Raw genomic sequence first — 49,890 nt, forward strand, 5'->3', positions numbered from 1 at the left:
CGCAGGGGAAGGCCGTGCGGGCCCTCCCGCTCGACGACCGCAGAGCGGCCGAGCGATACCTGGGCCAGCTCGGTGGCCATGGGGTGACCGGTGCGGTAGACCCATGAGGCCTGCTCGTCGGTCCACGCACTGGCGACACGACGCCCGTTGGCCACCACCGTGATGTCCCGCGGCGCGGTGACCCGGAACGTGAAGTACGCCTTGTCGGAGGGGTGGTCGTTGGAGGGGAAGACCCTGTGCGCGGCGTCCGCCTGGTTGGCCATCACCAGACCGTCGCCCGTACGCACCCAGCCGCCGGCGTTCTTGGAGCCCCGCGGGTCGCTCGTGTGGGTCACCGTGATCTGCATCCGCGATCCCTCGGGGATGGTCGCGGGCGGATCGATGACGAGGTCCTCGCCGGCCCCGGCGAAGTCGGCCGGGGTGTCGTTCACCATGACCGAGCGGACCTCGCCGTGGGTGAAGTCGAGATTGACGCGGTCGAGCCTCCGGGTCGACCAGGCGTCGATCTTCGTGACGGCGTCGAGGGGCTTGTCGTTACGGCCCTCGTAGGTGAGGGAGATGTCGTACTCGAGAACGTCGTAGCCGGGATTGCCCAGCGCGGGGAAGAGCCGGTCACCGATGCCGAGCGGTTCCGGCGACGGCAGGGTGGCGGCGACAAGGGTGGCCGAGGCAGCGGCCAGCAGGGCGGCACGCAGACGGCGCCGGGGGGTGTGCAGCATGCCCTACCGCTACCAGCGCTCTTCGCACGGACCGTGGCGGCACGCGACACACAGTCACCCACCCACCCGAACGGGGTCAGGCGGTGGCCGCCGGATGCTGGGTGCGGCTGACGTCGTACACCCCCGGCACGTCCCGCATCGCCCGCATGAGAGCCGGAAGTCCGGCCGCGTCGGGCAGTTGGAGTGTGTACGTGTGCCGTACCCGCTGCTCCGTCGGCGGCTCCACCGTGGCCGAGACGATCGCGGCCCCTTCCCCCGCGATGACTTCCGTGAGGTCCGCGAGGAGGCGGGGCCGGCCGAAGGACTCGGCGACCAGGGTGACCCGGCACTCCGCCACGTCACCCCAGCGCACCGGTACCGGCTCACGCCCCCCGTCGGTCATACGGGCCACGGCGGGGCACTCCTGCCGGTGGACGGTGACGGCTCCGCCGCGCACGGGGAAGCCGGTGACCGCGTCCGGCGGCACGGGTGTACAACAGCCGGCGAGCCGGACGGTTGCCTCCGGGAGGTCCACGACGGCGTTCGCGGAGGCCGGCCGGCCGGCGGGGAGCGGGGCGGGGCGGCGGGGAGCGGTGGAGGGCGCCGCGGCCCGCTGCGGATGCGCGTCGAGCCAGCTGGTGATGGCGATGCGGGCGGCAGGGGTGCGGGCGTGGTCGAGCCACTGCGGCGACGGGCCGGAGGCGCTGTCCTGCGCCAGCAGGACATGCACGGTGTCGCCGTCGCCGAGGACCGTACTGAGCGTTGCCAGCCGGCCGTTGACCCGCGCCCCGATGCAGGTGTGCGCCTTCTCGCCGTACTGGGCGTAGGCGGCGTCCACGCAGCTCGCGCCGGCCGGCAGTCCGAGGGCCCGGCCGTCGGCACCGAAGACGGTGATCTCCCTGTCCTGCGCCAGGTCCGCACGCAGCGAGGTCCAGAAGGTGTCCGGGTCCGGCGTGGACTCCTGCCACTCCAGCAGCCGGGAGAGCCAGCCGGGTCTGGTCGGGTCGGCCCGCTCACCCTCCGCAGGCTCGGCACCCTCCACCGGTACGTACGGGTTGCCCAGTGCGACCACACCCGCCTCTGCGACCTTGTGCATCTGGTGCGTGCGGATGAGGACTTCGGCGACCGCCCCGTCGGGACCCGCGACGGCGGTGTGCAGGGACTGGTACAGGTTGAACTTGGGAGCCGCGATGAAGTCCTTGAACTCCGAGATCACCGGCGTGAAGCAGGTGTGCAGTTCGCCGAGGACGGCATAGCAGTCGGCGTCCTCCCCGACGAGGATCAGCAGCCGGCCGAAGTCCGTGCTGCGCAGCTGCGACCGCTTCAGGCAGACCCGGTGGACGGACACGAAGTGCCGCGGTCTGATGAGCACTTCGGCGCTGATGCCGGCTTCACGCAGCGCGGCACGGAAGTCGTCCGCGATGGCGGCGAGCGCGGTGCACGCGGTGGAGTTCTCGGCGATCAGCGCCCGGGTCCGCTCGTACTCCTCGGGGTGCAGGATCGCGAAGACCAGGTCTTCCAGTTCCGTCTTGAGGGCCTGCACACCGAGCCGTTCGGCGAGCGGGATCAGCACGTCGCGGGTGACCTTGGCGATGCGCGCCTGTTTCTCCGGCCGCATCACCCCGAGGGTGCGCATGTTGTGCAGCCGGTCGGCGAGTTTGATCGACATCACCCGGACGTCGTTGCCCGTCGCGACGAGCATCTTGCGGAAGGTCTCCGGCTCGGCCGCGGCGCCGTAGTCGACCTTCTCCAGTTTGGTGACGCCGTCGACGAGGTAACCGACCTCGGCCCCGAACTCCGATCTCACCTGATCGAGTGTCACATCCGTGTCCTCGACCGTGTCGTGGAGCAGAGAAGCGGTCAGCGTCGTTGTCTCCGCGCCCAGTTCGGCCAGGATCAGGGTCACCGCGAGCGGGTGGGTGATGTAGGGATCGCCGCTCTTGCGGAACTGCCCGCGGTGGGAGGACTCCGCCAGTACGTACGCCTTGTGCAGTGTGGCGAGGTCGGCGTCGGGGTAGTGGGCCCGGTGGGCGTCCACGACATGGCCGATCGCGTCGGGGAGCCGGTCGCGGCCCGTGGGGCCCAGCAGAGCGGCGCGGCCCAGCCTGCGCAGGTCGATCCTGGGACGGCCGCGCCTGCGGCTGTGGGCACCTGGGTTGGTGGCCTCTGCGCTCATGGGCACCTCCGGCAGCTTCGACCGGCGGTACGGAGAGCTGGCGTGCCTCCGGGCCGGTGCTTGATGCTACCGAGCCCACCACGTGGCGCAGTCCAGCTCTCGCCCAGCGTGAAACGGATCACCCATTCGAGCGAAGCCCTAGGAGGTCACGGTTTCGAGGAGAACGGGGTCGATCACGCCCTCGGCGACGATGACAGCGGCGCCGGTCATCTCGATCTCCCCGTCGGGCCGCTCGGTGATACGGAGCCGGCCACCGGGCAGATCGACCGTGTAGGTGACGGGAGCGCCGGTGGCGGCCGGATCCAGACCGTCGCGGCGCGCGGCGGCCACGGCGACGGCGCAGGCGCCGGTGCCGCACGAGCGGGTCTCGCCGGAGCCGCGCTCGTGGACCCGCATCGCCACATGACGCTCACCGCGGTCGACGACGAACTCCACATTGACGCCGTCGGGGTAGACCGACGCGGGGGTGAACGGAGGCACTGTCAGCAGGTCGCCCGCATGGTCCAGCTCCTCGACGAAGGCGACCGCGTGCGGGTTGCCCATGTTCACGTTCCTCGCCGGCCAGCTGCGGCCGCCGACGGACACGGTGACGCCGTCCTCGGGCAGCACGGCCCGGCCCATGGAGACCGTGATGTCGCCGGCGCCGCCGCTCCCGGGCACCGCCTTGGCGAGGTGGACCTTCTTGATCCCGCCACGGGTCGCCACGGACACGTCGCCGGCGTCGACGTGGCCCGCGTGCTGGAGATACCGGGCGAAGACCCGGACGCCGTTGCCGCACATCTCCGCGATCGAGCCGTCCGCGTTGCGATAGTCCATGAACCACTCGGCCTCGCCGGCCATGTCCCGCGCCTCCGGGTGGGCGGCCGAGCGCACCACGCGCAGCAGCCCGTCACCGCCGATACCGGCCCGGCGGTCGCACAGCCGGGCGACGGCGGCCGGGGGCAGGTCCACGGCGTTGTCGGGGTCGGGGACGATCACGAAGTCGTTCTCGGTCCCGTGACCCTTGAGGAAAGGGAGGGGTGACGTCTGCGAGGTGCTCACATGCTCCATCGTACGAGGACGGTCCGACAGCGGTCGGCGCCGGTCACCTCAGCCGTGCCACACGCCACACGGCGAGTGCGACGAGCACCGCGGCGACGCCCACGTACAGGGCGATCACACGCCAGTCGGGGCGCTCGCCCGAACCGCGCGACGGCAGGCCCGGCCAGGTGTGGCCGACACGGCGCGCCGCCATCACGCCCCAGCCGGCGGCGCAGCAGCTGAGCAGCAACCCGAGCATGGCCACGACCGCTCCCCCGTCGCCCGTACCGAAGGCGAGCGGGAAGGCGAACATCAGCGAGCCGACGGCGGCGAGAACGACGATGGGGGCGAGCTGCCAGATCCTGAGCCGCCGCTGCGGACGCAGCTCGACCTCGACCTCGTCGGCGAGCACATCCTGCTCGTCGGGCCCGTCCGGGCTGAGACCGGACGCGCCGTCCGCCGCATCCCGTCGTTGCTGTTCCGTGTCGCGAGGGCCGGCCTCCATCGCCACGCGCCCTCCCAACTCGGACTCAACTGTCGATCGATGCTCGATGATGGCACGCTCCCAGGGGCCGGAATGACGGCCGGAGCGTCCCGATGCCATCACGTGATCAGGCTGTGACCGCTCGTTCGATCAACGCCAGCGCGCGGTGCGGAAGTTCCGTCCTGTCGGCGGCGGCACCGCTCAGCCAGTGCACCCTCGGGTCGCGCCGGAACCACGAGTCCTGGCGGCGCGCGAAGCGCTTCGTGGCGCGCACGGTCTCGTCGCGTGCCTCCTGTTCGCTGCATTCTCCGGCGAGAGCCGTCAGCACCTGCTGGTAGCCGAGCGCCCGCGAGGCCGTGCGTCCCTCCCTGAGCCCCTGCGCCTCGAGTGCGCGCACCTCGTCGACGAGGCCGGCCTCCCACATCCGGTCCACACGTACGGCGATGCGCTCGTCGAGCTCGGGCCGTGCGACGTCGACGCCGATCTGCACGGTGTCGTAGACGGCGTCGTGGCCGGGCAGGTTGGCCGTGAAGGGCTTGCCGGTGATCTCGATGACCTCGAGGGCCCTGACGATCCGGCGGCCGTTGCTCGGGAGGATCGCCCGGCCCGCCTCCGGGTCGGCGGCGGCCAGCCTGGCGTGCAGGGCGCCGGGTCCGCGCACCGTCAGCTCCTCCTCCAGACGCGCCCGCACCTTCGGGTCGGTGCCCGGGAACTCGAGGGCGTCGATCGCGCCGCGCACATAGAGCCCGGAGCCTCCGACGAGTACCGGGGTGCGCCCCTCGGCGAGCAGCCGGTCGATCTCCGCCCTCGCCAACCTCTGGTACTCGGCGACGCTCGCGGCCTGGGTGACGTCCCAGATGTCGAGGAGCCGATGCGGCACCCCGCCGCGCTCTTCGGTCGTCAGCTTGGCGGTGCCGATGTCCATCCCCCGGTAGAGCTGCATGGAGTCCGCGTTGACGACCTCGCCGTTCAGTTGCCGGGCGAGAAACACCCCCAGATCGGACTTTCCGGCTGCGGTGGGACCGACGACGGCGATGACCCGCGGGGCGGGAGCTGCACTTCTCACCGCCCCAGTCTCGCAAACCCTGGCGCGTGTCCCCGAACGAGCGAGGTGACGGCGGCGACTCGGGGTCGTTGCCTGTTGCGAGGTTCCGAACGCCGGTTTCCGGACCGGCGTCCGCGCGTGACGCAAGACGGCGCTCCGGGCGGCGCGGAACTTCGCCCGCACGAGTAGGGTATGGAGTAGATATGGGTGTTTTCTCATGGTTTCGCGGTAAGCCCACAGCAGCCGAGGAGGCGTCGGCACCGGAGGCAGCTGCCGGAACTCCCGCCGAGGAGTCCGAGGAGTCAGGGCGGTCCGAGGTGAGCGACTGCACGGCCGAGGCCCCGGCTGCGGCGGAGCAGGCGGAAGAGGCGGCGCCTGCCGCCGGAGCCGTCGAGGCCACCGGATCAACCGATGCCGCCGCCGAACCCGCGGTACCTCCCCTCGACGGAGACACCGCGGCCGAGGCAGTGGAGATCCCGAGGCAGCAATCGGCCGGGGAGGCGGCGGACAGCGAGGCCGGCGAAGGCGCCCGCAAGTAGCAGCCGCGACGAGGGAAGGTGCCCCATGGGCTTCCTGGACAACCTGAAGACCAAGCTCGGCCCCGCGAAGGACAAGGTGTCCGGCCTTGCCCAGCAGCACGAGGGCAGGATCGGGCAGACGCTGGAGAAAGCTGCCAAGAAGGTCGACGACAAGACCAAGGGCAAGTACAGCAACAAGATCGAGACGGGTACCGGGAAGGCGAAGCAGGCCCTCGGCCGCATCGCGCACAAGGACGACGGCGGGACGCCACCGCCGGCGGCCTGAGGGTCACCGGAGCGGTTCGGCGGAGGGCGGCGGTGGAGCAAGGCTCCACCGCCGCCCTCCCGCGTCCGGAGATCTTTTCCCGCTGAGCCCCAGGCTCAGGCCTGTGACCAGGCCGCTACGAAGTACCCGACACCGTACGGATCACTCTCATGGAGCAGCCGGCCCGTGAGCCCGGCGCCCTGTGCGGCTCCGGCGAGGACCTGCCACGGGGCGCGGCCCGACACCCTGAGCTCGCGGGCCAGCGACTCGTCGAGCGCTCTGAGCCCTTCGATGTCGGCCGCGCCGAGCGCGTCGGCGGCCCGCCGGTCGAAGTCCGCGGCCCGCTCGTCGAGGTAGCCGGGCGCTTTGAGCGTGCGGCAGGCACTGCCGTCGCCCATCACCAGAAGCGCGACCCGTCCGGCGCGGGCGGCGAGTTCTTTCCCGGCCGTCATGCACCGGTGCCCGTCGAGGGGTTCGCCGACCCCGAGGCCTTCGACCGGAGCGGCCGCCCAGTCGCCGCGGGCGAGAAGCCAGGCGCCGACAGCCAGTGAAGGCGGCAGCGTCCGTTCCTGCCGGGGGCCGTCGCCGAGCCGGACGTCCAGTTCCACGCCGAACTCCCGGAAGGAGCCGGTGGTGCCCGCGGCGTGCGGTCCGCGCCGATCGTGCTCCGCGGGTCCGACCGCGATCAGCAGGTCCGGTTCCGCCGCGGCGAGAACGGCCACGGCGTCGGCACACGCGGCGCGAGTCGCGTCCAGTTCGGACGCGGCCCCGGAGGCGACCTCGGGCACGAGGAGCGGCGGGCACGGACACACGGCGGCGGCTACGAGCATGATCCGCAGCCTAGTCGGCGGGCTGCGTGAGTCGGGCACCTGCCGGGCCCAGGCGGCCGGACCGTCCCAGGCCGTCGCCCGGCGGGGCCGACCCCCTGCGGCGTTCGTCAGCCTGCCGCGCAACCGCCCGTCACCGGCGGCAGCGGCGCCGGGACGCCCAGCGAGGGCAGGCCCAGCATCACACCGGCCGGCTTCGCGGCCTCGGCACCGTTGCGCTTCTCCCACGCGTCTCCCGCGCGGGTGCGGCGCACGGATGTCACCGCGCCCTCCGCCAGGAGGTGGTGCGGGGCGGCGTAGGTGATCTCGACGGTGACCACGTCGCCGGGGCGCACCTCGGCGTCCGGCTTCGTGAAGTGGACGAGGCGGTTGTCGGGGGCCCGGCCGGAGAGCCGGTGGGTGGCCCCGTCCTTGCGGCCCTCGCCTTCGGCGACCATCACCTCGAGCATGCGGCCGACCTGCTTCTTGTTCTCCTCCCAGGAGATCTCCTCCTGGAGGGCGACCAGACGCATGTACCGCTCCTGGACGACCTCCTTGGGGATCTGCCCGTCCATGGTCGCGGCCGGGGTCCCGGGGCGCTTGGAGTACTGGAACGTGAAGGCGTTGGCGAAGCGGGCCTCGCGCACGGTGTGCATGGTCTGCTCGAAGTCCTCCTCGGTCTCGCCGGGGAAGCCCACGATGATGTCGGTGGAGATGGCGGCGTGCGGAATGGCCGCGCGCACCTTCTCGATGATCCCGAGGAAGCGCTCCTGCCGGTACGAGCGGCGCATCGCCTTGAGGATCGTGTCCGATCCCGACTGCAGCGGCATGTGCAACTGCGGCATCACGTTCGGCGTCTCGGCCATGGCGGCGATCACGTCGTCCGTGAAGTCGCGCGGGTGGGGCGAGGTGAACCGGACCCGCTCGAGTCCTTCGATGTTCCCGCAGGCGCGCAGCAGCTTGCTGAAGGCCTCACGGTCGCCGATGTCGGACCCGTACGCGTTGACGTTCTGGCCGAGCAGGGTGATCTCGCTGACGCCCTCCGCGACGAGTGCCTCGATCTCGGCGAGGATGTCGCCGGGCCGGCGGTCCTTCTCCTTGCCGCGCAGCGCGGGCACGATGCAGAAGGTGCAGGTGTTGTTGCAGCCGACGGAGATCGAGACCCACGCCGCGTACGCCGACTCACGGCGCGTCGGCAGGGTGGAGGGGAACGCCTCGAGCGATTCCGCGATCTCGACCTGTGCCTCTTCCTGGACACGGGCGCGCTCGAGGAGCACCGGAAGCTTTCCGATGTTGTGCGTACCGAAGACGACGTCGACCCACGGCGCCTTGGTGACGATGGTGTCGCGGTCCTTCTGCGCCAGGCAGCCGCCCACGGCGATCTGCATCCCGGGGCGCCGCGACTTCATCGGGGCGAGCCGGCCGAGATTGCCGTAGAGCTTGTTGTCCGCGTTCTCCCGCACCGCGCAGGTGTTGAAGACGACGACATCGGCGTCACCGTCGGCGCCTTCGGGCGCGCGTACGTATCCCGCGTCCTCCAGCAGGCCTGACAGCCGCTCGGAGTCGTGGACGTTCATCTGGCACCCGTAGGTGCGCACCTCGTAAGTTTTCGCACTCATCGCGCCCACCAGGGTACGGGGTCGCACCGACAGTGCGACCCCTCCTCCGGCAAGGCCGGGCCTGGCCATCACAAGGAGTGAGCTGGCAGGATCGCGCCATGCTCCCGGCTCTTCCCGTCCTCTCCCGCCTCGGCCGCCGCCGCGCTCTTCAGGGCGCCGCCGCTGCCCTGGTGGTCCTCGGGCTGCTGCTGTGGTGGCTGCTGCCGTTCGGCCAGTCGTCGCCGAGCGGGAAGCTGACGCTGAGCACCGGGTCGCACAGCGGTGTCTACCAGCGCTACGGCGTGCTGCTGAAGGACGCGCTGGCCCGCGACATGCCCCACGTCGCGATAGACCTGCGCACCAGCGAGGGGTCTCAGCAGAACCTCGAGCGGGTGGCGTCCGGGGAGGCCGACTTCACCATCGCCACCGCCGACGCCGTCGCGAAGTACAAGCGGGAAGGGCTGGCGGGCGCCGCCCGGCTGCGGGGCTGCGCCCGGCTGTACGACGACTACGTCCAGCTCGTGGTGCCCCGGGACTCGCCGGTCAGGTCGGTGGCCGACCTGCGCGGCAAAGTGGTCGGCGTCGGGCAGGACGGCTCGGGCATCCGGCTGGTCGCCGACCGGCTGATGAAGGCCGCCGGGATCGATCCCGCGCAGGACATCACCGCACTCCCGTCGGGCATCAACGTGGCTCCGGGCCAGTTGGAGAAGGGCCGCATCGACGCGTTCTTCTGGTCCGGCGGGCTGCCCACCAACACGGTGCAGAAGCTGTCGGAGCGCTTCCCGGTCCGGCTGGTCGCGCTGGAGCCGGAACTGGTCTCGAAGCTCCACGCGTCGGGCGATACGACCAGCTACTACCGCTCCGCCGTGATGCCTGCCGACGCCTACCCGCAGGCCCAGGGCGGACTGCCCGTCGAGACCGTCGCGGTGGCCAACCTGCTGGTCACCACGGACCGGATGAGCGCGGCGCAGACGGAGGGCTTCACCCGCACGGTGATCAGGAGCCGGGACCGCATCGGCAACACCGTGCACCCCGCCCAGCTGGTCGACCTGCGGACGGCCGTCTACACGGACCCGCTGCCCCTGCACGAAGGCGCGCGGCGCTACTACCGCTCGGTCAAGCCGTAGCAGCGACGCCGGGACCCGCCCGCTTCCAGCGGTCCCCACCCGGTGGTCTCAGGCGTCCTTCGCGTGGGTCCGCGGCAGCGTGAGCGTCACCTCCAGGCCGTGGGGTTCGTGGTGCGCGTACGCGATGGACCCGCCGCCGGCCGTCAGCAGCGCCCTCGAGATGGACAGGCCGAGGCCGGAGCCTTTCACGTTCTGGTGACGGCCGCTGCGCCAGAAGCGGTCACCGATCCGGGAGAGCTCCTCGTCGGTCAGGCCCGGGCCGCGGTCGGTGATCACGATGGTCGACGTGTTGCCCTGCGCCGCGACCTCGACGGTGACCTGCTCGCCCTGCGGGGTGAACTTCAGGGCGTTGTCGATCACCGCATCCAGTGCGCTGGAGAGCGCCACCGGGTCCGCCCAGGCGGTGACCGCGGCCGGCTCGTAGGACAGCGCCACTCGCTTCTCGTCGGCGAGCGGCCGCCAGGCGGCGACCCGCTCGGTGGTCAGCTCGCCGATGTCGGTGAGCTGGAGCTCCGCGGAGGCGTGCTCGGCGAGCGCCAGGTCCAGCAGGTCGTCGAGGACCTGGGCGAGGCGTTTGCCCTCGGTGCGGACGGAGGCGATCTCGGCGTTCCCCTCGGGGAGTTCGAGGGCGAGCAGTTCGATGCGCAGCAGAAGGGCGGCGAGCGGGTTGCGCAGCTGGTGGGACGCGTCCGCGACGAAGGCCCGCTGCTGTTCGAGGACTTCCTCGACGTTGTCGGCCATCTCGTTGAACGAGCGCGCCAGCCGTCTGAGTTCCGGCGGCCCCCCGGCGGCAGCGACCCGCGAGTTCATCCGGCCGGTCGCGATGTCGTGGGTGGCGGCGTCCAGGATCCGTACGGGCCGCAGCACCCACCCGGTCAGCCGGAAGGCCGCGCCGACGGCGACGAGCATCGCGGCGGACTCGCCGGCGGCGATCAGCAGCCAGCCGCGCAGGACCCGCGAGCGCAGCTGGTCGGTGGGCGAGTCGGTGAACACGACGGCGACGACGTCCCCGTCCCGTACGACGGGCGAGGCGACGACGAGCCGTTCGCCGCGCTGCCAGGGCCACACCTGCGGCGGGTCGTCGCTGCGCCGGCCGGTGAGCGCCTCCTGGAACGCCTCGCGGCCCTCGCCCTCGCCCGGCACGTACCAGTCGTGGGGTGCGCGGGCCATGGAGTCACCACTGCGGTAGAAGACGCCCGCCTTGATCCCGTACGTGTCGTGGTACCGGTCGAGCTGCTCCTGCAGCGTGGAGCGGCGCTCGTCCCGGGTGGAGCCCTGGTCGGTGACGAACTGGGCCAGCGCCGCGAAACGCACGGTGTCGTCGATCCGGTCGACGACGACGCCCTGCTGCTGCGCCGCCGCAACGCTCACCGCCAGCGGAAAGCCGAGCGCCAGCAGCACACCGGCCATGAGCACGATGAGGAGCGGAAGGAGTCGGGTACGCACCGGAGCGAGGGACCTTACGCCCCGGCGGGCGCGACGAGCCGGTAGCCGACACCCCGCACGGTCTCGATCAGGGCCGGCATCCGGAGCTTCGAGCGCAGCGACGCCACATGCACCTCGAGCGTGCGGCCGGTGCCCTCCCAGCTGGTCCGCCACACCTCGCTGATGATCTGCTCACGCCGGAAGACCACTCCCGGGCGCTGGGCGAGCAGCGCCAGCAGGTCGAACTCCTTGCGCGTGAGCTGCACGTCAGCCCCGTCGACGCTGACCCTGCGGGTGGGCAGCTCGATGGTGACCGGCCCGAGCCGCAGCGCCTCGTCGGAGGCGGGCGCACCGGCGTCGTCACCGGCGGTGGTGCGCCGGCTGACCGCGTGGATCCGGGCGAGCAGCTCCCCCGTGTCGTACGGCTTGACCACATAGTCGTCGGCGCCGAGGTTGAGTCCGTGGATGCGGGAGCGGACGTCCGAGCGCGCGGTCACCATGATCACGGGCGTGGACGTGAGCTTCCTGATCTTGCCGCAGACCTGGTATCCGTCCTGATCGGGCAGGCCGAGGTCCAGGAGGACGACCCCGAAGGGCGGCTTGGCCGGGTCGGTGGCGGGCAGGACGGCGCGAAGGGCTTCCTCGCCGTTGCGGGCGTGGACCACCTCGAAGCCGTGCCTGGCGAGCACCGCCGACAGGGCGGCGGCGACATGGTCGTCGTCCTCGACGAGCAGCAGCCTCATGGCCCCCCTCCGGTCGTGTGGTGTTCGTGGCGCGGTCGTGCGGTGTTGGTCGTGCGGTGTTGTACGAATGGTTCGCGACACACCACAGGGCATCAACGCGGATGTCACGGCGCACAGTCAAGAGGCTTCCGGGCGCCGAACGGTTCCGTTATCCACCCGGTATCGCAGTGGACCACCCTGTTCACACATAGTGTCCGGATGAGGCCGGATCGTTATGCTCAATTTCCCCTCAGATGTAATGACGCTGGTCGCAGTGGGTGACTAGGGTCCTCCCAACCGAGGAGGACGGAGCAAGAAGCCGATGAGCGGAGTGTCAGTGACCAAGGACGCCGAGGACGCGGTGCCCACGGCCGATCTGGTCGTGCTGAGCAACGTGAACAAGCACTTCGGCGCGCTGCATGTGCTCCAGGACATCGACCTGACCATCGCCAGGGGCGAGGTCGTGGTCGTCATCGGACCCTCCGGGTCCGGAAAGTCCACGCTGTGCCGCACCATCAACCGCCTGGAGACGATCGACTCCGGCGCGATCTCGATCGACGGCAAGCCGCTGCCGCACGAGGGCAAGGAGCTCGCCCGGCTGCGCGCCGACGTGGGCATGGTCTTCCAGTCGTTCAACCTCTTCGCGCACAAGACCGTGCTGGAGAACGTGACGCTGGGCCAGATCAAGGTACGCAAGGCCGACAAGAAGGCGGCGGAGACCAAGGCCCGGGCCCTGCTGGACCGCGTGGGCGTCGGTGCGCAGGCCGACAAGTACCCGGCGCAGCTCTCCGGTGGCCAGCAGCAGCGTGTGGCGATCGCGCGTGCGCTGGCGATGGACCCGAAGGTGATGCTCTTCGACGAGCCGACGTCGGCGCTCGACCCCGAGATGATCAACGAGGTTCTCGAGGTCATGCAGCAGCTGGCACGTGACGGGATGACAATGGTGGTCGTCACTCATGAGATGGGCTTCGCCCGTTCGGCCGCGAACCGGGTCGTGTTCATGGCCGACGGCAAGATCGTGGAAGAGGCATCGCCCGAGGAATTCTTCAGCAACCCGCGCAGCGACCGGGCCAAGGACTTCCTGTCGAAGATCCTTCACCACTGAGTCCTGGATCAGCTGATCCAGCACATCGCGTCTGTTTCCAATACCTCGCGTCAACTCTAGGGAAGTCACCATCATGAAGCTTCGTAAGGTCACCGCCGCTTCGGCCACCGTCCTCGCGCTCGCCCTGTCGGCCACGGCCTGCGGCTCCGACAGCGGCAAGGAGAGCGGCAGCGGCTCCGGCGAGGGCGGCGGCAAGAAGATCACGGTTGGCATCAAGTACGACCAGCCGGGCCTCGGCCTGAAGACCCCTGACGGCAAGTTCACCGGCTTCGACGTCGACGTCGCCACGTACGTCGCCAAGGAGCTCGGCTACGACGAGGGTGACATCGAGTTCAAGGAGACGAAGAGCGCCGACCGCGAGACCGCGCTTGCCCGCGGCGACGTGGACTTCATCGCCGCCACGTACTCGATCACCGACGAGCGCAAGCAGAAGGTCGACTTCGCCGGCCCGTACCTGCTCGCGCACCAGGACCTGCTGATCCGCGCCGACGACAACATCGCCAAGGGCGACGACCTCAACGGCAAGAAGCTCTGCTCGGTCACCGGTTCCACGTCCGCGCAGAACGTGAAGAAGGACTTCGCGAAGGACGCCCAGCTGAAGCAGTACGGCACGTACTCCCAGTGCCTCAGCGCCCTCCAGAGCGGCCAGGTCGACGCGCTGACCACGGACGACTCGATCCTCGCGGGCTACGCCTCGCAGGAGCAGTACAAGGGCAAGTTCAAGCTCGCCGGCCTCAAGCTGAGCAACGAGAACTACGGCATCGGCGTCAAGAAGGGCGACAAGGAGATGGTCGACAAGATCAACGCCGCCCTCGAGAAGATGGTCAAGGACAAGGCCTGGGACGAGGCCGTGAAGGCCAACTTCGGCCCGGCCAACTACAAGAACGAGCCCGCCCCGAAGATCGGCAACATCGTCAAGTGAAGCAGGGCTGACGTGGCGCGCCGCCGCTGACGGCGGCGCGCCGGGCCCTCCCACACGCGGAAGCGCGGGAGATCGTGTTCGACTTTCTTGAAGGTTACGACTTGCTCGGGGCGTTCTGGATGACGGTGAAGCTCACCGTCCTCTCCGGAATCGGCTCCCTGGTGCTCGGCACCGTCCTCGCAGGGATGCGAGTGAGCCCGGTGCCCTTGATGCGCGGATTCGGCACGGTCTACGTGAACGTGGTCCGGAACATCCCTCTGACCGTGATCATCGTCTTCTCGTCCGTCGGTCTCGCCGATGTCTTCGGCATGACCCTGGGCGCGGCGGACGACTTCGACGCACTGGCGTTCCGGCTGGCGATCCTCGGACTCTCCGCCTACACCGCGGCCTTCGTCTGCGAAGCCGTACGCTCCGGCATCAACACGGTGCCGGTCGGCCAGGCGGAGGCGGCACGCGCCATCGGGCTGAGCTTCACCCAGGTCCTGATGACCATCGTGCTTCCGCAGGCCTTCCGCTCGGTCATCGCCCCGCTGACCAATGTGCTGATCGCCCTCACCAAGAACACCACGGTCGCGGCGGCCATCGGTGTGGCGGAAGCGGCTCTGCTGATGAAGGAGATGATCGAGAACGAGGCACAGCTCTTCCTCATCACGGCAGTCTTCGCCTTCGGCTTCGTGGTTCTGACCCTTCCCACCGGACTCATCCTCGGCTGGGTCGGCAAGCGCATGGCGGTGAAGCGATGACGTCCGTCCTCTACGACGCCCCCGGGCCCCGCGCCAAGCGTCGCAACATCATCTACACGATCGTCTTCCTCGTCCTGCTGGTGCTGGGCATCTGGTGGGCCATGGGCGAGATGTCCGACAAGGGACAGCTCGAGTGGTCGCTGTGGAAGCCGTTCACCGAGTCCGAGGCCTGGACGACCTACCTGCTACCCGGACTCGGCAACACGATGAAGGCCGCGGCGCTCGCGATGATCATCGCCCTGCCGCTTGGTGCGATCTTCGGCATCGCCCGGCTCTCCGACCACCGCTGGATCAGGGTTCCGGCCGGTGTCGTCGTGGAGTTCTTCCGCGCCATCCCGGTCCTGATCCTGATGTTCTTCGCGAACGAGCTCTACGCGGGCTTCGACGGCATCAGCAGTGAAGTCCGCCCGCTGTACGCCGTGGTCACCGGTCTCGTGCTCTACAACGCGTCGGTCCTCGCAGAGGTCGTACGCGCAGGCATCCTGTCGCTGCCCAAGGGGCAGTCGGAGGCCGCGAAGGCGATCGGCCTGCGCAAGGGCCAGACGATGACGAACGTGCTGCTGCCGCAGTCCGTCACCGCGATGCTGCCCGCCCTGGTCAGCCAGCTCGTCGTCATCGTCAAGGACACCGCGCTCGGCGGCGCTCTGCTTGCCTACACCGAGCTGCTCAGCGCCCAGGGCACGCTGGCCGCGAACTACGCGAACACCATCCCGAGCTTCATCGTCGTCGCGTTGATCTTCATCATCGTCAACCTGATCCTCACCACGTTCGCGTCATGGCTCGAGGGCAGGCTGCGGCGGGGCAAGAGGAGCACCGGTGCGGTACTGACCGCACCCGGCGGCGCGGAGGAGCCCGTCGCCGAGCCCGGCCTCGGCAAGACCGATGACGGACGCGGCGCCTGACGGTTCATCGGATGTTCGACCGCTGAGGGGCGGTGGCCTGCGGGCCACCGCCCCTCGCCGCGTCCCGGTGGCGCTTGACGCAGGCACCGGCAGTGGGTTGCATACGTTCTGTGATCGCGCACCGGGCTCCAACCGCACTTCTCCGCACGACCCTACGGACCCGGGGAGTCACGCCGTGGATCCGGTGATCGTGGTCGGCGCGGGTCCGGTCGGACTGGCGCTGTCACTCGCCCTCGCGGCACAGGGCGTCCCTTCGGTCGTGCTCGACGAGAGCAACGGCAAGGACGAGCCGCGCCCGGCCCGCACCGTCGTACTCCGTCCCGACACGGCCGACCTCATGTCACGGCTCGGCTGCGCAGCCGTGCGCCACGAAGGCACCCGGTGGAGCGGCTGGCGCTCGATGCTGCGCAAGCAGGAGCTGCGGCAACTGCCCCTCGACGGCGGCGGCGAGGACCACCGCCGGGACGACGGACACCACTGGGACAGGGACGACGCCTACTCCGGGGACGGACGCGACGGCGCGTACCAGCGGGGCGACAGGGGCGCCGGAGTCGACGGGGGCCCCGCCGCCCCCCTTCATATCCCCCAGCACAGCCTCTCTCGCGGACTGCGCGAAGCCGCCGCGGAGCACCGGCTCGTACGGCTCGTGACCGACAGCCGCCTCGACTCGCTGGAACAGGACGCCGGCGGCGTCGGCGTGCACACCAGGGGGCCCTCCGCCACTTGGTGGCGGGGCAGTTATCTGGTGGGCTGCGACGGCGCGAGGTCCACGGTCCGCAAGCTCCTCGGCATCCGTTTCCCGGGCCGTACGGCGGTGGAACGTCACGCCGTGGCCGCGCTGCGCACCGAACTGCCCTGGCCGGGCGAGGCGGTGCTGCACCGTCAGCCCCCGTGGAGCTCGGGCGGGGACGAGATCACCGCACGTCCGCTGCCGGACGGGACGTGGCGACTTGACTGGCTGCTTCCGCCCCGCGGCGAGCTGGTGACGCCGGAGGCACTCGTGGCGCGGGTCCGTGACACTCTGGCCGGCTGGTGCGGCGGTACGCCGCCGTACGAACTGCTCGACACCGGCGTCTACACCCTTCATCACCGCCTCGCCCGGCGCTGGCGCGTGGACCGGGCCTTCCTCGCGGGCGACGCGGCGCACCTGCTGGGAGCGATCGGCGCCCAAGGGCTCGACGAGGGTCTGCGCGACGTGGACAACCTGGCCTGGAAGCTGGCGCAGGCCTGGCATCACGGTGCGTCACAAACACTGCTGGACAGCTACCAGGCCGAGCGGCGCACCGCCGTCGCCGCACGGCTGCGCGCCGCCGACCAGTCCCTGCCGATACTGCGCAGCGGCAGCGGGCTGCGCATGTATCTCCCCGGCGCCGCCCGGGGACACGACGCGATGCTCACCGACGCGCATCTCGGGCGGGGGGCCCTCGGCGCGCCGCCCGTCTACACGCATTCACCGCTCACCCCGGAGCCCACCGGTCCGCAGACACTGGCGGGCGCCGTACCGGGCTCACCGGTCGCCGACGTACAAGTGACGGCTCCCGACGGCACATGCGCCCGCTTGCGGGACCGGCTGTGCCGGGGGCGGTTGCTGGTCGTACTGGTGGCGCCGGGCACCGGAGTGTGGGACCGGCGGCACTGGGCCGGCGCGGGCATCATGCCGCGGCTGGAAACAGCGGTGTCCGGCCTGCCGGTGCCGGCGGAACTGCTGGTGACGGAGAGGTACCCGGGCGCCTCCGCGCACACCGTGCTGCTCGTACGGCCCGACGGACATCTGGTGGCCGCTTTCGCGGGGGTGCGGCCCGCCGAGCTGTACGCCGCCGCGGACATCGCGAGAGGAGGGGACCCCGCCACGGCGGGCGGTGACCGCACTGCGGACATCGATTGATTCACGATGGCCGGCGTGGTGTACTCCCGAGCATGAACGACACTGATGTGCGCCTGTGGCGGAGGGTCCATATGGACCTCGTCCGCTACGCGGGCTGCGTGTGTCGGCCGTCCTGCTGAATTCGCCTTCCCTTCGCGCCGTGGCCTCTGGCCCGTGCGCTCACCAGCGAACCCCAGGACGGTTTTCCGTGTCCCACCCTGCTCCGCTCCCCCCTGCCTCGGCGCCCCCGGCCCGCCCTGCTCCCGGGTCCTCCGCCGATCCCGTTCCCCTCACCGGTTCCTGGCCCGCCCCAAGCATGACGGGCGCGCCGACCTCCGCAGAGCTGCTCGACTTCGTGCGGCACGCCGCCGCCGACAAGGAACTGCTCGCTTCGCTGCCTCTCGACCCCGAGGGACGCACCTGGCTGCGGCTCGAAGGACCGCGCGGCAGTGAGGCGTGGCTCATCGGCTGGCCGCCCGGCACCGGCACCGGCTGGCACGACCACGCCGACTCGGTCGGGGCGTTCGCCACGGCGGAGGGCGTGCTGAAGGAGAACTCTCTCGCCGTGCGGCTCCCCTCTGCCGGCTGGAAGACGCTCGAACTCGACGACGGTGTGGACCGCGAGCGACACCTGGCCGCCGGCCGGTCCCGCGCCTTCGGTACGCACCATGTGCACGAGGTGCTCAACGAGTCGTCCGTCGAGCATGCCGTCTCGGTCCATGCGTACTATCCGCCGCTGCCGCTGATGAGGCGCTACAGCCGGTCGGGGGCCGTTCTCCGTCTCGAGCACGTCGAGCACCCGGAGGACTGGCAGTGAGCGGGCCTCCGGGGATCGACGAGTACCTGGAGCGGGTACGGCAAGGGCTCGAACGGATCGGCCCGCACGAGGCCTTCGAGGCGGCGGCCGACGGGGCGCTGCTGGTCGACATCCGCTACCAGGCACTGCGTGAGCGCGACGGGCTGATTCCCGGGGCGCTGGTCGTGGAGCGCAATGAACTGGAATGGCGGCTGGACCCGCAGGGCAGTCATCGCCTCCCCGAGGCGGTCGGCCACGACCTGCGGATCGTGGTGATCTGCAACGAGGGTTACGCCTCCTCCCTCGCGGCGCTGTCCCTGCACCAGCTGGGACTACGGCGTGCGACCGACCTCGTCGGTGGTTTCCAGGCATGGAAGTCGGCGGGACTGCCGGTCACGCGGTAGTCCGCGGCCCGGACGCGTCCCTGGCCGGCGCCGGGGTCCGGTACGTCTAGTACCCCACGTCGTCCAGGTCCGCCGTGTCCTCGCCCTCTTCCTCCAAAGCACGCCTCACCACCCGCAGGGCCATGCCCTCGGAGTAGCCCTTGCGGGCCAGCATCCCGGCCAGCCGGCGGAGACGACGGTCACGCTCCAGGCCCCTGGTGGAGCGCAGTTTCCGCGCCACCAGCTCGCGGGCCGTCGCCTCCTCCTGGTCGGAGTCGAGCTGCCCCACAGCCTCGTCGATCAGCGCGGAATCCACGCCCTTGGTACGCAACTCCCGCGCGAGGGCCCGCCGGGCAAGGCCCCGGCCGTGATGCCGGGACTCCACCCACGCGTCCGCGAAGGCGGCGTCGTTGATCAGCCCCACGTCCTCGAAGCGGGAGAGGACCTCCTCGGCCACTTCCGGAGGGATCTCGCGTTTGTGCAGCGCGTCCGCGAGCTGTTTGCGGGTGCGCGGGGTCCCGGTGAGCAGGCGCAGGCAGATGGCCCGCGCCCGCTCCGCCGGATCCTTGGGTGACAGCTCCTTCTCGGCCCTCGACGAGTCGGGGCTGTCACCCGGCCATTCGGTACGCCGGGCGGCCATGTGCTACCCCTTGGCCGCCGCCGTCTTGGCCGTCTTCGCCTTGGACGCGGGTGCGGGCACGGACTTCGCCGTGTCCTCGGCCGGAACTGCTCCGGCCGCCGCGTCCGCACCCGGTTCCGCCGCCGGGGTCTCCGGCCTGACGCCGACGCCGAGCTTCTCCTTGATCTTCTTCTCGATCTCGTTGGCGAGATCGGGGTTGTCCTTCAGGAAGTTACGGGCGTTCTCCTTGCCCTGACCCAGCTGGTCGCCCTCGTACGTGTACCAGGCGCCGGCCTTGCGGACGAAGCCGTGCTCCACGCCCATGTCGATCAGACCACCCTCGCGGCTGATGCCCTGGCCGTAGAGGATGTCGAACTCGGCCTGCTTGAAGGGCGGGGCGACCTTGTTCTTGACGACCTTGACGCGGGTGCGGTTGCCGACCGCGTCCGTGCCGTCCTTCAAGGTCTCGATACGACGGATGTCCAGACGCACCGAGGCGTAGAACTTCAGCGCCCGGCCACCGGTCGTGGTCTCCGGGGAGCCGAACATCACACCGATCTTCTCGCGGAGCTGGTTGATGAAGATCGCGGTGGTCTTGGACTGGTTCAGCGCGCTGGTGATCTTCCGGAGCGCCTGGCTCATCAGCCGCGCCTGCAGACCGACGTGCGAGTCGCCCATCTCGCCCTCGATCTCCGCCTTGGGCACAAGGGCCGCGACGGAGTCGATGACAATCAGGTCGAGCGCGCCGGAGCGGACGAGCATGTCGACGATCTCCAGCGCCTGCTCGCCGTTGTCCGGCTGGGACAGGATCAGGTTGTCGATGTCGACGCCGAGCTTCTTGGCGTACTCCGGGTCGAGGGCGTGCTCCGCGTCCACGAAGGCCACCGCTCCGCCCGCCTTCTGGGCGTTGGCCACGGCGTGCAGCGTGAGGGTCGTCTTACCGGAGGACTCCGGTCCGTACACCTCCACCACACGCCCGCGCGGCAGGCCGCCGACGCCGAGGGCGACGTCGAGGGCGGTCGACCCGGTGGGGATGACCTCGATGGGCTCGTTCGGTCGCTCGCCCAGCCGCATCACGGCACCCTTGCCGAATTGGCGTTCAATCTGTGCGAGCGCGGCGTCGAGCGCCTTCTCGCGGTCGGTTCCTGCCATGGGTTCCACCCGATTTGCTTGTGTCGATCGCTTCACGTCAAAGACGCTAACCCCTGCCACTGACAATGGGCCCCGACGTCCGGCCGGCCTGTGGACAACTCGCGGGAGCGAGGGCCGGAATCCCATAAGAATGGATGTTCGATTTTACTGTCAAGCTCACCACGCGGGGGCCGGAAACCTGTGTGGTTCGGCCCCGCGTCCGGCCCGGCGGGCCCCTCGGCGGACGTGGCTCAGGACCCGGAGCCGGCCTGCGGGGGCACCCCACCGGGTGAGCCCTCGGCTGTGGACGGAGCCTGCCGGCCGTTCCCCAACGCGCTGCGCACCCGCGCCAGCCGGCCGCCACCGTGCCTGCTGTGGGCGTGGACCCGCGGGTCGTCGGTCACCGTGTACCGCTTCACGTACGCCCCGAGAAACGCCTGGAGGGTGGCGACCGCCGGGATCGCGATCAGCGCGCCGACCGCCCCGAGCAGGGCGGTACCCGCCACGACCGAGCCGAAGGCCACCGCCGGGTGGATGTCCACCGTCCTGGCGGTGAGCTTCGGCTGCAGCACGTAGTTCTCGAACTGCTGGTAGATCACGACGAAGCCGAGGACCCACAGGGCGTACCAGGGATCGATCGTGAACGCGATCAGCATCGGCAGCGCGCCCGCCAGGTACGTGCCGATGGTCGGGATGAACTGCGAGACCAGGCCGACCCAGACCGCGAGGGCCGGGGCGTACGGCACCCCGAGGATCTCCAGCAGGATGTAGTGCGCGACTCCGGAGATCAGCGCCATCAGTCCGCGTGAGTAGAGGTAACCGCCGGTCTTGTCGACCGCGATCTCCCAGGCCCGAAGGACCTCCGTCTGCTTGGCCGGGGGCAGTACGGAGCACAGCGCGCGGCGCAGCCGGGGCCCGTCGGCCGCGAAGTAGAACGAGAACAGGAAGATCGTCAGCAGTTTGAACAGTCCGCCGAGCACTGTCGCCGAGACGTCCAGCACACCGGTGGCGCTGTTCTGTACGTATTTCCTCAGCCAGTCGGACCGCAGCAGGCTGTCCTGGACCTCCACCCGGGACAGTTCCGTCTGGAAGGTGGTGTTGATCCAGCGGATGACCGAGTCGAGGTACTGGGGGAAGTCCTCGACCATCTCGACGATCTGGCCGGCCAGCATCGAGCCGAGCAGGACGACGAACCCCACCCCCGCGACGAGCACCGCGAAGAAGACCAGGAAGGTGGCGAGACCCCGGCGCATCCCACGGGCCGCCATCCGCCCCACCGCGGGCTCGATCGCCAGCGCCAGGAAGAAGGCGATCAGAACGTTGATCAAGAGGCCGATGAGCTGGTGGAAGGCCCAGCTGCCGAGCTGGAAGCAGGCGTAGAGCGCCAGCGCGAGGATCAACGCGCGTGGCAGCCAGCGCGGCATTCGGCCCGAACCGCCGCTGCCGGCGTCGGCCCCCGGGGGCGGGGACGCCGGCGGAGCTGTGGGCGCCGTGGTGCCCTGTGCGGGGATCCCCGCCGCGGCCTCGTCCGACGCGACCGTGTCCGGCGCGGTCCTCTCGTCAGCGGTCATGTCGTCAGCGGTCCGTCCTGTGCGGTGGCGTTTGCGGTCGGGCCGGTGCGGCCTCGTCCTGTACAGGCTCGTTTCCGTACGGGCCCGCCCCTGGGGCCCTGCCTCGTGCTGTCGTGTGCGTCCTGTCGGTCGTGGCCATCGGCTCAGTGTGGCTCACCGGGAGGACCGCGAGCTGCCCGCCCGGTGGCTCACCGCTTGTCCGCGGGAATGTCCATGGCGGCGCAGACGGCGCGCCACACGTCCTTCGCCTCCCAGCCGGCGGCCAGGGCCTCATGGATCGTGCGGCCGCCCAGCTCGGCCATCACATGGTCCCGTGCGAAGGAGTCCGCGTACGCCGCACCGAAGTGGTCGGCCATGCGTTCCCAGAAAATCGTCAACCGCATGACCTCAGTATCCCGCCCCTGAGAGTGCAGCCCTGTCGGTCCGCCTTGCTGAAAGCCCTTTCCGCTCTACCGTCGGGACATGGCTGGAAACGGAGCAACCCCCGACCCCTCCCCCGCGTCCGCACTCGCACGCGCCGAGCGCTTCATCTGGCTGACGGCCCGGGTGCTGGAGCAGCGGCGGTTCGCCTACCACTTCCTCGCCGGCGGCTCCGACGCGGTCGAGACGGCACTGACCGCCTACCTCAATGAGGACGGCGGCTACGGCCACGCCCTCGAGCCCGACCTCCGCGGCCCGGTCAGCCAGCCCCTGCACACGGCGCACGCCCTGCGGGTGCTGGACTCGATCGGCCGCTGCGGCGGGCTCAGGGTGGAGCGGATGTGCCGCTATTTCACCGAGGTGTCCACACGGGACGGGGCTCTGCCGGCCGTCCACCCCTCCCAGCGCGCCTACCCGGCCGCCCCGTTCCTGCCGATCGTCGACGACCCTCCGAGCGAGCTGCTCGCGACGGGGCCGGTGGTCGGTCTGCTGCACCGCAACGAGGTGTGGCACGCATGGCTGTTCCGGGCCACGGACTTCTGCTGGTCGGCGGTCGACGCGATCGAGAAGTCGCATCCTTACGAGATCCAGGCGGCGATCGCCTTCCTGGACGGCGTACCGGACAGCACACGCGCGCAGGCAGCGGCGGACCGGCTCGGCACGCTCGTGCGCGAGCAGCGGCTCGTCGCGCTGGACCCAGGCCGGCTCGACCAGCAGCCGGTGGCCCCCGGCTACGCCCCGGGCGAGCATCATTTCGCCTACGACTACGCCCGCAGACCCGATTCCCTCGCCCGCCGCTGGTTCACGGACGAGGAGATGAACCGGGCCCTGGAGCACCTCGCGGCCGGGCAGCAGCAGGACGGCGGGTGGCCCATCACCTGGCCGGAGTGGGCCCCGGGCACGGCTCTGGAGTCGCGGCCGATCGTGACGATCGAGGCGCTGCGGACCCTGCGGGCGCACGGCCACCCCATCGAGTGAAGCGGGTGCCGATACACAGCCGTGCCGGCCGCACAGGGCCTCTTGCCGGCGTGCCGACCGCGCAGGCCCCATAGCCGCCGACGTGCCGGCCGCGCAGGATGTCCGGTCGGCGTTCCGGTCGCAGAACCCCTGACCCGCGTGCCGGCCGCGCAGGACCTGGCACCGGCGCGTTCCAGCCGCCGCGCGCGTCAGCCTCCCAGCGCCCGCACACCCGCCGTCACGGCCACCGCGACCCCGACCACCACCAGGAACGGGGCGCGCAGCAGCAATGCGAGCGCCGCCGCACCGACTCCTGCGGCCCGTGCGTCGAGGACCAGCGACTGCCCCGTGCTGAACGTCTGCTGTGCGGTCAGTGCGGCCAGCAGGGCGACGGGCAGCAGGGCCGCCAGCCGCTGCACGAGTGGCCGTTCCAGGGTGTCGGCCGGCACCAGCAGGCCGACGAGTTTCACGAGGTAGCAGCCGACCGCCGTCGCCCCGATCGCGATCCAGATGCTCATCGTCCCGGCTCCTTCCGCTGTGCCTTCTTCGTCCGGCCCGCGCCGTCCCGGGTCGAGCCGTCACCCTTCACGCCGTCGCCGATCGCGCGCCCCTTGAGCCACAGGACCGCGGGAGCGGCCACCGCCGCCACCAGCACCGGCACCCCGGCGGGCAGCACCGGCAGGAAGCCGAGGCCGAGGAGGACCGCGAGGCCGGCCACCGCGCGTTCGGTGGCGGTCCGCAGCATCGGCGCGAGCAGCGCGAGGAAGACGGCCGGACCCGCCGCGTCGATCCCCCACGCGTCGGTGTCGCCGATGGCTTCCGCCCCGAGCGCCCCGAGGAGCGTGGTCAGGTTCCACAGCACGTAGAGCGTCAGGCCGGTCACGGTGAAGCCGAGCCGCGCACTGCGCCGCGTCGGCTGGGCGAGAGCTACAGCGGTGGTCTCGTCGATGACCCAGTGCGCGGCGAGAGGCCGTACGAAGCGGGGCAGCGCGAGCAGTTGTGAAAGCCGCAGCCCGTAGAAAGCGTTGCGCACGCCGAGGAAGAAGGCTCCCGCCGCGGCGGCGAGAGGATTGCCGCCGGCCGCGATCGCGCCCACGAGCGCGAACTGCGACGCCCCGGTGAACACCAGCAGGCTGAGCACGCAGGTCTGCAGAAGGGTCAGGCCGGAGCCCGCCGAGGTCACACCGAAGGCGAAACCGGAGAGGCCGACGGCTATCCCGACGCCGAGTGCGTCTCTGACGACGGCCGAGTCGGGCTTCGGTTCCCCGGGCGCGGAGGACGCGTCCCCGGGCGCGGATCCGGGTCGCGGCCCGCCCGCGCCCCCGCTTCCGGGCGGGGGCCCCTCGGTGCGCGTCGCCGCGAGCGCCGTGGACGGCGCGGCGGTCGCGTAGGCCTCCCCGGCCGGTATGTCTGATCGAGCTGTCTGTTCTGCCACGCCAGGGACGTTACGCAGGGCTCCCGCCTGCGGTCTTGTACGTTCTTGCGCGCTCCCGGCGATAGGCGCCCGGGGGGACGCCGACGATCCGGGTGAAGTGGCGGTTCAGGTGCGGCTGGTCGGTGAAACCGACCGCGACGGCCGCCTCCGACGGGGCCGTGCCGGCGTCCAGGAGGAGGCGTGCACGCCGGACGCGCGCGTCCGTGAGCCAGGTGTGCGGCGGGAGCCCGTAGGCGGCCTTGAAGGCACGGAGCAGTGCGAAGGGCCCGACACCGACCTCCTGCGCCAGTTGCTCGAGCGACGGCGGGTCGGCCATCCGCTCCTCGAGGAGCTGCTTCGCGGCGGCCGCCGTCCGCGCACCCGCCGCCAGGGGCTTGCGCGACGGGAGCGAGCGCCCGTGGCGGCGCAGCAGTGTGGCGACGGTGATGCGCAGGACACTGTCGGCGGCCAGGGCGTTGCCCGCCTCGGCCGCCCGGTGCACCTCGTGCACCAGCCTGGCGGTGTTCGGGTCCTCGACGATCGTCTCCGCGAAGCCGGCCGTCCCGCGCAGGGTCGTCGTCTCCTCGGCGATCGAGGCGACGAGCTGCGAGGACGGGTAGAGCGTGGAGTACACCCAGCCCTCGGGCACACCCGCCTTGGCCGAGTGCGGCACCTCGGGGTTGATCATGACGACGGTGCCGGGCCTCGCCCGCACCGTGCCCTCGGGAAGGAAGACGTCCTCGATGCCGCGGCGGACCGCACCCACGACGAACCCCTCATGGCTGTGCCGGGAGAAGGAATGGCGCACGTAGCGCGCCTGCAGCAGATCGAGACCGGGCACGCCCGGGTACTGCCAGTGCCGTGCCCACTCGCCGTCCCTCTCCGGCGCCGCTTCCTCTTCCATGCAGCCCATTCTGCTCCCGCGCCCCGTCCGGCGGCCCGGCCGGTCCATGTCCCGGACAGGCGTTGTCAGTGGTCGGGTGCACGATGGTGGGCATGGCCAGGACTGCGCTCGACTCCTTCTCCCCCGCGACCCGAGGCTGGTTCTCGGGGGCGTTCAACGCGCCCACCGCCGCGCAGGAGGGGGCGTGGAAGGCCATCGGCGAGGGCTCGGACGTGCTGGTCGTGGCGCCCACCGGATCCGGCAAGACGCTGGCCGCCTTCCTCGCCGCCCTGGACCGGCTCGCTTCCACGCCGCCGCCTGCGGAGGCGAAGAAGCGCTGCCGCGTGCTGTACGTGTCACCCCTGAAGGCTCTGGCGGTCGATGTGGAGCGCAACCTCCGCAGCCCGCTGACGGGGATCAGGCAGGAGTCGGTCCGGCTCGGCCTGCCGGAGCCCGAGGTGCGGGTCGGGATCCGCTCGGGCGACACGCCCCCCGCGGAGCGCAGGTCGCTGGTCACCCGGCCGCCGGACATCCTGATCACCACTCCCGAGTCGCTCTTCCTGATGCTCACCTCGTCCGCCCGGGAGGCGCTGGCGGGCGTGGAGACGGTGATCCTCGACGAGGTCCACGCCGTCGCGGGCACCAAGAGGGGCGCCCATCTCGCCGTGTCCCTGGAGCGCCTCGACGAGCTGCTGCCCCGCCCTGCCCGCCGGATCGGCCTGTCGGCCACGGTGCGGCCGGTGGACGAGGTGGCCCGCTATCTGTCGCCGCAGCGCCGGGTGGAGATCGTCCAGCCGGTGTCCGGCAAGGAGTTCGACCTCTCCGTGGTCGTCCCGGTGGAGGACCTGGGCGAGCTCGGAGGCTCGCCCGCCTCCGACACCGGCGACGGGGTCGCCGAGAAGCCGTCGATCTGGCCGCATGTCGAGGAGCGCATCGCCGATCTCGTCCAGGCCCACCGTTCCACGATCGTCTTCGCCAACTCCCGCCGTCTTGCCGAGCGGCTGTGCAACCGCCTGAACGAGATCGCGTACGAACGGGCCACGGGCGCACCCATGCCCGAGGACGGGCCGCCGGCGGAGATCATGGCGCAGTCCGGGGCTGCCCGGGGCGCCCCGCCGCTGCTCGCCCGCGCTCACCACGGCTCGGTGTCCAAGGAGCAGCGGGCCCTCGTCGAGGAGGACTTGAAGGCGGGCCGCCTGCCCGCGGTCGTCGCCACGTCGAGCCTGGAACTGGGCATCGACATGGGCGCGGTGGACCTGGTCGTCCAGGTCGAGTCACCGCCGTCCGTGGCGTCCGGTCTCCAGCGGGTCGGCCGGGCGGGCCACCAGGTGGGCGCGGTCTCCACGGGTGTGGTCTTCCCCAAGTACCGGGGCGATCTGGTGCAGGCGGCGGTGGTCACCGAGCGCATGCGCACCGGCTCCATCGAGTCGTTGCGCATCCCGTCGAACCCTCTGGACGTGCTGGCCCAGCAGCTGGTCGCCATGGTCGCCCTGGACAGCTGGCAGTCCGACGACCTGCTGGCGCTGGTCCGTCGTGCCGCGCCGTTCGCCGCACTGCCCGAGTCGGCCTTCACCGCCGTTCTCGACATGCTCGCCGGCCGCTATCCCTCCGACGCGTTCGCCGAGTTGCGCCCACGCGTGGTCTGGGACCGTGTCGCGGGGACGGTCACCGGCCGCCCCGGGGCGCAGCGCCTCGCCGTGACCTCCGGAGGCACCATCCCGGACCGCGGCCTCTTCGGCGTCTTCCTCGCCGGCGCCGACCCCAAGAAAGGCGGCGGCCGCGTCGGTGAGCTCGACGAGGAGATGGTCTACGAGTCACGCGTCGGCGATGTGTTCACGCTGGGCACCACCTCCTGGCGGATCGAGGACATCACCCGCGACCGGGTGCTGGTCTCCCCCGCCCCGGGGGTGCCCGGGCGGCTCCCGTTCTGGAAGGGCGACCAGCTGGGCCGGCCGCTGGAGCTCGGACGAGCCGTCGGCGCTTTCCTGCGGGAGGTAGGCGGGCTCACACCCGAGGACGGCCGACTGCGCCTGCTGGCCGCCGGTCTGGATGCCTGGGCCGCGGACAATGTGCTGGCCTACCTCGACGAACAGCGCCGGGCCTGCGGCCATGTCCCCGACGACCGGACGATCCTGGTGGAGCGGTTCCGGGACGAGCTGGGCGACTGGCGGGTCGTGATCCATTCCCCGTTCGGCGCCCAGGTCCACGCGCCGTGGGCACTGGCGCTGGGCGCGCGTCTCGCCGAGCGCTACGGCATGGACGCGCAGGTGATGCACGCCGACGACGGCATCGTGCTGCGCCTGCCGGACGCCGACCTGATGGGGCTCGACCTGCTCGACCAGGACCCGGTGCGTCCGGACGCCTCACCGGACGGGGCGTACGACAGCGAGCAGGCGCCCGTCGGTGCGACGGACGCCGTCTTCGACAAGGGCGAGATCAGTCAGATCGTGACGGACCAGGTCGGCGGATCCGCCCTGTTCGCCTCCCGGTTCCGCGAGTGCGCCGCCCGCGCGCTGCTGCTGCCGCGCCGCAGTCCCGGTAAGCGCACCCCGCTGTGGCAGCAGCGGCAGCGCGCCGCCCAGTTGTTGCAGGTCGCCAGTGAGTTCGGTTCGTTCCCGATCGTCCTGGAAGCGGTCCGCGAGTGCCTCCAGGACGTCTTCGACGTCCCCGGGCTCACCGAACTGATGGGTGACATCGAGTCCCGCCGCGTCCGTCTGGTCGAGGTCACCACCCCCGAGCCCTCCCCCTTCGCCCGCTCCCTGCTGTTCGGCTACGTCGCCCAGTTCCTGTACGAGGGGGACTCGCCGCTCGCCGAGCGCCGGGCCGCCGCCCTGTCCCTGGACTCCCGGCTGCTGTCCGAGCTGCTCGGCCAGGCGGAGCTGAGGGAACTGCTGGACGCCGATGTGCTCACCGAGCTGGAGCGGGAGCTGCAGTGGCTGACCGAGGAGCGGCGGATCAAGGACGTGGAGGGCGTGGCCGACCTGCTGCGCGTCCTCGGTCCGCTGACCGAGGCGGAGCTCGTCGAGCGCGGCAGCGACCCCGCCTGGCCGCAGGAGCTCGCCGCGACCCGTCGCGCCATCCGCGTCCGCATCGCCGGCGCCGACCACTGGGCGGCGGTGGAGGACGCGGGGCGGCTGCGTGACGCGCTGGGCACGGCGCTGCCCGTGGGCGTCCCGGAGGCGTTCACCGAGCCGGTCAAGGACCCGTTCGGTGACCTGCTCGCCCGGTTCGCCCGCACCCACGGCCCCTTCACCTCCGCCCAGGCCGCCGCCCGCTTCGGCCTCGGCGCCGCGGTCACCGACGGCGGACTCCAGCGCCTGGCCGCGAGCGGCAGGGTCGTACAGGGCGAGTTCCATCCCTCCGGCATCGGCCAGGAGTGGTGCGACGCCGGCGTGCTGCGCCGGCTGCGCAGGCGTTCCCTGGCCGCGCTCCGGCACGAGCTGGAGCCGGTGCCGCCCGCCGCGCTGGCCTCCTTCCTGCCCCAATGGCAGCACCTGGGGAGCAGCAGCCTGCGCGGCATCGACGGCCTCGCCCGCGCCATCGAGCAACTGCAGGGCGCCTCCGTACCGGCCTCCGCCTTGGAGAAGCTGGTCCTCCCGTCCCGTGTCTCCCACTACAGCAGCACCCTCCTCGACGAACTGACCACGAGTGGCGAGGTGTTGTGGGCGGGTGCCGGCGCTCTGCCCGGCAAGGACGGCTGGGTCTCGCTCTATCTGGCCGACGCCGCCCCCCTGCTGCTGCCCCCACCGCACCCGCTGGAGCTGACGGCGCTGCACGAATCGGTGCTCACCGCTCTCTTGGGTGGATACGGCCTGTTCTTCCGCCAGATCGCCGACCAGGTCCGCGCCACCACGCATCCCGATGCCACCGACCCGCAACTGGCCGACGCCGTATGGGATCTCGCCTGGTCCGGCCGGCTCACCAACGACACGCTCGCACCGCTGCGGGCCATGCTCGGCTCAGGTCGCACGGCGGGCTCCACGGCCCACCGCGCCAGGCGCACGGTCCCCCGTGGCCGCTACGGAAGCTTGACGGCAGCGGCCCGTCCCGCCTCGCGCACCGGTCCTCCCACGGTGAGCGGCCGCTGGTCGCTGCTGCCGTCCCTCGAGCAGGATCCGACCCACCGGGCGCACGCCCTGGCCCGGACCCTGCTGGACCGCCACGGCGTGGTGACGCGGGGCGCCGTCGCGGCGGAGGGCGTGGAGGGCGGCTTCTCCGCCGTGTACCGCGTCCTGTCGGCCTTCGAGGACAGCGGACAGGCGCGCCGTGGCTATGTCGTCGAAGGGCTGGGCGCCGCCCAGTTCGCGATGGACGGCGCGGTCGACCGCCTGCGAGCGGCGTCCTCCGCGCGGGACCGTGCCGAGGGCCAGGCCGCGCCCCGCGCGGTGGTGCTGGCGGCTGCCGACCCCGCGAACGCCTACGGGGCGGCGCTGCCCTGGCCGGAACCACCTGAGGGCGCCGGCCACAAGCCGGGCAGGAAGGCGGGCTCCCTGGTGGTCCTGGTCGACGGGGAGCTGACGCTGTACATGGAGCGCGGCGGCAAGACGCTGCTCGCCTGGGCCACCGACCCGGATGCGCCCGCCCTGCACGCGGCGGCCGGCGCGCTCGCCGCCGCGGCCCGCGAAGGCGCCCTCGGGACGGTCACGGTGGAGCGCGCCAACGGAGCCCCGGCCCTGACGGCACCCCTGGCCCGAGCCCTGGAGAGCGCCGGATTCCATGCCACACCGCGGGGGCTGCGCCTGCGCCCGTGACCGCCCCGCACCCGCCCGGCCCGCCCCGTCGCGCATCATGGGTGCCATGCCCGAAGGAGACACCGTCTGGCTGACCGCCCACCATCTGCACGAGGCACTGGCCGGCCAGGTCCTGACCCGTTCCGACCTCCGTGTCCCGCGCTTCGCCACGGCGGACCTGACCGGCCGGACCGTCCTGGACGTGACGCCGCGCGGCAAGCATCTCCTCACCCGGTTCGAGGGCGGGCTGACCCTGCACTCGCATCTCGGCATGGACGGCTCATGGCGGGTGTACGACGTGAGTGCGCGCTGGAGCGGCGGTCCGTCGCACCAGATCCGCGCGATCCTGGGCAACGCTGTGCGCACCGCCGTCGGATATCGCCTGCCCGTCGTCGAACTGCTCCGTACCGCGGAAGAGGAGGAGGCCGTCGGCCATCTCGGGCCCGACCTCCTCGGCCCGGACTGGGATCCCCGGCGGGCGGTGGCGAACCTGCTCGCCGACCCCCTCCGGCCGCTCGGGGAGGCTCTCCTCGACCAGCGCAACCTCGCCGGGATCGGCAATGTCTACAAGTCGGAGCTGGCCTTCCTGGCCCGCGTCACACCATGGCTGCCGGTCGGCGAGCTGCCGGCGGGCATTCCCGAGCGGCTGGTGGCCACCGCGCAGCGGCTCCTCGAGGCCAACAAGCGGCGCTTCGACCGGCGCACCATGACCAGCGGCCGCAATCCGTCCCAGAAGCTGTACGTGTACGGACGCGAGGGCCGCCCCTGCCCACGCTGCGGTACGCCTGTGCGCAAGGCCGACCAGGGTGACGCGGGGCGTGAGCGTCCGACCTACTGGTGCCCGCGCTGTCAGACCGGCCCCACCACCTGACGAAACGCACCTGCCTCCGGAAGAAGAGCCAAGCGACACAAGCAGTTGACGGTCCGTCAGATATGGTCGTACGTTCCCCGCATGGCCCTCACGGCGTACGACCTCACCGGCCGCACCGCTTTCGTCACCGGAGCGGCAGGCGGGATCGGTCGCGCCTGTGCCGTGCTGCTCGCCGAGGCGGGAGCGATGGTCCACTGCGCCGACCTGGACGGGAACGGCCTCGCCGGGACCCTCTCCCTGATCGAGTCCACCGGGGGCAAGGTCCACACGCACACCCTCGACGTCACCGACCGCACCGCCCTCGAAGCGGCGGTCGCGAGCGCGGACCGCCTCGACATCATGGCCGCCGTCGCCGGGATCATGCACACGAGCCGGGTCCTCGAGACCCGCGACGAGGACCTGGACCGCGTCATGGCCGTCAATTTCAAAGGCGTGCTGTACGCGTGCCGGGCGGCGGCCCGCGCCATGATCCCGGCGGGCGGCGGCTCCATCGTCACGATGGCCTCCGGCGCGGTGGACGCGGCCACCGCCGGCCTGCTCTGCTACAGCGCGTCCAAGGCCGCCGTCGTCCAGCTCACCAGGACGCTCGCGACCGAACTCGGCCCGCACGGGATCCGTGTGAACGCGGTCGCCCCGGGCTGGGTCCGCACACCGATGACCGACCGTCATGAGACCGGCCTGCAGCACAGGACGGAGACCGCGATGGCGCGGTCGTCACCCCTCGGCCGCGTGGGCGAGCCCGCGGACATCGCCCATACCGTTCTTCATCTGGCTTGCGACGCCTCGTCGTTCACGACGGGTCAGATATGCCGTCCGAACGGGGGCGTCGTGATGCCCTGGTAGCCCGGCGGGCCGCGGTCGCATGGACCGGGAGCAGGCTGAGCCCCCAACCACTCGCGGCCACCGCCCCTTCGACGACGCCGGAGTGCTCCGGGACGAGGGTGAGTCGAAGCACGGCCCACCACCACAAGCCGCCCACCACGAGTCCGAGCGCGACAACGGACACGAGGACCGCCCCGCGTACTGCCATGGCTGCCTCCTCCGGCCCACGCTAATGCGACGCACCGGGCCGCGGGGAGGGCGCACGGTTGGGCGACCCGGCGCGCGCGGGCAGCGATCGCGCGCTCGACGTCACGCGTTCTCCGCTTGGAACATCCACGCATGCTTCTCGAGGTCCGCGGTGAGCTGGATCAGGATGTCCTGGCTCACCGGGTCCGGCTCGGCGGTCGCCTCGATGCGCTCACGCATGCGTCCGATGACGGCCCCCAGGGAGTCGACCATGGTCCGCACGACATCGACGTCCTTGATCCAGCCCTCGGGAACGGAGCCGATCGCGCTCCGGGCGGCCACTGTCGCCGCCCGCCCGTCAGGCGCCACGCCTATCGCCGACGCCCTCTCCGCGACCATGTCGGAGTGCTGCCGTGCGGTGTCGACGACCTCGTCGAGCTGCAGGTGCACGGACCTGAAGCGGGGGCCGACCACGTTCCAGTGCACCTGCTTGGCCACCAGGCCGAGGTCCACCAGATCCACCAGCGCACCCTTCAGCGCATCGCCGACCGTCTTGAGGTCCGCATCGGACAGAGTGCTCTTCACGACAGACATGCACGTCCTCCACTCGGTTCGCCGACTACCGTCCACGATTACATAACTACCGAAAAGAGCCATTCGGGACAGACGGTCAAGCGGGGTGCCTGCCCAAGCGAAAGGCCCTGACCGGTATCGAGTACCGGTCAGGGCCCAGCTCAAACAGAAATGCCGTGCGGGATGGTGCAGGACCTGCGATCAGGCGGCGACGACGTCGACCGCTTCCGCGGGTGCCTTGATCGTCACGCGCTCCGTCGGCACACCTGCCACCGACGTCACGGAGACGGAGCCCAGCATGGGACGTACCGGTGCGGGCACCTCGCCGGCGGCTGCCGACTCGGCCAGTTCGGCCAGCGACAGTTCGTCGCTCACTTCACGCATGAGCTCGGACATCCGTACGTCAAGCGCGTCGCAGATCGCGGAGAGCAGCTCGGAGGATGCCTCCTTCTGCCCCCGCTCCACCTCGGAGAGATAGCCGAGCGAGACTCGGGCGGACGAGGAGACTTCGCGCAGAGTACGGCCCTGGCGCTGGCGCTGCCGACGCAGCACGTCACCAAGCAGGCGACGGAGCAGAATCATCGGTGGCTCCCTCCTCGGACCGCGTAGCCGCATCCTTCACGCCCCACCGTACCGCCTTGCGCGGCGGCCGTGCGGGGAGCGATGTCGTGTTCACTCAGGGCTGCAAACATCAATTCCCCCCGTTCTGTTCCGTATCCTGTGCGCGCGCGTTCTCGCGCAGTTCCTCGTGCAGCAGCTCCAGCACGCTCCGTACACTCTCTCTACGGATTTCCCCGCGGTCGCCGTTCAACCGCAATGCGGCCACTTTCCCGGCTCCCGCCGGTCCCGCGACAGCCACATATACCGTCCCGACGGGCCGCCCGTCCTGCGGATCGGGACCCGCCACTCCGGTGGTCGCCAGACCCCAGTCGGCACCCATGACGTCCCGGACACCGGCCGCCATCTGCGACGCAACCTGCGGATCGACCGCGCCGCGCTCCGCCAGAAGGACACCGTCGACGCCGAGAACATCCCTCTTGAGAGTGGTGGCGTACGCCGTGACGGAACCGCGGAAGACTTTCGAGGCTCCGGGCACCGAAGTGAGCTCCGCGGCCACGAGACCGCCCGTGAGGGACTCCGCGGCGGCCAGGGTCTGACCACGCTCCGCAAGCAGTGCCAGGACTGCGGCGGCCCCCGTCACTTCGAGGAGCCCGCCCCGGCCCGCTCGGCCGCGAGCCCCTTGCGCCTCAGCACTATCGCCTGCCGCACGTAGTCGAGGCCGGTGACGACGGTCAGCACCACGGCGAGAGCCATCACCCAGAACCGCAGCGTCGCCAGCGGTCCGGTCAGAGCCAGGACGTACATGCCCACAGCGGTGCCCTGCGCGAGCGTCTTCATCTTGCCGCCGCGGCTGGCCGGAATCACCGCGTGTCTGATCACCCAGAACCGCATCAGCGTGATCCCGAGCTCACGGAAGAGGATGACTCCGGTCACCCACCAGGGAAGGTCACCGAGTGCGGAGAGACTGATCAGTCCCGCCGCCATGATCGCCTTGTCTGCGATCGGGTCCGCGATCTTGCCGAAGTCGGTGACCAGGTTGTACGTGCGGGCGAGGTGCCCGTCGAAGATGTCGGTGATCATGGCGACGGCGAACGCCGCCCATGCCCAGGCCCGCCAGGCCGGGTCGTAGCCGCCGTCCTGCAGCAGCAGCACGACGAACGCCGGCACGAGGACGAGCCGCACCATGGTCAGAATATTGGCGATGTTCCACAGGCTGGCCTGATTGACGGCCGCAGCGCCCAGCTTGCCGCCGGGCGCCGGCCTTCCGGTCCCGCCCGCCGCGGATGCCGGCACTCCGGTCATCTGCCCGCCTCCTCGTGAGGGGTCCGGGAGCCGACCCCCAGGACCTCGCAGTACTCGGCCACCAGGTCGACACCCTCGCTGCCCACGACCTTCGCCACGACCATACGACCGGGCTCGAGGCCCTCGCTCGACGTGAAGACGACCTGCCCGTCGGTCTCCGGCGCCTGGTGAGCGGCACGCCCCACCGCGCCGTCCTCGTCGTCGACGGACTCCACCAGTACCTCAAGGGTCTCACCCAGGCGCTCCTCCGCCCGCTGCGCGGTGAGCTCGTCGGCGATGCGCGACATGTGCTCGAGCCGCTCCGCGATGACGTCGGCGTCGAGCTTGCCGTCGTAGGTGACGGCCTCCGTGCCCTCTTCGTCGCTGTATCCGAAGACTCCGACGGCATCCAGGCGCGCGGCCGAGATGAAGCGCTCCAGCTCCGCGAAGTCCGCCTCGGTCTCGCCCGGGAACCCGACGATGAAGTTCGAGCGCACGCCGGCCTGCGGAGCCTTGCCGCGGATGGTCTCCAGCAGCTCCAGGAATCGCTCCGTGTCACCGAAGCGGCGCATCGCCCGCAGCACACCGGGCGCGGAGTGCTGGAAGGACAGGTCGAAGTAGGGAGCGACCTTCGGGGTCGAGGTGAGGACGTCGATCAGCCCGGGACGCATCTCGGCCGGCTGCAGGTAACTGACCCGGACCCTCTCGATGCCGTCGACGGCCGCCAGCTCGGGCAGCAACGTCTCGAGCAGACGGATGTCACCGAGGTCCTTGCCGTACGAGGTGTTGTTCTCGGAGACCAGCATGATCTCCTTGACGCCCTGCTCCGCCAGCCAGCGCGTCTCGCCGAGGACATCGCTCGGACGGCGCGAGATGAAGGAGCCGCGGAAGGACGGGATGGCGCAGAAGGAGCAGCGCCGGTCGCAGCCGGAGGCCAGCTTCACGGAGGCGACGGGGCTCGTGCCGAGCCGCCGCCGCAGCGGCGCGCGCGGTCCGGACTCCGGGGCGACGCCTTCCGGCAGGTCCTCGGGCGCCGGGGCCACCTCGCCGTGGCCCGGCAGTGCCACATCGGTCGCCTGCTGCCGCTCGACGGGGCTCAGCGGCAGCAGCTTGCGCCGGTCGCGGGGGGTGTGCGAGGCGTGGACGCCGCCGCTGAGGATGGTCTGCAGGCGGTCGGAGATGTCGGCGTAGTCGTCGAACCCGAGCACGCCGTCGGCCTCAGGGAGGGCCTCCGCGAGATCCTTGCCGTACCGCTCCGCCATGCAGCCGACGGCGACGACGGCCTGGGTTCTGCCGTGATCCTTGAGATCGTTGGCTTCCAGCAGGGCGTCGACGGAGTCCTTCTTGGCGGCTTCGACGAATCCGCAGGTGTTGACGACGGCGACGTCGGCGTCGGAGGCGTCCTCGACGAGCTCCCAGCCGTCCGCTGCCAAGCGGCCTGCAAGCTCCTCCGAGTCCACCTCGTTACGGGCGCATCCGAGAGTGACAAGGGCGACGGTACGGCGTTCGGGCATGAGCTCAAGACTACTTTGTCCCGGCGCGGGCCCCGGCCGCGAGGGTCGGGGCACGTGCCGGGACGAAAGGGCTCAGCCGACCTCGGGGTCACCCTTCGTGTAGGAGAGCCGTTCGACGCCGCCCATCTTGAATTCGTCCTGGACCTTCTTGCCGTTCACGAACAGCTCGATCGCGCCGGCGTTGCCGAGGATCAGGTCGACGCGCTCGTCGTCCTGGAAGGTCTTGGTCTCACCCTTGAGGAGCAGGCCGTCGAAGAGCACCTTGCCGTTGTGCGATTTGGCGGAGATCCAGCTCTTGTCGCTGGTGGCGGACAGCTTCACCGTGACCTTGTCCTTCGGCAGGGCCGCGATGGCACTGTCCGAGGGGTCGGGCTTGGGGTCGGCGGGCTTGGTCGTCCGGGCGTCGGTGGGAGTGGGCTTCGTGCCGGACGCGGGGCCTTCCGCGACATTGCCGCCGCTGCTGCTCTCTGAGTCACTGAAGAGCGTGAAGCCGGAGAAGCCGACCACGGCGACGATCGCCGCGACCATGGCCGCGGTCCAGTTGGGGCGGCGCCGCTCGGGGCGGATGCGCTCGGCTTCGAACAGTGGGGCGGCAGATGTCGGGGCCGGGCGGCCGCCGTGCTCGTCGTCGAACTGTTCGACGAGCGGTTCGGGGTCGAGTCCGACGGCGCGCGCGAGCATACGGATGTGCCCGCGGGCGTACACGTCGCCGCCGCAACGGGAGAAGTCGTCCTCCTCGATCGCGTGCACGATGGGGATGCGCACCCGGGTGGAGGTACTGACCTCGTCAACAGTGAGGCCTGCGCCGACACGCGCCTGCTGGAGCACGTGGCCGATCGAAGGCCGGTCGTCTTCGACTGAAGGCCGGTCGTCTTCGGGGGAGTTGCCGATGGACACGGGGGCGCCTTTCGAGCGTGTAACCACCTGCTGGAGGTTCAGTCTATGGGTGGTACGAAAGGGTGGGGCAACCGGGCGGTGGAGCTTTGTACGCCATCGGAATGGCCGGGCGGTCCCGGGGTCGGGACATCTGTACATCCCTCCCTCCAACTTGACGTACGACCAAGGGAAACGGTTGCCCGCCAATCCCTTACGAGTGAGTCTCTCCCCGGATCACGGCGAGCACTCCATCCAGTTCGTCCGGTTTCACGAGAACGTCACGGGCCTTTGAGCCTTCGCTGGGGCCGACGATGTTCCGCGACTCCATGAGGTCCATCAGCCGTCCCGCCTTCGCGAAACCCACGCGCAGCTTGCGCTGCAGCATCGACGTCGAGCCGAACTGCGTGGAAACGACGAGTTCGGCGGCCTGGCAGAGCAGATCGAGATCGTCGCCGATGTCCTCGTCGATCTCCTTCTTCTGCTTCGTGCCGACGACCACGTCGTCCCGGAAGACCGGGGCCATCTGGTCCTTGCAGTGGCGGACGACCGCGGCGACCTCTTCCTCCGTCACGAAGGCGCCCTGCATGCGGGTGGGCTTGTTGGCGCCCATGGGCAGGAAGAGGCCGTCGCCCTTGCCGATCAGCTTCTCCGCGCCCGGCTGGTCGAGGATGACCCGGCTGTCGGCGAGGGAGGATGTGGCGAAGGCGAGCCGGGAGGGCACGTTCGCCTTGATCAGGCCGGTGACGACGTCGACCGACGGCCGCTGGGTGGCCAATACCAGATGGATGCCCGCCGCGCGCGCCAGCTGCGTGATGCGGACGATCGCGTCCTCGACGTCACGCGGCGCGACCATCATGAGGTCGGCCAACTCGTCCACGATGACCAGCAGGTAGGGATACGGCTGGAGCTCGCGTTCGCTGCCCTCCGGCGGCTTGACCTTGCCGCTGCGTACGGCCTGGTTGAAGTCGTCGATGTGGCGGAAGCCGTAGGCGGCGAGGTCGTCGTAGCGAAGGTCCATCTCGCGCACGACCCACTGCAATGCCTCCGCGGCCCGCTTGGGGTTCGTGATGATCGGCGTGATCAGGTGCGGGATGCCCTCGTAGGCGGTGAGCTCGACCCGCTTGGGGTCGACCAGCACCATCCGTACGTCCTCCGGCGTCGCTCTTATCATCACGGAAGTGATCAGGCAATTGATGCAGGAGGACTTGCCGGAGCCGGTGGCGCCCGCGACCAGGACGTGCGGCATCTTCGCCAGGTTGGCCATCACATAGCCGCCCTCGACGTCCTTGCCGAGCGCCACGAGCATCGGGTGGTCGTCCTCCGCGGCGTCCGCGAGGCGCAGCACGTCGCCGAGGTTGACCATCTCGCGGTCGGTGTTGGGGATCTCGATGCCGACGGCGGACTTGCCGGGGATCGGCGAGATGATCCGCACGTCGGGGCTGGCGACCGCGTACGCGATGTTCTTGGTCAGGGCGGTGATGCGCTCGACCTTCACGGCGGGGCCGAGTTCCACCTCGTACCGCGTGACCGTCGGACCGCGGGTGAAGCCGGTGACGGCGGCGTCGACCTTGAACTCCATGAACACGTTGGTCAGCGACGCCACGACCGCGTCGTTCGCGGCGCTGCGGGTCTTGCCCGGGCCGCCTCGCTCGAGCAGGTCGAGCGAGGGCAGCGAGTAGGTGATGTCGCCCGACAGCTGGAGCTGCTCGGCCCGCGGCGGCAAGGGCTGGGACTCGTCGGGCGCCGGCTTCGTCAGGTCGGGCACGGCCCCCTTCGCCTCGGGTGCCTTCTGCCCGCGGCGGGGTGTCTCGGGTTCGCGTGCGGTGGGGACGGGCGAGGCGGCACGCTGCCGCTCGGCGGTGACGTCCCGGGTGAGGTCGGCGACGAGCGGCGAGGGCGGCATGCCGTTCAGTACGGCTCCGTCGAGCGCGGCTGCCGCGGCTGCGGCAACGTCCACCGCGTCCATCTCCCTGCCGAGGGCCGGCTGGGCCGACGGCCTGCGCGGGCGGCGGCGCCGGGTGAGGGCCTCCTCCTCGGCCACGTCCGGGTCGGGTTCCGCGGCTGCGCGGCCACGGCCGGCGGAGCGGCCCGGGCGGGCGGGCAGAGCCTCGCGCCACTGTTCGTCGTACCGCTCGTCGTCGGTGTCGGCGTCGGGGCCTGGCAGCGGCTCGATGAGGCCGAGCTTGGAGCCGAGCAGCCGCAGTCGCTGCGGGATGGCGTTGACGGGCGTGGCGGTGACCACGAGCAGGCCGAAGACGGTGAGCAGTACGAGCAGCGGCACCGCGAGCACCTCGCCCATGGCGAAGATCAGCGGTTTGGACACGGCCCAGCCGATCAGGCCGCCCGCGTCCTGGATCGCTTCGGTGCCTTCGCCGCGGCCGGGCGAGCCGCACGCCATGTGGACCTGACCGAGCACACCGAGGACCAGCGCGGAAAGGCCGATGACGATACGGCCGTTGGCCTCCGGCCGCTCCGGGAAGAGGATCAGCCGTACGGCGATCGCGCCCAGCAGTATCGGCGCGAGCAGGTCGAGCCTGCCGAAGGCGCCGGTGATGAGCATTTCGACGAGATCGCCGACGGGGCCGCGCAGATTCGACCAGGTGCCCGCCGCGACGATCAGCGCCAGGCCGAGCAGCAGCAGAGCAAGCCCGTCCTTGCGGTGCGCCGGGTCGAGGCCCTTGGCTCCCCGCCCTATGCCGCGGAACATCGCTCCGACGGCGTGCGCGATCCCCAGCCAGACGGCGCGCACCAAGCGGTACACACCCCCGGTGGGAGACGGTGCGGGCTTCGGCGCGGCCGCCTTCTTGGTCGCCGCCCTCTTCGCCGGTGCCTTTTTCGGGGGCACAGCCTTCTTGGCTGCGCTCTTCTTGGCGGGCGCTGCTTTCTTCGCGGCGCCGGTCGTACGGCCGGCGCGCGGCTTCGCGGTGCCCGCCGTGCCCTGGGAACCCTTGCCGGACGTACGTGAGGCCATGGTGGTGAGGTTACCGGTGTCGACCGCAGCGGACACGTGTGCCCACTGCTTCACCCGTTCGTGTCGTTACAGATGATGCGCAGAACTGACGTGGCCTCAAGCGCCGGTCGGGCGCCCGTGGGTGCCTGACGCCCGGCGCCGGACCGGCGCTAACTCTGCGAGGGGAGGGTCGGCGAGCCGCCGCCCGTGCCAGGTTCGAGGGCGTCAAGAGCCCTGCGCAGTCCGGTGAGTTTGCGCTCGAGGTGGGCGGCCGTGGCCACTGCCGCCGCGTCCGCCGAGTCGTCGTCGAGCTGCTTGGAGAGGGCCTCTGCCTGCTCCTCGACGGCGGCGAGCCGCGCGGACAGTTCGGCGAGGAGACCCGCGGATTCCCGGCCGGCTCCCGTTTCCGCCCGGTTGCCGCCCTCGAGCTGGAGCCGCAGCAGCGCCGCCTGCTCCCGCAGTTGGCAGTTCTTCATATAGAGCTCGACGAAGACGGAGACCTTCGCGCGCAGCACCCACGGGTCGAACGGCTTGGAGATGTAGTCCACGGCGCCCGCGGCATAGCCACGGAAGGTGTGATGGGGGCCGTGGTTGATCGCGGTCAGGAAGATGATCGGAATGTCCCGCGTCCGCTCCCGGCGCTTGATGTGCGCGGCGGTCTCGAATCCGTCCATTCCAGGCATTTGGACATCCAGCAGAATGACCGCGAAGTCGTCCGTCAGCAGCGCCTTGAGCGCTTCCTCCCCTGACGATGCCCGCACCAGCGTCTGATCGAGCGCTGAGAGAATGGCCTCCAACGCGAGCAGATTCTCCGGCCTGTCATCGACCAGGAGGATCTTGGCCTTCTGCACCATGCCCCGTCCTCCTCGCCCCGGCATGGGGTCTCCCCAGCTCGATGAGCCGGGGGACGCACCGGGCGCCGCCCCAGGGGACGACTCTCTTGCGCCGCCCGTCCTTGTGCCGGTCATCGTAGCCGCACCCCGCCCGTCGCCACACCCTGTCACCGTGATGTCACTGTGCACGTACCGCAAACGTGGGGGGAGACCGGATAGTTCCCCGGATACTGCCCTCTCACACGCCTCCGGCCAAAGTCGATCAGGGACTCGCACACAATCACACGACCTGCTGTCACTTCTCGCGCATCCACTGCTCCATCACCGACAGAAGGTGATCCGGATCCACCGGCTTGGTCACGTAGTCGGATGCTCCCGACTCGATGGCCTTCTCCCGGTCGCCCTTCATGGCCTTCGCCGTGAGCGCGATGATCGGCAGGCCGGCGAACTGGGGCATCCGCCGGATCGCCGTGGTCGTCGCGTACCCGTCCATCTCCGGCATCATGATGTCCATCAGTACGACAGTCACATCATCATGCTGCTCCAGGACTTCGATGCCCTCCCGGCCGTTCTCCGCATACAGCACCGACAGCCCGTGCTGCTCCAGAACGCTGGTGAGCGCGAAGACGTTGCGGATGTCGTCGTCGACGATCAGGACCTTCTCGCCGTCGAAGGTGAACACCCGCCGCTGATCCGGGCCCTCCTGCTCGCCGGCCGCCCACGGCTCCTGGCCGGGCGTCTCCCCCGGCTGCCCCGCGCCCCGCGACGGCTCCAGGGCCGCCGCCTGGGCCTTGCGGCGCCGCCGCAGCAGGGCCGCAGGGCCGGTGGGAGCCGCCTGGGTCGGCTGCGGCCGCACCTGCGCCCCGCCGTCCTCCGCGACACCCTCCTCGCCCGGACGGTTACCGACGCCGCCCGGTCCGAGCTGCGGGTAGCCCTGCGGCGGCAGTTCGCTCGGGTGGAGCGGCAGATACAGGGTGAACGTCGAACCGCGCCCCGGCTCGCTCGCCGCGTGGATCTCGCCACCGAGCAGCCGCGCGATCTCCCGGCTGATCGACAGTCCGAGGCCCGTACCGCCGTACTTACGGCTGGTCGTCCCGTCGGCCTGCTTGAACGCCTCGAAGATCACCCGCATCTTGCCGGCAGCGATCCCGATGCCCGTGTCGGTCACGGAGAAGGCGATCAGATCCCCGTCCGGGTCGCGCAGCGATCCCGCCTCCAGCAGCTGCTCGCGGATCGACTGCGGCACATCCGCGCCGGCCGGCCTGATCACCAGCTCGACCGCACCGCTGTCGGTGAACTTCACCGCGTTCGACAGCAGATTGCGCAGCACCTGAAGCAGCCGCTGTTCGTCGGTGTGCAGCGTCGCCGGCAGCTCCGGCGAGACACGGACGGAGAAGTCGAGTCCCTTCTCCGCCGTCAGCGGCCGGAACGTCGCCTCGACGTAGTCCACCAGCTGCACCAGCGCGATACGGGTCGGGCTCACGTCCATCTTGCCCGCCTCGACCTTCGACAGGTCGAGGATGTCGTTGATCAGCTGGAGCAGATCGGATCCGGCGCCGTGGATCGTCTCAGCGAACTCCACCTGCTTCGGGGAGAGATTGCCCGCCGCGTTGTCCGCGAGCAGCTTGGCCAGGATGAGCAGGGAGTTGAGCGGCGTCCGCAGCTCGTGCGACATGTTCGCCAGGAACTCCGACTTGTAGCGCATGGAGACCGCGAGCTGTTCCGCCCGCTCCTCCAGCACCTGCCGGGCCTCCTCGATCTCGGTGTTCTTCACCTCGATGTCGCGGTTCTGCTGCGCCAGCAGCTCGGCCTTCTCCTCCAGTTCGGCGTTGGACGCCTGGAGCGCCTTCTGCCGGTTCTCCAGCTCCGCGGAGCGCTCACGCAGCTGCTCCGTCAGCTCCTGCGACTGCTTGAGCAGCACCTCGGTCTTCGTGTTGACGCTGATCGTGTTGACGCTCGTCGCGATCATCTCGGCGATCTGGTTCAGGAAGTCCCGCTGGATCTGCGTGAACGGCTGGAACGACGCCAGCTCGATCACTCCGAGGACCTTCCCCTCGAACAGCACCGGCAGCACGATCACATAGGCGGGCGACGCCTCACCCAGCCCCGAGGAGATCCGCAGGTAGCCCGGCGGAACGTTGACCTGGATGGTCCGCTTCTCCTCCGCAGCCGTCCCGATCAGGGTCTCCCCCGGCCGGAACGACGTCGGCATCAGACCGGCCGAGTACCCGTAACTGCCGCGCATGCACAGCTCGTACGACTCCCCGCCCCCGGTCTCCGAGCCGTTGCCCGCGGGCACGGCCAGGAAGAAGGCGCCGTGCTGCGCCGAGACCACGGGGGTGAGCTCGCTCATGATCAGCGATGCGACGTCGTCGAGATCGCGTCGGCCCTGCATCAGACCCGAGATACGGGCCAGATTGCCCTTGAGCCAGTCCTGCTCCTCGTTCGCGAGGGTGGTGTCGCGCAGGTTGGCGATCATCGTGTTGATGTTGTCCTGGAGCACCTGGATCTCGCCGGCGGCGTCCACATCGATCTTGAGGTTCAGATCGCCGCGGGTTACCGCGGTGGCCACGGCCGCGATGGCACGCACCTGACGGGTCAGGTTCCCGGCCATCTCGTTCACCGACTCGGTCAGGTCGCGCCAGGTGCCGTCGACGTCACGGACCCGTGCCTGACCGCCCAGCTGTCCGTCGGTGCCCACCTCGCGGGCCACCCTGGTGACCTCCTCGGCGAACGAGGAGAGCTGGTCGACCATCGTGTTGATGGTGGTCTTCAGCTCGAGGATCTCGCCCCGCGCGTCGATGTCGATCTTGCGGGTCAGGTCGCCCTTGGCGATGGCGGTGGTGACGGTCGCGATCTGGCGCACCTGACCGGTCAGGTTGGACGCCATCGAGTTCACCGACTCGGTCAGGTCCTTCCAGGTGCCGGAGACACCGGGCACCCGCGCCTGACCGCCGAGGCGGCCGTCGGTGCCCACCTCACGGGCCACCCGGGTCACCTCGTCGGCGAACGACGACAGCGTGCGCACCATCGTGTTCACGGTGTCGGCGAGCTCCGCGACCTCGCCGCGCGCCTCCACCGTGACCTTCTTCGTCAGGTCGCCGTTGGCGACCGCCGCGGAGACACGGGAGATGTTGCGCACCTGGCTGGTCAGGTTGTTGGCCATCAGGTTGACGTTGTCGCTGAGGTCCTTCCAGATGCCCGTCACACCGCGGACCCGCGCCTGGCCACCCAGCACGCCCTCCGTACCCACCTCGCGGGCGACCCTGGTCACCTCGTCCGCGAAGTCGGACAGCTGGTCGACCATCGTGTTGACGGTCGTCACCAGCTCCAGGATCTCGCCCTTGGCGTCGACGGTGATCTTCTTCGACAGGTCGCCCTTGGCGACCGCCGTCGTGACCTCCGCGATGTTGCGCACCTGACTCGTCAGGTTGTTCGCCATGAAGTTGACGGACTGGGTGAGGTCCTTCCAGGTGCCGGAGACGCCCTGCACCTCCGCCTGACCGCCGAGGATGCCCTCGGTGCCCACCTCGCGGGCGACCCTGGTGACCTGCTCCGCGAAGTTCGACAGCTGGTCGACCATCGTGTTCAGGGTGTTCTTCAGCTCGAGGATCTCGCCCCGCGCGTCCACGTCGATCTTCTGCGACAGGTCACCGCGCGCCACCGCTGTGGCGACCTGCGCGATGTTGCGGACCTGCGCCGTGAGGTTCCCGGCCATGCCGTTCACGGAGTCGGTCAGGTCGCGCCACACACCGGCCACGCCCGGCACCTGGGCCTGACCGCCGAGGCGGCCGTCGGTGCCCACCTCGCGGGCGACCCTGGTGACCTGCTCCGCGAAGGCGGAGAGCTGGTCGACCATGGTGTTGATGGTGTTCTTCAGCTCGAGGATCTCGCCCCGCGCGTCCACGTCGATCTTCTGCGACAGGTCACCGCGCGCCACCGCCGTCGTCACCTGCGCGATCTGACGCACCTGCGACGTCAGATTGCCGGCCATGAAGTTGACGGAGTCCGTCAGCTCCTTCCAGGTACCGCTGACGCCGTCCACCCGGGCCTGGCCGCCGAGGCGGCCCTCCGTACCCACGTCCCTGGCCATGCGCGTGACCTGGTCGGCGAAGGAGGAGAGCTGCGCGACCATCGTGTTGACGGTGTTCTTCAGCTCCAGCATCTCGCCCGCGACATCCACGGTGACCTTCTGCGACAGGTCACCGTTGGCCACCGCGGTCGTCACCTGCGCGATGTCACGCACCTGGCCGGTGAGGTTCCGGAACGCGGTGTTCACCGAATCGGTGAGGTCCTTCCACGTACCCGCCGCACCCGGCACCTCGGCCTGACCGCCGAGGCGGCCCTCGACACCGACCTCTCGGGCGACCCGCGTCACCTCGGAACCGAAGGACTGCAGCTGGTCCACCATCGTGTTGACGGTGTTCTTCAGCTCCAGCATCTCGCCCGCGACATCCACGGTGACCTTCTGCGACAGGTCACCGTTGGCCACCGCGGTCGTCACCTGCGCGATGTCACGCACCTGGGTGGTCAGGTTCCGGAAGACGGTGTTCACCGAATCGGTGAGGTCCTTCCACGTACCCGCCGCACCCGGCACCTGCGCCTGACCGCCGAGCAGACCTTCCGCGCCGACCTCGCTGGCGACGCGCGTGACCTCGTCGGCGAACGTCCGCAGCGTCTCGGTCATCTGGTTGATGGTCTCCGCGAGCTGGGCCACCTCGCCCCGCGCGTTGACCGTGACCTTCTGCGACAGGTCACCGTTGGCGACGGCCGTCGTCACCTCCGCGATGCCACGCACCTGGGACGTGAGGTTTCCGGCCATCGTGTTCACCGAATCGGTGAGGTCCTTCCACACACCGGCCACACCGGGAACGGTCGCCTGACCACCCAGCTCACCCTCGGTGCCCACTTCCCGGGCCACCCGGGTCACCTCGGAGGAGAAGGACGACAGCTGGTCGACCATCGTGTTGACGGTGTCCTTCAGCTGAAGCATCTCGCCGGCCACATGAACCGTGACCTTGCGGGACAGATCGCCCTTCGCGACGGCCGTCGTGACGAGAGCGATGTCACGTACCTGCGCGGTCAGCCGGTACGCCATGGTGTTGACCGAATCCGTGAGGTCCTTCCACGAACCGGACATACCGCGCACCTGGGCCTGGCCGCCGAGCTTGCCCTCCGTGCCCACCTCGAGCGCGACCCGGGTCACCTCGTCGGTGAACGCCGACAGCTGGTCGACCAGGCTGTTGACCGTACGCGCGACCTTCAGGAACTCGCCGCGGAGCGGGCGCACCGCCGCAGCCCCGTCCTGGCCGTCCGCGGCGGGCGAACGCAGCTCCATGCGCTGCTCGAGATCACCGTCCGCGACGGCGGACAGCACACGCCCGACCTCGGAGACGGGCCGTGCCAGGTCGTCCACCAGTTCGTTCGCCGCGTCGACGGCCGCCGCCCAGGACCCCTCGCAGGCACCCGTCTCCAGCCGCTCCGTGAGTTTTCCCTCACGGCCGACCATCCTGCGGACTCTCGCGATCTCACCTGTGAGGTGGAGATTCCGGTCGGCGACCTCGTTGAAGACAGCCGCGATCTCGGCCATCACACCGTCGCCGGACACCGTCAGACGGCGGCGGAAATTCCCGTCGCGCATCGTCACAAGCGCCGCCAGCAGCCTGTTCAGGGCCGCCGTATCGACTTCGGTTGTCCCATTGCTCCGGGACCGTCCGCCTTTCGCGCGCGTATCCTTCGCCCGCGCCGTCACGCCAGACTCCACCGTGTCCCTCCCGCAGGGGTTGACCGTTACTGCCTGGGCCGTCTCAGGAAGCCTGCCCAGTGTTTCACCATGCCGGAACCAGGCGATAACAGTTCGGCAGCTTCGCATAGCGTCCCCACCCCCGGAGGGCGGAAACAGCGGCAACCGGCATCCGCTCGGACAGCGAAGGTAAGTAACCTGGCATCCGGCTGTCCAACCGCCCCGGTCCGCCCGGCGGGGGCGGTGTGGTGCGCGTTCTACCACCGGGCACCGGGAGGGGCAGGCCGATCATGGCAGAGCCGGGCGTCGAGACGCGTACGAGGAGTTCTGTGATCACCGCGCGGGCGGCCGCCAGCTTCGACCCTGTCGGGCGGTCCGTCGCGACCGCCCGTGCCTTCGTCCGCGACACCCTCCAGGGGTGGGGATATTCCGACGTCGTGGACGACGCGGTGGTGCTCACCAGCGAGCTCGTCACCAACGCCGTCGTCCACGCGGGAACCTCCGCGGACGTGCTGTGCCTGCGCTCCGAGGACGGCGTGCGCGTCGAGGTCGCCGACCGCTATCCCGAGCGGGAGGTCCCGATACAGGGCGCCGGCCGCGCCATCGCGAACCTCGACAGCGAGAACGGTCGCGGGCTGCTGCTGTGCGCGGCCCTCGCCTCCCGGTGGGGCGTCGAGTACACCCCCACGCACAAGACGGTGTGGTTCCAGCTGGATCTGCCCCAGCGGCCCGTAGGTACCCGGTCCGCCGGCCCGGTCCTGCCCACCGCGATGCTTCCGGTGGCCGAGGAACGGGTACGGGTCGCTGTCGCCCAGATCGATCGCACCGGCTCGATCTCCGCCTGGAACGAGGACGCTGAGCGTCTGTTCGGTTACGCGGCGGACCAGGTCGTCGGCAAGCCGCTCACCGACCTGGCGGCCTGGCCGCAGACTCCGGGCATCGGCACCGGTATCGCCGAGGCCCTTCAGCTCTCCCGCTGGGAAGGCAGCTACGGAATCCGCGGTCTCGACGGCCGTGTCCTCCCGGTTTACGCCTCCCACCTGCGGGTACGGGACGCGGACGGCGAGCCCTCCACGGTCTGCCTCCTGGTGCGCGACGACGAGCGTGCCGTACTGCAGACCCCTCAGCGGACGCCCGACAGCGGCGCGGAGCACCGCAGCACGGACCCGTTCGAGGTCTTCATCGGCTCGCCCGCCCCCGACGACCTCGACGGCCTGCTCCAGCGCACCGTCGAACGGGCCAGGGACATGCTCGACGGCGACGCCGCCTTCCTGCTCCTCGCCACCGACGACGAGACGGAGCTCGAGGTACGGGCCACGACCGGCCTTCCCTCCGCCCGTCAGCGCTTCGCACGCGTCCCCGTGGAAGCTGGCGCGGGGCGCTACGGCTCCGCCCGCATGCCGGCGGTCCACGAGGACCTCACGGCCGTCCCCGGCGCCGTCCCGCTCCTCAACTCCACCGGCATGCGCTCGGTGGTCACCGTGCCGCTGAAGGTCGAGGGCCGGCTCACCGGCTCCCTCGGCGTGGCCGCCGAATCCGCGGGCCGCTACTCCAACGAGGAGGCCCTGCGGCTCCAGTTCGCCGCCGACCGGATCGCGCTGGCCGTCGAATCGGCCCGACTCGGCGAACTTGAGCGGCTGCGTCGCGGCTCCCTTTCCTTCCTCGTCGAGGCCTCCGACCTGCTGGCCGGCACCCTCGACCGGGACCAGACGCTTGCCCTGATGGCGCAGATGACGGTTCCCACGCTCGCCACCTGGTGCGCGGTCTACACGATCGCCGACCAGTCGTCCGAGCCGTACCTCAGCTATGTGCTGCACGAGGACGAAGAACGCATCGACGGCCTCAAGGCCCTCCTGTCGAAGATCGACCCGCCGGACCCCGTCCCGACACCCGGCGCCCGCGTATGGAACGCACCCGCGGAGGCCGCCCAGCGCGCCGCCCTGCTCGCCTCCAAGCGTGAACTGGGTCTCGGCTCCACTCCGCCCGTCTCCTCCGGGATCGGCACAACCTTGGCCACGGCGGCCGCAGTCGGCGGCGAGACCGTCGTCCTGCCGCTCGTGGCCCGTAACCGCGTGATCGGCATGCTGACCCTCGGCAAGCCCTCCGACGACCACTTCCGCCAGGAGATCCTGGAACTGGCCGAGGACCTTTCCCGCCGAGCGGCCCTGGCTCTCGACAACTCCCGGCTCTATTCGGAGCGCGTGGCGATCAGCCAGTCCCTTCAGCGCAGCCTGCTGCCGCCGGAGCTGCCGCTGATCGAGGGCGTCGAGGTGGAGGTCATCTACCGCGCCGCGGGTGAGGGCAACGAGGTCGGCGGCGACTTCTACGACCTGTTCCCCATCCGGGACGGCGCGTACGGCTTCGCCATCGGCGACGTCTGCGGCACGGGCCCCGAGGCCGCGGCCGTGACGGGCCTCGCCCGCCACGCGCTGCGTCTGCTGGCCAGGGAGGGCTTCGGAGGCCCCGCGGTCCTGGAGCGGCTGAATGCGGCCATTCTCGACGAGGGTGCCCGCAGCCGCTTCCTGACGCTCCTCTACGGCGAGTTGTGGCCCCAGGAAGACGGCAGCGCGATTCTCAAGGTCGTGTGCGCCGGCCACCCGCTGCCGCTACGGCTGCGCCAGGACGGCACCGTTGAGCCGGCGGCCGAACCGCAGCCGCTGCTCGGGGTGATGGAGGACCTGGAACTGTACGAGCAGATGGTGACGCTCGATCCGGGCGACGTTCTGCTGTGTGTGACCGACGGCGTCACCGAACGCCGCGAGGGCACGCGCATGCTGGGTGACGACGGCCTGAGCGACGTTCTGACGACCTGCACGGGGCTCACCGCCGGTGCGGTGGCGGCCCGGGTGCTGAGGGCCGTGGAGCGCTTCGCGGCAGAGCCGGCGTCGGACGACATGGCCATCCTGGCGATGCGCGTCCCGGAGCCCCACAACAGTTGACGGCAGCTGGTGGCTGCTGACCGCGTCAGCGAATCGGCACACGAAAAAGGCCCCCGCCTTTCGGCGGGGGCCTTTGTGCTGTCCGGAGCCCCCAAACGGAATCGAACCGTTGACCTTCTCCTTACCATGGAGACGCTCTACCGACTGAGCTATAGGGGCCTGTTGCCCTGCGGCAACGGGATAAAGCATACCCTGCATCCGGGGATGCTCATAACCACCTCCCGAAGCAATCCAGGGCGCCCGGTTCCAGCCTTCCTGGTGCCGGCCTGGGCAGTGCCCCCCTGAACGCAGGAAAGCCCCGCACCAGAGGTGCGGGGCTTTGCCACAATGATTGTTCGGCGGCGTCCTACTCTCCCACAGGGTCCCCCCTGCAGTACCATCGGCGCTGAAAGGCTTAGCTTCCGGGTTCGGAATGTA

At 70.5% G+C, this 49,890-nt stretch carries 41 protein-coding genes, 1 tRNA gene and 1 rRNA gene (1 of these 43 cut by a window edge); 16 read left to right on the top strand and 27 right to left on the bottom strand.

Going from position 1 to position 49,890, the window contains the following annotated elements:
* The 5 genes from ACIPJI_RS33245 to miaA all read right to left on the bottom strand — a co-directional run.
* Positions 1-719: the 5' end (the start) of a M1 family metallopeptidase gene (locus ACIPJI_RS33245; protein WP_402250590.1), read on the bottom strand. Its footprint begins 781 nt before the window's first position; only the first 719 of its 1,500 coding nucleotides appear in the window; its start codon is at positions 717-719; the stop codon falls past the left edge of the window.
* A 76-nt stretch (positions 720-795) separates the two neighbouring features.
* Positions 796-2,874: an HD domain-containing protein gene (locus ACIPJI_RS33250; RefSeq protein ID WP_356621852.1), complete on the bottom strand. Its 2,079-nt coding sequence runs from the start codon at positions 2,872-2,874 to the stop codon at positions 796-798.
* 138 nt (positions 2,875-3,012) lie between these two features.
* Positions 3,013-3,924, bottom strand: a complete 912-nt coding sequence (gene dapF / locus ACIPJI_RS33255) for a diaminopimelate epimerase (protein ID WP_356621851.1) — start codon at positions 3,922-3,924, stop codon at positions 3,013-3,015.
* A 34-nt stretch (positions 3,925-3,958) separates the two neighbouring features.
* Positions 3,959-4,399 carry a hypothetical protein gene (locus tag ACIPJI_RS33260; protein WP_307710509.1) on the bottom strand — a complete coding sequence of 147 codons (441 nt, stop codon included), beginning with the start codon at positions 4,397-4,399 and terminating at the stop codon, positions 3,959-3,961.
* A gap of 106 nt (positions 4,400-4,505) precedes the next feature.
* Positions 4,506-5,444, bottom strand: coding sequence for a tRNA (adenosine(37)-N6)-dimethylallyltransferase MiaA (gene miaA, locus ACIPJI_RS33265; RefSeq protein WP_307708629.1), 939 nt, complete (start codon positions 5,442-5,444; stop codon positions 4,506-4,508).
* Between the two features lie 296 nt (positions 5,445-5,740).
* On the opposite strand from miaA, the gene ACIPJI_RS33270 reads away from it, so the two are divergent.
* Positions 5,741-5,962: a gliding motility protein gene (locus tag ACIPJI_RS33270; protein WP_402250592.1), complete on the top strand. Its 222-nt coding sequence runs from the start codon at positions 5,741-5,743 to the stop codon at positions 5,960-5,962.
* A 25-nt stretch (positions 5,963-5,987) separates the two neighbouring features.
* Positions 5,988-6,227: an antitoxin gene (locus tag ACIPJI_RS33275; protein WP_307708627.1), complete on the top strand. Its 240-nt coding sequence runs from the start codon at positions 5,988-5,990 to the stop codon at positions 6,225-6,227.
* A 95-nt stretch (positions 6,228-6,322) separates the two neighbouring features.
* Here ACIPJI_RS33275 and ACIPJI_RS33280 read toward each other — a convergent pair whose 3' ends face one another.
* Positions 6,323-7,036 (bottom strand): class III extradiol dioxygenase subunit B-like domain-containing protein, encoded by a 714-nt coding sequence (locus tag ACIPJI_RS33280; RefSeq protein ID WP_402250594.1) that lies wholly within the window; start codon positions 7,034-7,036, stop codon positions 6,323-6,325.
* Positions 7,037-7,143: 107 nt separating this feature from the next.
* Positions 7,144-8,631 (bottom strand): tRNA (N6-isopentenyl adenosine(37)-C2)-methylthiotransferase MiaB, encoded by a 1,488-nt coding sequence (gene miaB / locus ACIPJI_RS33285; RefSeq protein WP_402250596.1) that lies wholly within the window; start codon positions 8,629-8,631, stop codon positions 7,144-7,146.
* 98 nt (positions 8,632-8,729) lie between these two features.
* On the opposite strand from miaB, the gene ACIPJI_RS33290 reads away from it, so the two are divergent.
* On the top strand, positions 8,730-9,737 hold the full coding sequence (locus ACIPJI_RS33290; protein WP_356621846.1) for a TAXI family TRAP transporter solute-binding subunit: 1,008 nt from the start codon (positions 8,730-8,732) through the stop codon (positions 9,735-9,737).
* A gap of 48 nt (positions 9,738-9,785) precedes the next feature.
* Here ACIPJI_RS33290 and ACIPJI_RS33295 read toward each other — a convergent pair whose 3' ends face one another.
* On the bottom strand, positions 9,786-11,183 hold the full coding sequence (locus ACIPJI_RS33295) for a sensor histidine kinase (protein WP_402250598.1): 1,398 nt from the start codon (positions 11,181-11,183) through the stop codon (positions 9,786-9,788).
* Between the two features lie 14 nt (positions 11,184-11,197).
* Positions 11,198-11,905: a response regulator transcription factor gene (locus ACIPJI_RS33300; protein ID WP_307708622.1), complete on the bottom strand. Its 708-nt coding sequence runs from the start codon at positions 11,903-11,905 to the stop codon at positions 11,198-11,200.
* 301 nt (positions 11,906-12,206) lie between these two features.
* On the opposite strand from ACIPJI_RS33300, the gene ACIPJI_RS33305 reads away from it, so the two are divergent.
* The 8 genes from ACIPJI_RS33305 (at position 12,207) to ACIPJI_RS33340 (ending at position 18,620) form a co-directional block, all read left to right on the top strand.
* Entirely contained in the window at positions 12,207-12,989 is a 783-nt protein-coding gene (locus ACIPJI_RS33305) for an amino acid ABC transporter ATP-binding protein (protein WP_159686208.1), read from the top strand.
* A 73-nt stretch (positions 12,990-13,062) separates the two neighbouring features.
* Positions 13,063-13,911 carry a glutamate ABC transporter substrate-binding protein gene (locus ACIPJI_RS33310; RefSeq protein WP_356621843.1) on the top strand — a complete coding sequence of 283 codons (849 nt, stop codon included), beginning with the start codon at positions 13,063-13,065 and terminating at the stop codon, positions 13,909-13,911.
* A 74-nt stretch (positions 13,912-13,985) separates the two neighbouring features.
* Entirely contained in the window at positions 13,986-14,654 is a 669-nt protein-coding gene (locus ACIPJI_RS33315) for an amino acid ABC transporter permease (protein WP_189474629.1), read from the top strand.
* Positions 14,651-15,556 carry an amino acid ABC transporter permease gene (locus ACIPJI_RS33320; protein WP_402250600.1) on the top strand — a complete coding sequence of 302 codons (906 nt, stop codon included), beginning with the start codon at positions 14,651-14,653 and terminating at the stop codon, positions 15,554-15,556. Before ACIPJI_RS33315 ends, ACIPJI_RS33320 begins: the two co-directional genes overlap by 4 nt.
* A 175-nt stretch (positions 15,557-15,731) precedes the next feature.
* Positions 15,732-17,441: an FAD-dependent monooxygenase gene (locus ACIPJI_RS33325; RefSeq protein ID WP_402250602.1), complete on the top strand. Its 1,710-nt coding sequence runs from the start codon at positions 15,732-15,734 to the stop codon at positions 17,439-17,441.
* A gap of 32 nt (positions 17,442-17,473) precedes the next feature.
* Positions 17,474-17,560, top strand: coding sequence for a putative leader peptide (locus tag ACIPJI_RS33330; protein WP_312845644.1), 87 nt, complete (start codon positions 17,474-17,476; stop codon positions 17,558-17,560).
* A gap of 176 nt (positions 17,561-17,736) precedes the next feature.
* Complete coding sequence (locus ACIPJI_RS33335; RefSeq protein WP_402250604.1) at positions 17,737-18,237, top strand: cysteine dioxygenase; 501 nt, start codon at positions 17,737-17,739, stop codon at positions 18,235-18,237.
* On the top strand, positions 18,234-18,620 hold the full coding sequence (locus tag ACIPJI_RS33340) for a rhodanese-like domain-containing protein (protein WP_307708617.1): 387 nt from the start codon (positions 18,234-18,236) through the stop codon (positions 18,618-18,620). Before ACIPJI_RS33335 ends, ACIPJI_RS33340 begins: the two co-directional genes overlap by 4 nt.
* Before the next feature lie 46 nt (positions 18,621-18,666).
* On the opposite strand, the gene recX is transcribed toward ACIPJI_RS33340, so the two are convergent.
* From recX to ACIPJI_RS33360, 4 genes are all read right to left on the bottom strand, one after another.
* Positions 18,667-19,239 carry a recombination regulator RecX gene (gene recX, locus ACIPJI_RS33345; RefSeq protein WP_307708616.1) on the bottom strand — a complete coding sequence of 191 codons (573 nt, stop codon included), beginning with the start codon at positions 19,237-19,239 and terminating at the stop codon, positions 18,667-18,669.
* Between the two features lie 3 nt (positions 19,240-19,242).
* The gene (recA, locus tag ACIPJI_RS33350; protein WP_356621838.1) at positions 19,243-20,370 is read right to left on the bottom strand and encodes a recombinase RecA; all 1,128 of its coding nucleotides are present in this window, start codon (positions 20,368-20,370) and stop codon (positions 19,243-19,245) included.
* A 230-nt stretch (positions 20,371-20,600) separates the two neighbouring features.
* Positions 20,601-21,773 carry an AI-2E family transporter gene (locus ACIPJI_RS33355; RefSeq protein ID WP_307710507.1) on the bottom strand — a complete coding sequence of 391 codons (1,173 nt, stop codon included), beginning with the start codon at positions 21,771-21,773 and terminating at the stop codon, positions 20,601-20,603.
* Between the two features lie 335 nt (positions 21,774-22,108).
* Positions 22,109-22,303, bottom strand: coding sequence for a DUF3046 domain-containing protein (locus ACIPJI_RS33360; protein ID WP_159686234.1), 195 nt, complete (start codon positions 22,301-22,303; stop codon positions 22,109-22,111).
* A 79-nt stretch (positions 22,304-22,382) separates the two neighbouring features.
* On the opposite strand from ACIPJI_RS33360, the gene ACIPJI_RS33365 reads away from it, so the two are divergent.
* Positions 22,383-23,318, top strand: coding sequence for a hypothetical protein (locus tag ACIPJI_RS33365; protein ID WP_307708613.1), 936 nt, complete (start codon positions 22,383-22,385; stop codon positions 23,316-23,318).
* 188 nt (positions 23,319-23,506) lie between these two features.
* On the opposite strand, the gene ACIPJI_RS33370 is transcribed toward ACIPJI_RS33365, so the two are convergent.
* Genes ACIPJI_RS33370 through ACIPJI_RS33380 form a run of 3 tightly spaced genes read right to left on the bottom strand, consistent with a single transcriptional unit; the run spans position 23,507 to position 25,615 of the window.
* Entirely contained in the window at positions 23,507-23,815 is a 309-nt protein-coding gene (locus tag ACIPJI_RS33370; RefSeq protein ID WP_189474613.1) for an AzlD domain-containing protein, read from the bottom strand.
* Positions 23,812-24,732: an AzlC family ABC transporter permease gene (locus ACIPJI_RS33375; protein WP_402250607.1), complete on the bottom strand. Its 921-nt coding sequence runs from the start codon at positions 24,730-24,732 to the stop codon at positions 23,812-23,814. Before ACIPJI_RS33375 ends, ACIPJI_RS33370 begins: the two co-directional genes overlap by 4 nt.
* 10 nt (positions 24,733-24,742) lie before the next feature.
* Positions 24,743-25,615: an AraC family ligand binding domain-containing protein gene (locus ACIPJI_RS33380; RefSeq protein ID WP_402250609.1), complete on the bottom strand. Its 873-nt coding sequence runs from the start codon at positions 25,613-25,615 to the stop codon at positions 24,743-24,745.
* Between the two features lie 92 nt (positions 25,616-25,707).
* On the opposite strand from ACIPJI_RS33380, the gene ACIPJI_RS33385 reads away from it, so the two are divergent.
* The 3 genes from ACIPJI_RS33385 (at position 25,708) to ACIPJI_RS33395 (ending at position 32,038) form a co-directional block, all read left to right on the top strand.
* On the top strand, positions 25,708-30,345 hold the full coding sequence (locus tag ACIPJI_RS33385; RefSeq protein WP_402250610.1) for an ATP-dependent helicase: 4,638 nt from the start codon (positions 25,708-25,710) through the stop codon (positions 30,343-30,345).
* A 46-nt stretch (positions 30,346-30,391) separates the two neighbouring features.
* The gene (locus ACIPJI_RS33390) at positions 30,392-31,195 is read left to right on the top strand and encodes a DNA-formamidopyrimidine glycosylase family protein (protein WP_356621835.1); all 804 of its coding nucleotides are present in this window, start codon (positions 30,392-30,394) and stop codon (positions 31,193-31,195) included.
* 81 nt (positions 31,196-31,276) lie between these two features.
* Complete coding sequence (locus ACIPJI_RS33395; protein ID WP_402250612.1) at positions 31,277-32,038, top strand: SDR family NAD(P)-dependent oxidoreductase; 762 nt, start codon at positions 31,277-31,279, stop codon at positions 32,036-32,038.
* Between the two features lie 288 nt (positions 32,039-32,326).
* On the opposite strand, the gene ACIPJI_RS33400 is transcribed toward ACIPJI_RS33395, so the two are convergent.
* The 9 genes from ACIPJI_RS33400 to ACIPJI_RS33440 all read right to left on the bottom strand — a co-directional run bounded on the left by ACIPJI_RS33400 (position 32,327) and on the right by ACIPJI_RS33440 (position 46,555).
* Entirely contained in the window at positions 32,327-32,797 is a 471-nt protein-coding gene (locus tag ACIPJI_RS33400; protein ID WP_356621831.1) for a DNA starvation/stationary phase protection protein, read from the bottom strand.
* A 180-nt stretch (positions 32,798-32,977) separates the two neighbouring features.
* Positions 32,978-33,358, bottom strand: coding sequence for a helix-turn-helix domain-containing protein (locus ACIPJI_RS33405; protein WP_005311156.1), 381 nt, complete (start codon positions 33,356-33,358; stop codon positions 32,978-32,980).
* Positions 33,359-33,467: 109 nt separating this feature from the next.
* The gene (locus ACIPJI_RS33410) at positions 33,468-33,977 is read right to left on the bottom strand and encodes a CinA family protein (RefSeq protein WP_402250614.1); all 510 of its coding nucleotides are present in this window, start codon (positions 33,975-33,977) and stop codon (positions 33,468-33,470) included.
* A complete protein-coding gene (gene pgsA / locus ACIPJI_RS33415; RefSeq protein WP_159686267.1) occupies positions 33,974-34,639 on the bottom strand; it encodes a CDP-diacylglycerol--glycerol-3-phosphate 3-phosphatidyltransferase in 666 nt (221 codons plus the stop codon). The genes ACIPJI_RS33410 and pgsA overlap by 4 nt, the downstream gene beginning before the upstream one ends.
* Positions 34,636-36,132 carry a 30S ribosomal protein S12 methylthiotransferase RimO gene (rimO, locus tag ACIPJI_RS33420; protein WP_307708604.1) on the bottom strand — a complete coding sequence of 499 codons (1,497 nt, stop codon included), beginning with the start codon at positions 36,130-36,132 and terminating at the stop codon, positions 34,636-34,638. Before rimO ends, pgsA begins: the two co-directional genes overlap by 4 nt.
* A gap of 72 nt (positions 36,133-36,204) precedes the next feature.
* Positions 36,205-37,029: a helix-turn-helix domain-containing protein gene (locus ACIPJI_RS33425; RefSeq protein WP_402250616.1), complete on the bottom strand. Its 825-nt coding sequence runs from the start codon at positions 37,027-37,029 to the stop codon at positions 36,205-36,207.
* 190 nt (positions 37,030-37,219) lie between these two features.
* Positions 37,220-39,979 (bottom strand): DNA translocase FtsK, encoded by a 2,760-nt coding sequence (locus tag ACIPJI_RS33430; protein ID WP_402250617.1) that lies wholly within the window; start codon positions 39,977-39,979, stop codon positions 37,220-37,222.
* Between the two features lie 149 nt (positions 39,980-40,128).
* Positions 40,129-40,812: a response regulator gene (locus ACIPJI_RS33435; protein ID WP_356621828.1), complete on the bottom strand. Its 684-nt coding sequence runs from the start codon at positions 40,810-40,812 to the stop codon at positions 40,129-40,131.
* A gap of 274 nt (positions 40,813-41,086) precedes the next feature.
* On the bottom strand, positions 41,087-46,555 hold the full coding sequence (locus tag ACIPJI_RS33440) for a HAMP domain-containing protein (RefSeq protein ID WP_402250619.1): 5,469 nt from the start codon (positions 46,553-46,555) through the stop codon (positions 41,087-41,089).
* A gap of 269 nt (positions 46,556-46,824) precedes the next feature.
* On the opposite strand from ACIPJI_RS33440, the gene ACIPJI_RS33445 reads away from it, so the two are divergent.
* Positions 46,825-49,473 carry a SpoIIE family protein phosphatase gene (locus ACIPJI_RS33445; protein WP_356621825.1) on the top strand — a complete coding sequence of 883 codons (2,649 nt, stop codon included), beginning with the start codon at positions 46,825-46,827 and terminating at the stop codon, positions 49,471-49,473.
* Positions 49,474-49,559: 86 nt separating this feature from the next.
* Here the strand turns inward: ACIPJI_RS33445 and ACIPJI_RS33450 are convergent.
* A tRNA-Thr gene (locus tag ACIPJI_RS33450) sits at positions 49,560-49,632 on the bottom strand.
* Positions 49,633-49,806: 174 nt separating this feature from the next.
* A 5S ribosomal RNA gene (gene rrf / locus ACIPJI_RS33455) occupies positions 49,807-49,890 on the bottom strand; the annotation flags it as partial.

The sequence above is a fragment of the Streptomyces sp. NPDC086835 genome (genome assembly GCF_044745705.1).
In the GTDB taxonomy this organism is placed as follows: domain Bacteria; phylum Actinomycetota; class Actinomycetes; order Streptomycetales; family Streptomycetaceae; genus Streptomyces.

What these genes read in the sequence shown, in the direction of transcription:
- ACIPJI_RS33390 (WP_356621835.1), top strand. Translation starts at nt 30,392, where the DNA reads ATGCCCGAAGGAGACACCGTCTGGCTGACCGCCCACCATCTGCACGAG.
- rimO (WP_307708604.1), bottom strand. Translation starts at nt 36,132, where the DNA reads ATGCCCGAACGCCGTACCGTCGCCCTTGTCACTCTCGGATGCGCCCGT.
- ACIPJI_RS33290 (WP_356621846.1), top strand. Translation starts at nt 8,730, where the DNA reads ATGCTCCCGGCTCTTCCCGTCCTCTCCCGCCTCGGCCGCCGCCGCGCT.
- ACIPJI_RS33280 (WP_402250594.1), bottom strand. Translation starts at nt 7,036, where the DNA reads ATGCTCGTAGCCGCCGCCGTGTGTCCGTGCCCGCCGCTCCTCGTGCCC.
- ACIPJI_RS33320 (WP_402250600.1), top strand. Translation starts at nt 14,651, where the DNA reads ATGACGTCCGTCCTCTACGACGCCCCCGGGCCCCGCGCCAAGCGTCGC.
- ACIPJI_RS33355 (WP_307710507.1), bottom strand. Translation starts at nt 21,773, where the DNA reads ATGCCGCGCTGGCTGCCACGCGCGTTGATCCTCGCGCTGGCGCTCTAC.
- ACIPJI_RS33310 (WP_356621843.1), top strand. Translation starts at nt 13,063, where the DNA reads ATGAAGCTTCGTAAGGTCACCGCCGCTTCGGCCACCGTCCTCGCGCTC.
- ACIPJI_RS33385 (WP_402250610.1), top strand. Translation starts at nt 25,708, where the DNA reads ATGGCCAGGACTGCGCTCGACTCCTTCTCCCCCGCGACCCGAGGCTGG.
- ACIPJI_RS33435 (WP_356621828.1), bottom strand. Translation starts at nt 40,812, where the DNA reads ATGGTGCAGAAGGCCAAGATCCTCCTGGTCGATGACAGGCCGGAGAAT.
- ACIPJI_RS33335 (WP_402250604.1), top strand. Translation starts at nt 17,737, where the DNA reads ATGACGGGCGCGCCGACCTCCGCAGAGCTGCTCGACTTCGTGCGGCAC.
- pgsA (WP_159686267.1), bottom strand. Translation starts at nt 34,639, where the DNA reads ATGACCGGAGTGCCGGCATCCGCGGCGGGCGGGACCGGAAGGCCGGCG.
- recX (WP_307708616.1), bottom strand. Translation starts at nt 19,239, where the DNA reads ATGGCCGCCCGGCGTACCGAATGGCCGGGTGACAGCCCCGACTCGTCG.
- recA (WP_356621838.1), bottom strand. Translation starts at nt 20,370, where the DNA reads ATGGCAGGAACCGACCGCGAGAAGGCGCTCGACGCCGCGCTCGCACAG.
- dapF (WP_356621851.1), bottom strand. Translation starts at nt 3,924, where the DNA reads ATGGAGCATGTGAGCACCTCGCAGACGTCACCCCTCCCTTTCCTCAAG.
- ACIPJI_RS33370 (WP_189474613.1), bottom strand. Translation starts at nt 23,815, where the DNA reads ATGAGCATCTGGATCGCGATCGGGGCGACGGCGGTCGGCTGCTACCTC.
- ACIPJI_RS33275 (WP_307708627.1), top strand. Translation starts at nt 5,988, where the DNA reads ATGGGCTTCCTGGACAACCTGAAGACCAAGCTCGGCCCCGCGAAGGAC.
- ACIPJI_RS33300 (WP_307708622.1), bottom strand. Translation starts at nt 11,905, where the DNA reads ATGAGGCTGCTGCTCGTCGAGGACGACGACCATGTCGCCGCCGCCCTG.
- ACIPJI_RS33365 (WP_307708613.1), top strand. Translation starts at nt 22,383, where the DNA reads ATGGCTGGAAACGGAGCAACCCCCGACCCCTCCCCCGCGTCCGCACTC.
- ACIPJI_RS33380 (WP_402250609.1), bottom strand. Translation starts at nt 25,615, where the DNA reads ATGGAAGAGGAAGCGGCGCCGGAGAGGGACGGCGAGTGGGCACGGCAC.
- ACIPJI_RS33330 (WP_312845644.1), top strand. Translation starts at nt 17,474, where the DNA reads ATGAACGACACTGATGTGCGCCTGTGGCGGAGGGTCCATATGGACCTC.
- ACIPJI_RS33395 (WP_402250612.1), top strand. Translation starts at nt 31,277, where the DNA reads ATGGCCCTCACGGCGTACGACCTCACCGGCCGCACCGCTTTCGTCACC.
- ACIPJI_RS33445 (WP_356621825.1), top strand. Translation starts at nt 46,825, where the DNA reads ATGGCAGAGCCGGGCGTCGAGACGCGTACGAGGAGTTCTGTGATCACC.
- ACIPJI_RS33400 (WP_356621831.1), bottom strand. Translation starts at nt 32,797, where the DNA reads ATGTCTGTCGTGAAGAGCACTCTGTCCGATGCGGACCTCAAGACGGTC.
- ACIPJI_RS33430 (WP_402250617.1), bottom strand. Translation starts at nt 39,979, where the DNA reads ATGGCCTCACGTACGTCCGGCAAGGGTTCCCAGGGCACGGCGGGCACC.
- ACIPJI_RS33405 (WP_005311156.1), bottom strand. Translation starts at nt 33,358, where the DNA reads ATGATTCTGCTCCGTCGCCTGCTTGGTGACGTGCTGCGTCGGCAGCGC.
- ACIPJI_RS33305 (WP_159686208.1), top strand. Translation starts at nt 12,207, where the DNA reads ATGAGCGGAGTGTCAGTGACCAAGGACGCCGAGGACGCGGTGCCCACG.
- ACIPJI_RS33360 (WP_159686234.1), bottom strand. Translation starts at nt 22,303, where the DNA reads ATGCGGTTGACGATTTTCTGGGAACGCATGGCCGACCACTTCGGTGCG.
- ACIPJI_RS33260 (WP_307710509.1), bottom strand. Translation starts at nt 4,399, where the DNA reads ATGGAGGCCGGCCCTCGCGACACGGAACAGCAACGACGGGATGCGGCG.
- miaB (WP_402250596.1), bottom strand. Translation starts at nt 8,631, where the DNA reads ATGAGTGCGAAAACTTACGAGGTGCGCACCTACGGGTGCCAGATGAAC.
- ACIPJI_RS33250 (WP_356621852.1), bottom strand. Translation starts at nt 2,874, where the DNA reads ATGAGCGCAGAGGCCACCAACCCAGGTGCCCACAGCCGCAGGCGCGGC.